Below are 56233 nucleotides of genomic sequence, written 5' to 3' on the forward strand. Positions count from 1 at the left end.
CGCAGGCCGCGGTAGCAGCCGAGGTCCATCAGACGCTTGATGTTGATGCCGACCTCACGACGCAGGTCGCCCTCGACGAGATAGTCGCGGTCGATCACTTCGCGGATCTGGAGCACTTCGGCGTCGCTGAGCTGATTGACGCGACGATCCTCGGGGATCTTCACCTTCTCGATGATGTCACCGGCGATCTTCGGGCCGATGCCATGGATGTACTGAAGCGCGATCAGCACGCGCTTGTTGGTGGGAATGTTCACGCCGGCAATACGGGCCACGGCCTTCTCTCCTGTTGCCGATCCCTCGTCAGAAATCGGGCTTAAGTGCTTGGTTTCTCGGGCAGGTGTTCACAAACGCGAACACGACGCCCACCCCCGGTCTTCCTGGGGCCCGGCATCGTCTGAAACTATCCGACTTGGATGCGGGGCTTATTAGGGGATTCCAGGGGCTTTCGTCAACCGCTGCTAGCGCTTGGCTCGCTTTTTCGTGACCTTTTTTGCGGTCTTTTTGGCACCCTTTTTGACGGCCTTCCTGGCGGTCTTCTTGGCTGCTTTCTTGACCGTTTTCCTGGTCGTTTTTTTGGCCGCCTTCTTGGCACCCTTCACGGCCTTCTTGGCGGTCTTTTTGGAGGATTTGCCAGCCTTTTTGGCCGTTTTCGCCGGCTTTTTGGCCGCTTTCTTCGCCGCCTTGGCCTTCTTGGCCGGGCTCGACTTGGCCGCGCTGCGGGCATGGGTCTTGGGTTCCACCGCCCCGAGCGCCAGGAGCTGGCGGTGGATGGCGCGGGTAACCTCGTCGATGGCCATCATGCCGTCGATGGTGGAGAGCTTCCGCCGCTCGGAATAGTAGTGAATCAGGGGCTCCGTCTGGCTGCGGTAGCTGGCCAGGCGCTTGGTCAGAACCTCCGGGGTGTCGTCGAGCCGGACCTCCTCCCCGCGCTCACGCATCTGGGCGACGCGGGTCTCGACGCGACTCAGAAGCGCGCTCTCGTTGACGCGGAGCTCGATCACCGCATCGAGCTTGAGATGCTTGTGCCTCAGCAGCTCATCCAGCGCCTCGGCCTGCGGCACGGTGCGCGGGAAACCGTCGAGGATGAAACCGTTCTTGGCGTCCGGCTGCTCGATCCGGTCGGAGATGATTCCGACCACGACTTCATCAGGCACGAGCCCGCCGGCGGCCATGACTTCCTTGGCCTTCAGCCCCACCGGCGTAGCCGCAGCAACGGCCGCGCGCAGCATCTCGCCGGTCGAAAGCTGGACGATGCCATAGCGCTGCACCAAGAGCTGCGCCTGGGTCCCCTTGCCCGACCCCGGCGGTCCCAGAAGTATAATTCTCATCGGCGTACGCCCCCCCGGATTGGTGAGCGATACGTCGCGCACCTGTGTTTGAAAGCTCGGTAACAGTGCAAATCATAATCAGCGCCGCACCGCTACCCATATCATAGGGGAGCAAATGCCCGGACGCCAAGAAGGCCTTTGAAATCAGTGATTGCGCTGCGGTGGAAGCCGCTCTGCCGAAGCGGCCGAACGGTTGGTTGATCGTTACCGCGGGCGCCGCGCGCTGCTCGCGCGGCGAATCGGCGGCGCTGTTGCACCGACTCGAGAGAACGCCGCGCTTAGCGGCGGCGGCCGCGCAGCTTCGACTTCCGGATCAGACCTTCGTACTGATGGGCCAGCAGATAGCCCTGCACCTGCGCCACCGTGTCCATGGTGACACTGACGACGATCAGCAGCGAGGTGCCGCCGAAGTAGAACGGCACCGACGCGTAGGAGATCAGGATCTCCGGGATCAAGCAGACGATGGCGAGATAGATCGCGCCGAGCACGGTGATGCGCGACAGCACGTAGTCGATATATTCGGCGGTGCGCTCGCCGGGACGGATACCCGGAATGAAGCCGCCATGCTTCTTCAGATTGTCCGCGGTCTCGGTCGGGTTGAACACGATCGCGGTGTAGAAGAAGGCGAAGAACACGATCAGCGCCAGATACATGATCAGGAACAGCGGACGGCCGTGGCCAAGCTGGGTGGTGATCCACTGGAACCATTCCGGCCCGCTGCCCGCGTTGAAGTTGGCGACCGTAGTCGGCAGCAAGAGCAGCGAGGACGCGAAGATCGGCGGGATCACGCCCGAGGTGTTGAGCTTGAGCGGCAGATGCGAGGACTGTCCCTCGAACATCTTGTTGCCAACCTGGCGCTTCGGATACTGGATCAGCAGCCGGCGCTGGGCGCGCTCCATGAACACGATGAAGGCGATCACGGCGACGGCCATGATGATGACGACCAGGATCAGGCCGGTCGACATCGCGCCCTGACGGCCGAGCTCGAGCATGTTGGCGAGCGCCGCGGGCAGCTCGGCGACGATGCCGGCCAGAATGATCAGCGAGATACCGTTGCCGATGCCGCGCGAGGTGATCTGCTCGCCCAGCCACATCAGGAACATGGTGCCGCCGGTCAGCGTGATCGCCGTGGACAGGCGGAAGAACATGCCGGGGTCACTGACAACGTTGCCGGCGCCTTCGAGGCCTACCGCGATGCCGTAGGACTGGAACGCGGCCAGGATCACGGTCAAGTAGCGGGTGTACTGGTTCAGCGTCTTGCGGCCGGCCTCACCTTCCTTCTTCAGCGCCTCGAGCTGCGGCGAGACGGTGGTCAGGAGCTGGATGATGATCGAGGCCGAGATGTACGGCATGATGTTCAGCGCGAAGATCGCCATGCGGTGAATGCCGCCGCCGGCGAACATGTTGAACATGCCGAGGATGCCGCCCGCCTGGGACCGGAACACCTGCTCCCAGATGTTGGGATCGATGCCCGGCAGCGGGATGTAGGTCCCGAGCCGATAAACGAGCAGCGCACCCAGGGTGAACCAGATGCGCTTCTTCAGTTCGTCGGCCTTGGCAAACGCGCCGAAATTGAGATTGGCTGCCAGTTGTTCCGCTGCAGAGACCATCTTGGACTTTCTCCCGCCGCCTGTTGCGCCGTCATGCCCGCGGCCGGGCTACTATCTAGCGGACGCCGGACATTATCTGGGGCTCGGCTTCGATAAGTCCACGTCCCGCATGCGTAAAGGCCCGCGAGCCGCGGGCCAATGACGCAGTTGTTACGCCGCCTCGCCTTCTTCCTTGGCAGGGGCGAGGATCTTCACCGAACCGCCGGCCTTCTCGACCGCCGCGATCGCGGTCTTGGTGGCGCCATGCACTTCGATGTTGAGGTTGGACTTGAGCTCGCCGCGGCCGAGCAGCCGCAGGCCGGCCTTGGCGCGGCGCAGCACGCCGCCCTTCACCAGGGCCTCGACGTTCACGACGCTGCCGGCGTCGATCTTCTTGGCATCGACCGCTTCCTGGAGCCGGTCGAGATTGATCTCGGCGAACTCGACGCGGAAGATGTTGTTGAAGCCGCGCTTGGGCAGACGGCGATGCATCGGCATCTGGCCGCCTTCGAAACCCTTGATGCGCACGCCCGAACGCGCGGTCTGGCCCTTGCCGCCGCGGCCGGACTGCTTGCCCTTGCCCGAACCGATGCCGCGGCCGACGCGCATACGCTTTTTGCGCGAGCCGGCGTTGTCGGCGATATCGCTGAGCTTCATCGCCCTTCTCCTTATTTCTTACTTCTCGTCGACGATGCGGACGAGATGGTGAACCTTCTCGATCATGCCGCGGACTGCCGGGGTGTCCTGCAGTTCGCTGGTGCGACCGATCTTGTTGAGCTTGAGACCGATCAGCGTCGAGCGCTGCGAGTGATGGCGGCGGATCGCGCTGCCGATCTGCTCGAGCTTGATCGTCTTGCTGGACTTAGCGGCGTCCTTGGCCATGGGAGTCTACTCCAAAGCTTCCGTTAGTCGGCAGCCGCCTCGGCATCGCCACCGATACGGCGCGACTGCAGAGTGGACACCTTGATGTTGCGGCGGGCTGCGACCGAACGCGGCGAATCCTGATGCTTCAGCGCGTCGAAGGTTGCGCGAACCATGTTGTACGGGTTCGACGAGCCGATCGACTTCGCCACCACGTCCTGGACGCCGAGCGTCTCGAACACGGCGCGCATCGGGCCGCCGGCGATGATGCCGGTACCGGCCGGAGCTGCACGCAGGTAGACACGGCCCGCGCCATGACGGCCGGCGATGTCGTGATGGAGCGTGCGGCCCTCGCGCAGCGACACCCGGGTCAGGTTCCGCTTGGCGGACTCGGTTGCCTTGCGGATCGCCTCAGGCACTTCGCGCGCCTTGCCGTGACCGAAGCCGGCGCGGCCCTTCTGGTCGCCGATCACGACCAGCGCTGCGAAACCGAAGCGCTTGCCGCCCTTGACGACCTTGGCCACGCGGTTGATGTGGACCAGCTTGTCGACGAACTCGCTGTCGCGCTCCTCGCGCTCCTTGCGTTCGCGTCCGCCGCCGCGTTGATCGCGTCCACCACGTTGTTCGCGTTCTGCCATTTTTCCAATCCTTCAGAGGCTTACGCCTCAATCCTCAAATTCTGTTAGAAGCTCAGCCCGCTCTCACGCGCCGCGTCGGCAAGAGCCTTGACGCGCCCGTGGTAGAGGTAGCTGCCGCGATCGAACACGACTTCCTTGACGCCCTTCTCGGCGGCGCGCTCGGCCAGCAGCTTGCCGACCGCCTTCGCCGCATCGATGTCGGCACCGGTCTTGCCACCGTCGCGCATCGCCTTCTCGAGCGACGAGGCAGAGGCCAGCGTCTCGCCCTTCAGGTCGTCGATGACCTGGGCGTAGATGTGCTTGGACGAGCGGAACACCGACAGACGCGGACGGCCACCACCGGAGCGACGCAGCTTCAGCCGCACACTCCGCTTGCGCCGGGCATTCGTAACCTTGGCTTTGGACATGACCGGCTCCGTTACTTCTTCTTGCCTTCCTTGCGGAAGATGAATTCGCCCACATACTTCACGCCCTTGCCCTTGTAGGGCTCCGGCGGACGGTAGGCGCGGATCTCCGCGGCGACCTGGCCGACGCGCTGGACGTCGCTGCCCGAAACCGTGATCTCGGTCGGCTTCGGCACGGCGATCGTGATCCCTTCCGGGATCGGATAGATCACGTCGTGGCTGTAGCCGAGCGCGAGCTGCAGGTTCTTGCCCTGCATCGCGGCGCGGTAACCGACGCCGGTGATCTCGAGCTTCTTCTCGAAGCCCTTGGTGACGCCTTCGACCAGATTCGCGACCTGGGCGCGAGCGGTACCGTACAGCGCGCGGGCGCGGTTGGTCTCGGCGCGCGGCTTGACCTTGATCTGGCCGCTCTCGAGCTTCACCTCGACGTCGTCATGGACGACGAACTGAAGCTGGCCCTTCGGCCCCTTCATCTTGACGGTCTGCCCATCGACGGTCGCGGTCACACCCGACGGAACCGCCACAGGCCTTTTGCCAACTCGTGACATGGATGAAAAATCCTTCTCAGAACACCGTGAAGAGGACTTCACCGCCCACATTCGCGTCGCGCGCGCTGTGGTCGGCCATGATCCCCTTCGGCGTCGACAACACCGAAATGCCGAGCCCGTTGTTGACCCGCGGCAGGTTCTTCACCGAGGCGTAGACTCTGCGCCCGGGCTTGGAAACGCGTTCGATCTCGCGGATGACGGGCTCGCCGTCGAAATACTTCAGCTCGATCTCGATCTCGCTGCGGCCCGAGGGATGCTCAAGCGTGGCGTAACCGCGGATGTAGCCCTCGGACTTGAGCACCTCGAGCACGTTCTCGCGCATCTTCGAACCAGGCGTGGAGACCTTGGTCTTGGAGCGCATCTGCGCGTTGCGGATGCGGGTGATCAGATCGCTGATGGGATCGTGCGTAGACATCTAAACGACCCTCCTTACCAGCTGGACTTCACGAGGCCCGGGACCATGCCCTTGGAGCCAAGGTCGCGCAGCGCGATACGGGACAGCTTGTTCTTGCGATAGTTCGAGCGCGGCCGGCCCGACAGCTCGCAACGCAGGCGGATGCGGGTCGCCGACGAGTTGCGCGGCATCTCGGCCAGCTTCAACGTCGCAGCGAAACGCTCTTCCATCGGCAGCTTCTTGTCGGCGATGATCGCCTTCAACCGCTCGCGCTTGGCGGCGGCGTTCTTCACCATCCGCTTGCGCCGGTTGTTCTTCTCGACTGAACTCTTCTTTGCCATGCTTGGCTCCTGGGTATCCGCGTTTGAGAGGCTTTAGGTCAGCGTCTCACTGCCGGAACGGGAAATTGAAAGCGGTCAACAGGGCCCTCGCCTCTTCGTCGGTCTTGGCCGTGGTGCAGACGGTGATGTCCATACCGCGGGCTTCCGTGACCTTGTCGAAGTCGATCTCGGGGAAAATGATGTGCTCCTTGATGCCGAGCGAGTAGTTGCCGCGGCCGTCAAAGCTCTTCGGGTTCAGGCCGCGGAAGTCGCGGACGCGCGGCAGCGCGACCGTCACCAGGCGATCGATGAACTCGTACATGCGGGCCTTGCGCAGCGTGACCTTGCAGCCGATCGGCTGGTTCTCACGCAGCTTGAAGGTCGCGATCGCGATACGCGAATAGGTCACGATCGCCTTCTGGCCGGCGATCTGGGTCAGCTCGGCAGCGGCGGTCTCGGCCTTCTTGCGGTCGTTGACGGAATCGCCAACGCCCATGTTCAGCACGACCTTGTCCAGGCGCGGAACCTGCATGACGTTCTCATAACCGAACTTCTCGGTCAGAGCCGTGCGGATCTTCGCGTCATATTCCGCGCGCAGGCGCGGCGTGTAAGCGGCCTCAGCCATCGATCTCAGCTCCCGAGCTCTTGGCGATGCGGACCTTCTTGCCGTCCGCCAGAATCTTGAATCCGACGCGGGTCGGCTTTCCATCCTTGCCGACATACGCGATGTTGGACAGTTGGATCGGCGCCTCTTTCGAGATGATGCCGCCCTCCTGGGCCTGCGTCTGCTTCTGGTGACGCTTGACCATGTTGATGCCGCGCACGAGCGCCGTGCCGGCGTCGGGGCGAACCTCGAACACCTCGCCGGTGCGGCCCTTGTCGCGACCGGTCAGCACGACGACCTTGTCGCCCTTGCGGATCTTCGCAGCCATCACAGCACCTCCGGCGCGAGCGAAATGATCTTCATGTGGTTCTTGGCGCGCAGCTCGCGCGGCACGGGCCCGAAGATACGGGTGCCGACCGGCTCGGACTGGTTGTTGATCAGAACGGCGGCGTTGCGGTCGAAGCGGATGACCGAACCGTCGGCGCGGCGGATGTCCTTGCGGACGCGCACCACGACGGCCTTCATCACGTCGCCCTTCTTCACCTTGCCACGCGGAATCGCTTCCTTGATCGAGACGACGATGATGTCGCCGATCGTGGCGTAGCGGCGCTTGGAGCCTCCGAGCACCTTGATACACATGACACGGCGTGCGCCAGAATTGTCGGCCACGTCGAGGTTGGTCTGCATCTGAATCATTGATGCACCTCGTCCTCTTTCTCTTTGCGCCAGCCCAGCCGGCGCTCAACATTTCCCTGAAGTCAGTCGGCTAAAGCCAACAGATCAGGCGCTTTTCTTGTGTTCGCCCCGGATCACGACCCAGCGCTTCAACTTCGAAATCGGCTTCGATTCCTCGATCCACACCACGTCGCCCGGCTTGAACTGGTTGCTCTCGTCGTGCGCGTGATAGTTCTTCGAACGGCGGATCGTCTTCTTGTAGATCGGGTGCGTGAAACGGCGATCGACGCGCACCACGATGGTCTTGGCTTGCTTGTCGCTGACGACCACGCCCTGCAAAGTACGTTTCGGCATCTTCGTAAGCCTCTTACTTCTTCTTCGCGCGCGTCTGCGCGGCGACGGTCTTGATCCGGGCGATGTCACGGCGGGCCTCGCGCAGGCGCGAGGTGTTCTCGAGCTGCCCGGTGGCGCGCTGGAAGCGCAGGTTGAAGCGCTCCTTCTTCAGGTTCAGGATGGCGTCATCCTGCTGGTCGGGGCTCATCGCGCGGATGTCTTCGATCTTCATCTGGGCCATGGCCATTACTCCGCAATGCGCTCGACGAAGCGCGTCTTGATCGGCAGCTTGGCGGCCGCCAGGGTCAGCGCCTCACGCGCCGTCTGGGTGTTGACGCCGTCGATCTCGAACAGCACCCGGCCCGGCTTGACGCGAGCCACCCAAAGTTCCGGCGAACCCTTGCCGGAGCCCATGCGGACTTCGGCCGGCTTCTTCGACACCGGAACGTCGGGGAACACGCGGATCCAGACGCGACCGGCGCGCTTCATGTGGCGGGTCAGCGCGCGGCGGGCGGCCTCGATCTGGCGCGCGGTGACGCGCTCAGGCTCGGTCGCCTTCAGGCCGTACTGGCCGAATGCCAACGTCGCGCCCGAAGACGCAACGCCGTGGATGCGGCCCTTATGCGCCTTCCGGAACTTCGTTTTCTTAGGTTGCATCATGGCTTTAAGCCCTCAAATTCCTGTCTGGCTTTAGGCCGCAGCCGTGTCGCGGCGCTGACGGCCACCACGATCGCTGCTACCGCCCGTCTCGCCTTCGGCCATTCTCTTGTCCTGGGCCATCGGATCGTGCTCGAGGATCTCGCCCTTGAAGATCCAGACCTTGACGCCGCAGGTGCCGAAGGTCGTGAACGCGGTCGCAACGCCGTAGTCGATGTCGGCGCGCAGCGTGTGCAGCGGCACGCGACCTTCGCGGTACCACTCCATGCGCGCGATTTCCGCACCGCCCAGACGACCCGAGCAGTTGATGCGGATGCCTTCCGCGCCGAGACGCATCGCCGACTGCACGGCGCGCTTCATGGCGCGGCGGAACGCCACGCGGCGCTCCAGCTGCTGCGCGATCGACTCGGCCACCAGCGTCGCATCGAGCTCCGGCTTGCGGATCTCGACGATGTTGATGACGACGTCGGACGAGGTGATGTCGGCAACCCGCTTGCGCAGCTTGTCGATGTCGGCGCCCTTCTTGCCGATCACCACGCCCGGACGGGCCGAGTGGATGGTGACGCGGCACTTCTTGTGCGGACGCTCGATCACGATGCGGGCGACGGCCGCCTGCTTGAGCTCCTTGTGCAGGATCTCGCGGATCTTGACGTCCTCGTGCAGCAGCTTGCCGTATTCCTGCTTGCCGGCGAACCAGCGGGAATCCCAGGTCCGGTTGATGCCGAGACGCAGACCGATCGGATTGATCTTTTGACCCATCGTGTTCTCCTGCGCCCTTAAGCCGCTGCTTCGGCTTCGACCTGACGAACGATGATCGTCAGCTGCGAAAATGGTTTGTAGACACGGCCCGAACGGCCACGGCCGCGGGCGGCGAAGCGCTTCATCACCAGGCCGTTGCCGACGAAGGCCTGCGCCACGACGAGATCGTCGACGTCGAGGTCGTGGTTGTTCTCGGCGTTGGCGATCGCCGATTCCAGGCACTTCTTCACGTCGACCGCGATCCGCTTGCGCGAGAACTGCAGGTCGGCGAGCGCGGCAGAAGCCTTCCGGCCGCGAATGAGCTGGGCGACCAGGTTGAGCTTCTGCGGGCTCACCCGCAGCATCCGGGCGACCGCCTTGGCCTCGTTGTCGGCGAGGCTCCGTTCGCGCTTAGGTTTGCTCATCGTTTAATCCTCAAGCCTTCTTGGCTTTCTTGTCGCCGGAGTGGCCATGGAAGGTCCGGGTCGGCGAGAACTCGCCGAACTTGTGACCGACCATTTCCTCGTTGACCGCCACCGGCACGTGCTTCTGACCGTTGTAGACGCCGAAGGTCAGACCGACGAACTGCGGCAGGATCGTCGAGCGACGGCTCCAGATCTTGATGACGTCGTGACGGCCGGACGCGCGCGCGGCATCTGCCTTCTTGAGCAGAGAACCCTCGACGAACGGGCCTTTCCAGACTGAACGAACCATGTCCGGCGTTCCTTACTTCTTCCGCTTGTGGCGGCTTAGGAGAATGAATTTGTTGGTCGACTTGTTGGTGCGGGTCTTCTTGCCCTTGGTCGGCTTGCCCCACGGGGTGACCGGGTGGCGGCCGCCCGAGGTACGACCTTCACCACCGCCGTGCGGATGGTCGATCGGGTTCATGGCGACACCGCGGTTGTGCGGGCGACGGCCCATCCAACGCTTGCGACCGGCCTTGCCGATCGAGGTGTTCATGTGATCCGGGTTCGACACCGCGCCGATCGTGCCGCGGCAGCGGCCGTGCACCAGGCGCTGCTCGCCCGAATTCAGGCGGATGATGACGTAGTCCTGGTCGCGGCCGACGAGCTGGGCGTAGGTGCCGGCGGAACGGGCGAGCTGGCCGCCCTTCCCGATCTTGACCTCGATGTTGTGGATGATCGTGCCGACCGGCATGTTGCCGAGCGGCATGACGTTGCCCGGCTTCACGTCGACATAGTTGCCGGCGATGATGGTGTCACCCACGGCCAGGCGCTGCGGCGCCAGGATGTAGGCCTGCTCGCCGTCCTGATACTTGATCAGGGCGATGAAGCCGGTGCGGTTCGGATCGTATTCCAGCCGCTCGACGGTTGCGGGCACATCGACCTTCTCACGCTTGAAGTCGACGGTGCGCAGCGTCTGCTTGTGACCACCGCCGCGGAAGCGCACGGTGATGCGGCCGGTGTTGTTGCGGCCGCCCGAGGACTTCTTGCCCTCGGTGAGCGCCTTCAGCGGCTTGCCCTTGTAGAGGGCCGAACGATCGACCATCACCAGCTGGCGCTGGCCCGGCGTCGTGGGATTGAATGTCTTCAGTGCCATCGTCGTACGACCTTACAGACCGGTGGTGACGTCGATCCGGTGGCCCTCTTCGAGGGTCACGATCGCGCGCTTGGTGTTCGACTGCGAGCCGATATTGCCGCGGAAGGCCTTGACCTTGCCCTTGCGGACCAGCGTGTTGACGCTCTTGACCTTGACGTCGAACAGCTTCTCGATCGCTTCCTTGATCTGCGGCTTGGTCGCCTTCGCGGCCACCTTGAACAGCACCTTGTTGTGCTCCGAGGCGATCGTCGCCTTTTCGGTCACGACCGGCGACAGGATCACGTCGTAGTGGCGAGGCTCGATGTTCTTCGTCATTTGAAGCGCGCCTCCAGCGCATCGATGGCGGCCTTGGTCAGAACGAGCTTCTGACGGCGCAGGATGTCATAGACGTTGATGCCCTGGATCGGCAGCACGTCCATGTTCGGGATGTTGCGGGCCGCAGCGGCGAAGCCGTTGTTGAGCTCGGCACCGTCGATGATCAGCGCGTTGGTCAGGCCGAGGCCCGAGAAGTGACCGAGCAGCGCCTTGGTCTTGGCGGCCTCCAGCGCGGCCTTCTCGATCACGACGAGATCGCCGTCCTTGGCCTTGGCCGAGAGCGCATGCTTGAGAGCGAGCGCGCGGACCTTCTTCGGCAGGTCGGTGGCGTGCGAACGCACCACCGGACCGAAGGCACGGCCGCCGCCACGGAACTGCGGCACGCGGGCCGAGCCGTGACGAGCACCGCCGGTGCCCTTCTGCTTGTACATCTTCTTGCCGGTGCGCCAGATCTCGGCGCGACCCTTGGCCTTGTGCGTGCCGGCCTGGCGCTTGTTGAGCTGCCACTGCACGCAGCGCGCGATGATATCCTCGCGCGGCTCGAGACCGAAGATGGCGTCGGACAGCTGGACCGAGCCGGCTTCCTTACCTTCGAGGGTGGTGACCTTCAGTTCCATCTCACGCCTCCTGCGCAGCCGGAGCGGCTTCCGCGTCGCCAGCAACCTTGAACTTGCCGGGCTTCGGAGCTTCCTTCGGCAGCGGCTTCTTGACGGCGTCACGCACGCGGATCCAGCCGCCCTTGGAGCCGGGAACGGCGCCTTCGACGAGGATCAGGCCGCGCTCGACATCGGTCTGGACGACGCGAAGGTTGAGCGTGGTGATGCGATCGACACCCATGTGGCCGGGCATCTTCTTGTTCTTCCAGGTCTTGCCGGGGTCCTGACGACCACCGGTCGAACCGATCGAGCGGTGCGAGATCGACACACCGTGCGTGGCACGCAGACCGCCGAAGTTCCAGCGCTTCATACCGCCGGCAAAGCCCTTACCGACCGAGGTGCCGGTGACGTCGACGAACTGGCCGACGACGAAGTGATCGGCCTGGATCTCGGCGCCGACCGGGATCATGGCGTCCGCGGTGACGCGGAACTCCTCGACCCGGCGCTTCGGCTCGACCTTGGCGACCGCGAACTGGCCGCGCTCGGCCTTGGGCATGTAAACGGTCTTGCGGGCACCAGAACCGAGCTGGAGCGCGACGTAACCGTTCTTCTCTTCGGTGCGGTGGCCTACGACCTGGCAATTGCCGAGCTTCAGCACGGTCACGGGGATATGTTCGCCGGCCTCCGTGAAGACCCGCGTCATCCCGACCTTTTGTGCGATCACTCCGGAGCGCATCGGCTTGCTTCCTGTTCTCTTTGTCCGCTTTCGCGAACGGGATCCAAAATCTTAGAGCTTGATCTCGACGTCGACACCGGCGGCCAGGTCGAGCTTCATCAAAGCATCGACGGTCTGCGGGGTCGGATCGACGATGTCGAGCAGGCGCTTGTGGGTGCGCATCTCGAACTGTTCGCGGCTCTTCTTGTCGACGTGGGGCGAACGGTTGACGGTGAACTTCTCGATGCGGGTGGGCAGCGGAATTGGTCCGCGGACCTGCGCGCCGGTGCGCTTCGCCGTGTTCACGATCTCACGGGTCGACGTATCGAGGATACGATGGTCGAACGCCTTGAGACGGATACGAATGTTTTGGCCGTTCATTGCCGTGGTCTCTCTTCAGTGGGTGGCGAATAGCGAATAGCGAATGTCACCATTCGCTACTCGCCGTCCCTTTTCTCGTAATTACTCGATGATCGAGGCGACGACGCCGGCGCCGACGGTGCGGCCGCCTTCGCGGATCGCGAAGCGGAGCTTCTCTTCCATCGCGATCGGCACGATCAGGTGCACTTCCATCGCGATGTTGTCGCCCGGCATCACCATCTCGGTGCCTTCCGGCAGGTGCACGACACCGGTCACGTCGGTGGTGCGGAAGTAGAACTGCGGACGGTAGTTGGTGAAGAACGGGGTGTGGCGACCGCCCTCTTCCTTGGTGAGGATGTAGGCCTCAGCCTTGAACTTGGTGTGCGGCTTGACCGAACCCGGCTTGGCCAGAACCTGGCCGCGCTCGACGTCCTCGCGCTTGGTGCCGCGGAGCAGAGCACCGATGTTGTCGCCGGCCTGACCCTGATCAAGCAGCTTGCGGAACATTTCGACGCCGGTGACGGTGGTCTTCTGGGTGGCGCGGAGACCGACGATCTCGATTTCCTCGCCGACCTTGACGACGCCGCGCTCGACACGGCCGGTCACGACGGTGCCGCGGCCCGAGATCGAGAACACGTCTTCAACCGGCATCAGGAACGGCTGGTCGATCGGACGCTCCGGCTGCGGAATGTACTCGTCGACGTTCTTCATCAGCTCGAGGATGGCGTCGTGGCCGAGCTTCTTGTCGGAGTCTTCGAGAGCGGCGAGCGCCGAACCCTTGATGATCGGAATCTTGTCGCCCGGGAATTCGTACTTCGAGAGCAGCTCGCGGACTTCGAGCTCGACGAGCTCGAGCAGCTCCGGATCGTCGACCATGTCGCACTTGTTGAGGAACACGACGAGCGCGGGCACGCCGACCTGGCGGGCGAGCAGGATGTGCTCGCGGGTCTGCGGCATCGGGCCGTCAGCGGCCGACACGACCAGGATCGCACCGTCCATCTGGGCGGCGCCGGTGATCATGTTCTTCACGTAGTCGGCGTGGCCGGGGCAGTCGACGTGAGCGTAGTGGCGGTTCGGCGTCTCGTACTCGACGTGCGCGGTCGAGATGGTGATGCCGCGAGCCTTCTCTTCCGGCGCCTTGTCGATCTGGTCGTACGCGGTGAACGTCGCACCGCCGGCTTCGGCGAGAACCTTGGTGATCGCCGCGGTCAGCGACGTCTTGCCATGGTCGACGTGACCGATGGTGCCGATGTTGCAGTGCGGCTTGTTACGTTCAAACTTTGCTTTGGCCATTTGACTCTCCGTTCAATCGTCAGTTTGAGACCGACGACAATCAGGCAAACTTCTTTTGGACTTCTGCCGACACGTTGGCCGGCGCTTCTGCGTAGTGATCGAACTGCATGGTGAAGGTCGCGCGACCCTGGCTCATCGAGCGCAGGTTATTCACGTAACCGAACATGTTCATGAGCGGCACCATCGCGTTGATGACGTTGGCGTTGCCGCGCATGTCCTGACCCTGGATCTGACCGCGCCGGGAATTCAGGTCGCCGATGACCGAGCCGGTGTAGTCTTCCGGGGTCACCACTTCGACCTTCATGATCGGCTCGAGCAGGACGGACTTGCCCATCTGCAGCGCCTCGCGGAAGCAGGCGCGCGAAGCGATTTCGAAGGCCAGCGCCGACGAGTCGACGTCGTGATACTTGCCGTCGACGAGCTGCACCTTGACGTCGACCACAGGGAAGCCCGCGACCACGCCGGACGACAGCACGCTCTCCAGGCCCTTCTCGACGCCGGGGATGTATTCCTTCGGCACCGCGCCGCCGACGATCTTCGATTCGAACTCGTAGCCCTTTCCGGCTTCGTTCGGCTCGACGATGAACGACACGGCCGCGAACTGGCCGGTACCGCCGGTCTGCTTCTTGTGGGTGTAGCTGTGCTCCACCCGCTTGGTGACGCGCTCACGGAACGCAACCTGGGGCGCGCCGATGTTGGCGTCGACCTTGTAGGTGCGCTTGAGGATGTCGACCTTGATGTCGAGATGGAGTTCGCCCATGCCCTTCAGGATGGTCTGGCCGGACTCGTGGTCGGTCGACACGCGGAAAGACGGATCCTCCGCCGCGAGCTTGGCCAGCGCCACGCCCAGCTTCTCCTGGTCGGCCTTGGACTTCGGCTCGATCGCGATCTCGATGACCGGCTCGGGGAATTCCATCTTTTCCAGGATCACCTGCTTGTCGGGATCGCACAGCGTGTCACCGGTGCGCGCTTCCTTCAGGCCGGCCAGCGCGACGATGTCGCCGGCATAGGCTTCCTTGATGTCCTCGCGGTTGTTCGCATGCATCAACAGCATGCGCCCGATACGCTCCTTCTTCTCGCGGGTCGAGTTCACGACGCCGGTGCCGCTCTGGAGAACGCCAGAGTAGATGCGGCAGAAGGTGATGGTGCCGACGAACGGGTCGTCCATGATCTTGAACGCGAGCAGCGCCAGCGGCTCCTTGTCGTCCGCCTTGCGCACGACTTCGTTGCCCTTGTCGTCGGTGCCCTTGATCGCGGGCACGTCGAGCGGCGACGGCAGATAGTCGACGACGGCGTCGAGCAGCGGCTGCACGCCCTTGTTCTTGAAGGCCGAGCCACACAGCACGGGATAGAACGCACCGGTCAGCACCGCCTTGCGGATCAGGCGCTTCAGGGTCGCCTCGTCCGGCTCCTTGCCGTCGAGGTAAGCGGCCATGGCGTCGTCGTCGAGCTCGACGGCGGCTTCCACCATCTTCTCGCGGTATTCCTTGGCCTGGTCGACGAGGTCTTCCGGAATGTCGACATAGTCGAACTTGGCGCCGAGCGCTTCATCGTTCCAGACGACGCCCTTCATCTTCACGAGGTCGACGAGACCCTTGAAGTTGTTCTCGGCACCGATCGGAAGCTGGATCGCGACAGGCTTGGCGCCCAGACGGTCAACGATGTCGGCCAGACACTTGAAGAAGTCGGCGCCGATCTTGTCCATCTTGTTGGCGAAGACGATGCGCGGAACCTTGTACTTGTCGCCCTGGCGCCAGACGGTCTCGGTCTGGGGCTCGACGCCCTGGTTGGAGTCGAGCACGCAGACGGCGCCGTCGAGCACGCGCAGCGAACGCTCGACTTCGATGGTGAAGTCGACGTGGCCGGGGGTGTCGATGATGTTCAGGCGCTTGCCGGCCCAGAAGGCGGTGGTCGCAGCCGAGGTGATCGTGATGCCACGCTCCTGCTCCTGCTCCATCCAGTCCATCGTCGCGGCACCTTCGTGCACTTCGCCGATCTTGTGGCTCTTGCCGGTGTAATAGAGGATGCGCTCGGTCGTCGTCGTCTTGCCGGCGTCGATATGCGCCATGATACCGAAGTTACGGTAGTCCTCGATGGCATGTTGGCGGGGCATGGGGTGTTCCTTGCGAGTCCGTTTGTTTCGCCGTTACCAGCGATAGTGCGAGAAGGCGCGGTTGGCTTCCGCCATGCGGTGCACGTCTTCGCGCTTCTTGACGGCGTTCCCCCGGTTGTTCGATGCGTCCAAGAGCTCAGCCGAGAGCCGCTCGGTCATCGTCTTCTCGTTGCGCTCGCGCGCAGCCGCGATCAGCCAGCGGATGCCGAGCGCCTGCCGGCGGGTCGAGCGAACCTCGACCGGAACCTGGTAGGTCGCGCCGCCGACGCGGCGGGAGCGAACCTCGATGGTCGGCATGACGTTCTCGAGCGCCTGCTCGAACACGCCGAGCGGGTTCTGCTTGGTCTTGGATTCGATGATGCCGAACGCGCCGTAGACGATACCTTCGGCGACCGACTTCTTGCCGGCGTACATCACCGAGTTCATGAACTTCGTGACGATGATGTTCCCGAACTTCGGATCCGGGAGAACTTCGCGCTTTTCCGCAGAGTGGCGACGAGACATAGGCTTGGTTCCCGCTTACTTCGGACGCTTGGCGCCGTACTTCGAACGACGCTGCTTACGGTTCTTGACGCCCTGGGTATCCAGAACGCCGCGGAGGATGTGGTAGCGCACGCCGGGCAAGTCCTTGACGCGGCCGCCACGGATCATGACCACCGAGTGCTCCTGGAGGTTATGACCCTCGCCGGGGATGTAGCCGATCACCTCGAAGCCGTTGGTCAGGCGCACCTTGGCGACCTTACGAAGCGCCGAGTTCGGCTTCTTCGGGGTCGTGGTGTAGACGCGGGTGCAAACACCACGCTTCTGAGGCGACTGCTGCAGCGCCGGCACCTTCTTGCGCGACTTCTGCACTTCCCGCGGTTGAGCGATCAGCTGGTTGATCGTCGGCATCCTGGCCTTACCCTTTGTTCTGCCGCGGCCCCTTGCGGGCCCGCTGTCTTGGCGCGGCCCGTTGCCGGGACCGCAAATTCTGTTCGGGCCACCCGCCCGACGAGGCCGCCTTGAAGCGGAACAATCCGCACAAAGCGAAATTGCGCCAACCGCTCCATCAACGAGCGGAAAGCGTTACGACGCCACAGAGGACCGCAGTTTTCAGGCCAATCAGCGTAAAGCTGCGGCCCGCGCACCGAGGTCATGCATCCGAATTCGATCTCAAGAGAACATGCTCAAGAGAACTAGAATCGCACTGGCATTGCCTAGCTATGATCGACAGCGTCTGAGCGGCATTCGTCGAGGTTGGTGCCTGCCGGACGATCCTAAAAGGATCAGGCAGGTGGTCCGTACCGACGTTGGCGATGCTCACCGCCTGTCGTTAAGTGAGGCGCTTTCTATAAGTGAGAATCGGTCAAGTCAAGGTGAAACGACAGTCACAAAGCGCTTCTCGCGCCTGTCGAAATCGACGTTTACCGCCCTCACCGCACGTCCCCGATATGGCGACCCCGACCGTGTTCCGCTACCCCAACGACCTATTTATACCCGGATGAAATATACTTTTATAACCCCTGCTAAGGCTTTTTTTCCTGTTGATGCGGCAATCTGCCGCCTTCGGCAGAGATTTGCACCATGCAGTACACCGACATTGCCATTGTTGGCGGGGGCTTGTCCGGCTCGACCGCCGCCGCGATGCTCGGGCGCGCCGGCATTTCGGCGGTGCTGATCGATCCGCATGAGAGCTATCCGGCGGACTTTCGCGTCGAAAAACTCAGTGGCGAGGTGCAGGTCGAGCGATTCCTGAGGACCGGAATCGCAGAATCGGTGCTGCGGCGGGCGACCTATTCCGGCGAGAACTGGATCGCTCGATTCGGCCATCTGCTCGACAGGGCGCCGAGCCGGCAGTTCAACATCTTCTACGATTCCCTGGTCAACGCCATCCGCGACGAGATTCCTGCGAGCGCCGGGCGCATCCATGCCAAGGCGATCGCGGTCGAGACCAGCACGGAGCGGCAGAGGGTCACGCTCTCCAATGACGAGACGATCTCAGCCCGCCTGGTCGTGCTCGCCAACGGGCTGAACGTCGGCTTGCGCCACCAGCTTGGCATCGCGCGAAAAATCGTCAGCGCCTGCCATTCGATCTCGATCGGGTTCGACGTGGTGCCGGCCGGGCGCAATGCGTTCGACTTCCCGGCGCTGACCTACTTCTCGGAGCGGCCGAGCGACCGCATCCCCTACATCACGCTGTTTCCGGTCGGCACGCGGATGCGCGCCAATTTGTTCGTCTATCGCGGCTTCGACGACCCCTGGTTGCGCGAGCTGCGCCGCGCCCCGGCGGAGACGCTGCATGCCGCCCTGCCCCGGCTCAAGCGCGTCACCGGCCCCTTCGACATTCCCGGCGAGCTGAAGATCCGCCCGGTCGATCTCTATGTGAACGATGCAAGGGGCCAGCCCGGCCTCGTGCTGGTGGGCGATGCCTTCTCGACGTCCTGCCCTGTCGCCGGGACCGGCTGCGACAAGGTCTTCACGGATGTCGAGCGACTCTGCAACCTCTACATCCCGCGATGGCTCGCCTCGGACGGGATGGATGCTGCCAAGGTCGCCGCCTTTTACTCCGACCCGGTCAAGCGGGCCTGCGACGAATGGTCGGCGGCGAAGGCGTTCGACTTCCGCTCAGTCTCGACCGACACAAGCCCCTACTGGACGGCGCAGCGCTGGGCTCGCTTCGTTGCCTGGTCGGTTCAGGGGCTGCTGCGGCCGCTTGGAGGCGCCTTCGATCTGGAGCCGAACTTTCTCGGTCACTCCTCCTCGTCGTCCTCGTCCGCATCATCCTCGAGGTCGTCTTCATCCTCGTCGTCATCGTCGCTGTCGTCGTCGGCCTGAGCCACAGCGCCGTGCGGCTGGTGGATCTGGTCGTTCCAGAGCTGGCGATAGGTGCCGTTCTTGGCGAGCAGCTCGGCGTGCGAGCCGCGCTCGATCGCCCTGCCCCCTGAAATCACGATGATCTCGTCCATCTCGACCACCGAGGTCAGGCGGTGGGTCGACCAGATCATGGTACGGCCCTTGGCGACCTTCAGCAGCGTGCGGTTGATCGCGGCTTCCGTGGTCTGGTCCAGCGCCGACGTCGCCTCGTCCAGCAGCAGCACGGACGGATTGCGGATGATCGCCCGCGCGATCGCGATGCGCTGGCGCTGGCCGCCCGAGAGCGTATCGCCGCGCTCGCCGACCTGCGTGTCGTAGCGCTGCGGCAGGCTCATGATGTAGCGGTGGATCTCGGCCTTCTTGGCCGCGTCCTCCACCTCCGCATCGGTCGCGCCTTCCTTGCCGAGCCGGATGTTCTCGCGGATCGACATGTTGAACAGCATGTTCTCCTGGAACACCACGGCCATGCTCCGGCGCAGCGAATCCAGCGTGACCTTGCGGACGTCGACGCCGTCGATGGTGACGCGCCCTTCGTCCGGCACGTAGAGCCGCAGGATCAGGTTGAGCAGCGTGCTCTTGCCCGACCCTGACGGCCCGACGATCGCGATGCTCCTGCCGACATTCAGCTTGAGGCTGAGATTGTCCAGCACCGGCGTCTGGCTGCCCTCGTACTGGAACGTCACGCGGTCGAAGGTGATGTCGTGGGTGATGCGCGGCAGATCGGGCGCACCGGGGCGATCAGCGCCGCGGGTCGGCTCGTCGAGCAGTTCCTGGATGTGACGGATTGCGGCGGCCGAGGAGATCGACACCGGGATGAAATGCATCACGTGGGCGATGTTGTAAGAGACCTCCCAGAACGCGCTCTCGAAGGTGACGAAGGTGCCGATGGTGATCTGGCCCTTGGTCGCCAGATACGCGCCGATCGCGAGCACCACGAGGTGCAGCATCAGGACCGAGATGGTGACCGTCCGCTCCACCATCGTCGACAGGAACGCGGCCGAGGCGATCCTGTTGCGGGTCTCGTCGTTGCGGAAGCTGAAGAAGCCGAACATCTTGCGCTGCAGGCTGAACGCCTTGATCACGGCCTGCGCGCCGATGTTCTCCTGCACCATGCCGAGCAGCGCGGCTTCGTTCTGCTTCTGCTCGTAATTGGCCTGCACCGCCTTCGGGGTGAGGATGCGCGGGCCGATCAGCGTGATTGGGAACACCAGCAGCGCGACCGCCGCGAGCTGCCAGTTCAAAAACACCATCAGGATGATGCCGGCGATCAATTCCAGGAACGGCAGCGCCGCACTGTTGGCGAAGGTTTTCACCGAGCCTTCGAAGGCCGAGAGGTCGACCGAGAAGCGCGACAGGATCTCGCCGCGCTTGGTGCGGCCGAAATAGGCCGCCGGCAGGTCCTGGACGTGCTCGAACAGACGCTTGCGGACATCGGAGATGATGCAGGCCGCCAGCCGCGCGTCCCAGCGCTCGTACCAGACCGCGACGATCGAGGTGAAGATGCCGGCGGCCGCGAGCACGCCGAGGATCTTGTACAGCGCCTGGAAATCCTCCTCGCCGAGCGCGTCGTCGATCAGGTATTTCAGGCTGAGCGGCATGATGACGTTGAACAGCGTCTCGACGACGACGCCGAACGCCACGAACGACAGCATCCGCTTGTAGTTGGTCAGATAAGGCTTGACGAAACCCAGGATGGTCGCGAGCGCGCCGGCGGCCTCGCGCGCGGTGAAGACGACGAGGTCCTCGTCCTCATCGTCGTCGTCGAGCTCCAGCTCGTCATCCTCTTCGTCTTCGTTGTCTTCGTCGTCCTCGTCGTCTTCGAGATCGGGCTTGGCAGCGGAGGCGAGCTTGTCGTCGAGCTCGGCCGCCTCTTCGGCGGCGAGCTTCTGTTTATCGGGCGAAAGAGGCTTGGACGCCATGATACCAACCGTTGCTGACGGCCGGCATGACCGCAGAGAAAGCAGGAGATAGCGGAGAGCCGCTATCGCACCGATTCTATGCGATCATGATGAATTCGGCAAAGCAATTGGCGAATTCACCCGATCTTAAGGGCTAGTCGTCGTCCTCGTCCTCGACCTTGTCGAAGAACGAATAACGCAAAGAGTCCGCGTCGGCGTACCACTGGCCCGGGCCCTTGCCCGCGGCGAGCGTCGCCTCCCAGAGCGCATCGGTGCAGTCCTTGCGGTGCATCGACAGATCGAAGCCGTTGCCGAAGAATAGCTCGGACCATTCCCACCAGGTGCCGAGCTTCTTGACCCCGCGCAGCAGGTCGTAGCGGTCGATCAGAGCCGGCGCCATGTCCGAGGTGACCGAGCCGAACACGAGGCCGGTCTTGACCACGCGGTTGAGCTCGCGGATCGCGCGGACCACCTGCTTCGGGGCAACGTGGCAGAGGCTGGTCTCGAACACGTAGTCGAAGCTGCCGTCCTTGAACGGCATGTCGGTGATCGAGCCGAGCTTGTTGTACTTCTTCAGCGCCTTCGGCGTCCTGGCATGGATGGCACGGTTGTTCTCGACGCCCCAGGCATCGATGCCCCGCTCGCGCAGCGCGCCGACCAGCTCCCCGCTGGCCGAGCCCGCGACCAGGAGCTTTGAGCCCTTGGCCTTGCCCCAGACGACGCCGATCAGCTTCGTCAGATAGTCGGGATCGGTGAAGTGCTGCCACGCCTCGTGATAGGGACCGAGGCCGCGATAGTTCTCGAAATAGTCGCGGTCGATCTTGTCGGAGAGCGGCTTGTCCTCCTGCGCGCGTTCGCGGCGCAGGCGCATCATCTCGGTCAGGATGATGTCGGTGGCCGCATCCGAGGAGTCGAGCAGACCGTTGAGCGTCGAGTCGAACAGATAGTCGCCGACCACGACGATGCCGGGATGTTCCTTCGGCTCGGGCCGGTGATTGGTCATGACGTCGCGCACGGGCAGACCGCCCGGCAGCGCGTTCACGGACGACAGCCAGCGGTGGATCTTGCCTTCCAAGAAATGCGCGCGCGCATCGCCGAGCGAGGCCGGCAGCGATTTCAGCGCGGCGTCGATCAGCTCCTGATCGGAGAGATTGGCGAAGGCCAGCGCGTCGGAGCCGGGAATGAGCCAGTTCAGCACGCCATGCTTGCCGACGTCGTGGCGCGCGCCCTCGTTGTAGACGCAGCAGCCGCCGAAGGCTTCAGACATGAACCAGGCGCCGGGAATCTTCTCGCCCCAGAACGGCTCGTCGAACAGGATCGAGACGCGCAAATAGTGCGCCGGACGGTCGAAATACGAGACGTGCTTGACCATCGACTTGCGCAACTGCTCGCCTTCCCACCCGACGGTGGCGAGCCAGGAATGCGGCAGGCAGACCAGCACGAGGTCGAAATCGCGCGTCTCCGGGCCCTTGCCGTTCATCATCTTGAGCTGGTAGCGGCCGGTCGGCGCCTTGCCGACGGTGAGCACGCGGTGATTGAGCTGGATGTCGGCATTGACCTCCGACTGCAGGCACTCGATCAGCTGCTCGTTGCCGTTCTGGATGGAGTAGAGGCCGATATAGCCGTCGACATCCATCAGATAGTTCTTGAGCGCGTTGAGGCCGTTGGTGTTGTGGCTTTCGGTCGCGATGTCCGAGCGTGCCATCACCTTGAAGAAGCGCTTTGCGGTCTCGTCCTCGACCTCCTCGTCGAGCACCTGCTCGGCGGTCTTGTAGGCCCAGGGACTCTCGTTGTCGTGCGCGCCGACGCCTTCGTAATACTCGATCGGCGACATCACCTCGGTGCAGCGCTTGCGGAACGCCTCGATCGCGGCCGCGGTCTTGGCGCCGTATTTGCGACGCATGCCCGGCACGTCGTTGAGCAATTCGCCGCCGAACTGCACCTGCTCGGCATCCATCGGAATCGTCTGCAGGCCGAAATGCTGGATCAGCTCGCGCAGCGGATCCGGACCGGTCATCGAGTAGTCGTAGATCTCGGCAACGCCGGCCTCGTACGTCGCGGGCGCGGAATCGAATTTACGTGTGACGATCTTGCCGCCGAGCCGGTCCGACGCCTCGTAGATGGTGACGCGGCAGAGGTCGCCGAGCTTGCGCTTCAGATACCAGGCGCTCATCAGCCCGCCGGGGCCGCCGCCTACGATTGCGAGATCAAGCATATCAGTTCCGTGGTCTCCGGCCCTGCCCCCGTCACGGGATCCACCGGTCTAAGCTCTCCTAGCAGAAGCGCTTTTGCGCCTGAAGGAAAGATGAACAAAGGTTGATCCTGCATCGCAGCAAGCAAAGAAAGCAGCAAAAAGGCCGGCTTGCGCCGGCCTTTTCATTGTCCTCGGTATTCCTACGGATGAACGCTCATTCCGCGGGCGGCAGCGCAGGAAGCTCCGCTTCCGGCGCGGGCGGCACGACAGACGCCTGCTTCTCGCGCTCGTCCAGGATCAGCTTGTCGCGCTTCATGGCGACTTCGCGGATCTTGGCCATGGAGGCGCCGGTGCCTGCCGGGATCAGCCGGCCGACGATGACGTTTTCCTTGAGGCCTTCGAGCGGATCGATCTTGCCGTTGACCGCCGCCTCGGTGAGGACGCGGGTGGTCTCCTGGAACGAAGCCGCCGAGAAGAACGAGCGGGTCTGCAGGCTCGCCTTGGTGATGCCGAGCAGAACCGGCGTTCCCGTGGCGGGCTTCTTGCCCTCTTCCTTGGCCTTCTCGTTCAGCGCGTCGAACTCGATCTTGTCGACCTGCTCGCCGGAGATCATGTCCGTGTCGCCCTGGTCGGTGACTTCCACCTTCTGGAGCATCTGACGGACAATCACCTCGATGTGCTTGTCGTTGATGAGCACGCCCTGGAGCCGGTAAACCTCCTGGATTTCGTTCACCAGGTAGGCCGCGAGCTCCTCGATGCCCTTGACCGCAAGGATGTCGTGCGGCGCCGGGTTGCCTTCCACGATGAAGTCGCCCTTTTCGACGACGTCGCCGTCCTGAAGGTGGATGTGCTTGCCCTTCGGGATCAGGTACTCGCGCGGCTCCTCGGTCTTGTCCATCGGCTCGATCGAGATGCGACGCTTGTTCTTGTAGTCGCGCCCGAACCGGATGGTGCCCGCGATCTCGGCGATGATCGCCGCATCCTTCGGACGCCGGGCCTCGAACAGTTCCGCCACCCGCGGCAGACCGCCGGTGATGTCACGCGTCTTGGCGCTTTCGGTCGAGACACGGGCGAGGATGTCACCCGGGTTGACCTTGGCTCCGACGTCGACCGAGAGAATGGCGTCGACCGACAGCATGTAGCGGGCATCGCCGCCACGGGCGAGCTTGAGCACCTTGCCGTCCTTGCCCTTGACCACGATGGCCGGACGCAGGTCCGAGCCGCCGCGGGTCGAGCGCCAGTCGATGACCACGCGCTTGGCGATACCGGTGGCTTCGTCGAGCGTTTCCGAGATCGACTGCCCCTCGACCAGATCCTCGAAGCCGATCGTACCTTCGACTTCGGTGAGGAGCGGACGGGTGTAGGGATCCCACTCGACGACGCGCTGGCCGCGCTTGACCATGTCGCCTTCGTCGACGTGCAGGCGCGAGCCGTACTGGACACGGTGTGTCGCACGCTCGGTGCCGTCGGCATCGACGATCGCCACCACCATGTTGCGCACCATCGCGATCAGGTGACCTTCGCTGTTGCGGGCGATGGCCTTGTTCCGGATCACGATCTTGCCGTCGAAGTTGGCTTCGACGAAGGACTGCTCGTTGAGCTGCGCCGCACCGCCGATGTGGAAGGTGCGCATGGTGAGCTGGGTGCCCGGCTCGCCGATCGACTGCGCCGCGATGACGCCGACCGCTTCGCCGTGGTTGACCGGCGTGCCGCGGGCGAGGTCGCGGCCGTAGCACTTGCCGCAGATGCCGTTGACGAGCTCGCAGGTCAGCGCCGAGCGGATCTTCACCTCCTGCACGCCACCCTGCTGGATGGCTTCCAGATGGCTCTCCTCCATCAGCGTGTCGCGCTTGATGATCACCTTGCCCGAGCTGTCACGGATGTCTTCGCAGGCCGTGCGTCCGAGGATGCGCGAGCCGAGCGAAGCAACCACGGTGCCGGCATCGACGATGGCGCGCATCTTGATGCCGAGCTTGGTGCCACAGTCGCTCTGCGTGATGATGCAGTCCTGCGCCACGTCGACGAGACGACGGGTCAGGTAGCCCGAGTTCGCAGTCTTCAACGCGGTGTCCGCGAGGCCCTTGCGGGCGCCGTGGGTCGAGTTGAAGTACTCGAGCACCGAGAGGCCTTCCTTGAAGTTCGAGATGATCGGCGTCTCGATGATCTCACCCGACGGCTTGGCCATCAGGCCGCGCATGCCGGCGAGCTGGCGCATCTGGGCCGGCGAACCGCGGGCACCGGAGTGAGCCATCATGTAGATCGAGTTGATGTCGGCATCGGCCCCGCTCGCCGTCTTCTTGGTCGAGGAGATCTCCTTCATCATCGCCTTGGCGATTTCTTCCGTGGCCTTCGACCAGGCGTCGACGACCTTGTTGTACTTCTCGCCATGGGTGATCAGACCGTCGTTGTACTGCTGCTCGAAATCCTTCGCCAGCGTACGGGTGGTGTCGACGATCTTCCACTTGCCGTGCGGCACGACCATGTCGTCCTTGCCGAACGAGATGCCGGCCTTGAACGCATTGTAGAAGCCGAGCGCCATGATGCGGTCGCAGAAGATCACCGTCTCCTTCTGACCGCAGTGACGGTAGACCTGGTCGATGACGCCCGAAATCTCGCGCTTGGTCATCAGCTTGTTGATGATCTCGTACGAAATCCGCGGATTCTTCGGCAGCAGATTGCCGAGCATGACGCGGCCGGCAGTGGTCTCGATCCAGCGCGTCGAGACCTTGCCGGTCTCGTCCATGCCCTGCCACCGATACTTGATCTTGGTGTGGAGGTGGATGACCTTCGCATGCAGCGCGTGCTCGAGCTCGGCCATGTCGCCGAAGATCTTGCCCTCGCCGGGCAGGCCTTCGCGCATGATCGAGACGTAGTAGAGACCGAGCACGATGTCCTGCGACGGCACGATGATCGGCTGGCCGTTCGCCGGATGCAGGATGTTGTTGGTCGACATCATCAGGACGCGCGCTTCCAGCTGCGCTTCGAGCGACAGCGGGACGTGCACGGCCATCTGGTCGCCGTCGAAGTCGGCGTTGAACGCCGAGCAGACCAGCGGGTGAAGCTGGATCGCCTTGCCCTCGATCAGCACGGGCTCGAACGCCTGGATGCCGAGGCGATGCAGCGTCGGCGCGCGGTTGAGCAGCACCGGATGCTCGCGGATGACCTCGTCCAGGATGTCCCAGACCTCGGGCCGCTCCTTCTCGACCAGCTTCTTGGCCTGCTTCACCGTGGTGGACAGACCCTTGGCGTCAAGCCGCGAATAGATGAACGGCTTGAACAGCTCGAGCGCCATCTTCTTCGGCAGGCCGCACTGATGCAGGCGCAGCTCGGGACCGACCACGATCACCGAACGACCCGAATAGTCGACGCGCTTGCCGAGCAGGTTCTGGCGGAAGCGACCCTGCTTGCCCTTGAGCATGTCGGCGAGCGACTTCAGCGGGCGCTTGTTGGCGCCGGTGATGACGCGGCCGCGGCGGCCGTTGTCGAACAGCGCATCGACCGCTTCCTGAAGCATGCGCTTCTCGTTGCGGATGATGATGTCGGGCGCGCGCAGCTCCATCAGCCGCTTCAAGCGGTTGTTGCGGTTGATGACGCGGCGGTAGAGGTCGTTGAGGTCGGAGGTCGCGAAGCGGCCGCCGTCCAGCGGCACCAGCGGACGCAGGTCCGGCGGAATCACCGGGACCACGGTCATGATCATCCATTCCGGCTTGTTGCCGGAGTGGCGGAACGCTTCCACGATCTTCAGGCGCTTGGCGAGCTTCTTGTGCTTGATGTCGGAGTCGGTCTCCTGCATCTCGACGCGCAAGCTAGCCTCGAGCTTCTCGAGGTCCATGCCCTTGAGCAGCTCGCGGATCGCTTCGGCGCCGATCATGGCGGTGAAGCTGTCCTGGCCGTACTCGTCCTGCGCCTTCAGATACTCGTCTTCCGACAGCAGCTGACGGTCCTTCAGCGCGGTGAGGCCCGGCTCGAGAACGACGTAGTATTCGAAGTAGAGGATCCGCTCGAGATCCTTCAGCGTCATGTCGAGCAGGAGGCCGATGCGCGAGGGCAGCGACTTCAGGAACCAGATGTGGGCGACCGGGGCTGCGAGCTCGATGTGGCCCATGCGCTCGCGCCGGACGCGCGACAGCGTGACCTCGACCGAGCACTTCTCGCAGATGATGCCCTTGTACTTCATGCGCTTGTACTTGCCGCACAAGCACTCATAGTCCTTGATCGGCCCGAAGATGCGGGCGCAGAACAGGCCGTCGCGCTCGGGCTTGAAGGTACGGTAGTTGATGGTCTCCGGCTTCTTGATCTCGCCGTAGGACCAGGACAGAATCTTCTCTGGAGACGCGATCGAGATCCGGATCTGGTCGAAGACCTGAGCCGGCGTCGTCGGGTTGAAGAGATTCATAATTTCTTGGTTCATCGTCTTCTCCTCGCGTGCCGGTCGCCTCCGGCCGCAAATTCGAAAATCACTCGAGCACGGCGCCCTGCCCTCAAGGCCTCGGGAGGGGCGCCAATGCCCGGCCGCGAAGGCCGGGCATGAAAGGTCGAATTACTCGGCCGCTTCCGACGTCGGCGCCGGTCCCATCTTGGAGTTGTGCAGGTCGACGTTGAGGCCGAGCGAGCGCATTTCCTTGACCAGCACGTTGAACGATTCCGGAATACCGGCCTCGAACGTGTCGTCGCCGCGCACGATCGCCTCGTACACCTTGGTGCGGCCGGCGACATCGTCCGACTTCACCGTCAGCATTTCCTGGAGCGTGTACGCCGCGCCGTAAGCCTCGAGCGCCCACACCTCCATTTCGCCGAAGCGCTGGCCGCCGAACTGCGCCTTGCCGCCCAGCGGCTGCTGGGTGACGAGCGAGTACGGACCGATCGAACGCGCATGGATCTTGTCGTCGACGAGATGGTGCAGCTTGAGCATGTAGATGTAGCCCACCGTCACCTTGCGATCGAACGGATCGCCGGTGCGGCCGTCGTAGACGGTCGACTGACCCGAAGCGTCGAGACCAGCAAGCTTCAGCATCTCCTCGATGTCGGCTTCCTTGGCGCCGTCGAACACCGGCGTCGCGATCGGAACGCCGCGGCTGAGGTTATGACCGAGTTCGAGCAGCTCATTGTCGTTGAGCGACTTGATGGTCTCGTCCTCGCCGTAGACCTTCTTCAAGGTTTCCTTCAGCGGCTTGATGTCCTGCTTCGACAAATAGGCATCGACCGTCTGGCCGATGCGCTTGCCGAGGCCGGCGCAGGCCCAGCCGAGATGAGTCTCGAGGATCTGTCCGACGTTCATGCGCGAGGGCACGCCCAGCGGGTTGAGCACGATGTCGGCGTGCGTACCGTCCTCGAGGAACGGCATGTCCTCGATCGGCACGATCTTCGACACCACGCCCTTGTTGCCGTGGCGGCCGGCCATCTTGTCGCCGGGCTGGATCTTGCGCTTCACCGCGACGAAGACCTTGACCATCTTCATCACGCCGGGCGGCAATTCGTCACCGCGCTGAAGCTTCTCGACCTTGTCGAGGAAGCGCTGCTCGAGCCCCTTCTTCGACTCGTCGTACTGCTTCCGCATGGCCTCGATCTCGGCCATCAGCTTGTCGTTCGGCGAAGCGAACAGCCACCACTGCGACTTCGGGTACTCCTCGAGCACCGCACGGGTGATCTTGGTGTCCTTCTTGAAGCCCTTCGGGCCCGCAATGCCCTGCCGCCCTTCGAGCAGCTCGGCAAGACGGTTGTAGACGTTGCGGTCCAGGATCGCCTGCTCGTCGTCGCGGTCCTTGGCCAGACGCTCGATCTCTTCCCGCTCGATCGCCAGCGCACGCTCGTCCTTGTCGACGCCGTGACGGTTGAACACGCGTACTTCCACGATCGTGCCCTGCACGCCCGGAGGAACGCGCAGCGAGGTGTCGCGAACGTCGGAAGCCTTCTCGCCGAAGATGGCGCGCAGCAGCTTCTCTTCCGGCGTCATCGGGCTTTCGCCCTTCGGCGTGATCTTGCCGACCAGGATGTCGCCGGCGCGCACTTCCGCACCGATGTAGACGATACCGGCTTCGTCGAGGTTCTTCAGCGCTTCTTCCGAGACGTTCGGAATGTCGCGGGTGATTTCCTCGGGTCCGAGCTTGGTGTCGCGGGCCATTACCTCGAACTCCTCGATGTGGATCGAGGTGAAGACGTCTTCCTTCACGATCCGCTCGGAGAGCAGGATCGAGTCTTCGAAGTTGTAGCCGTTCCACGGCATGAACGCGACGAGCACGTTGCGGCCGAGCGCGAGCTCGCCGAGATCGGTCGACGGACCGTCGGCGATGATGTCGCCCTTCTTGACGATGTCGCCGACCTTCACCAGCGGACGCTGGTTGATGCAAGTCGACTGGTTGGAGCGCTGGTACTTCATGAGGCGGTAGATATCGACGCCCGACTTGGTCGGATCGAGATCTTCCGTGGCGCGGATGACGACGCGGGTCGCGTCGATCTGGTCGATCACGCCCGAACGGCGCGCCGCGATCGCAGCACCCGAGTCACGCGCAACGACACCTTCCATGCCGGTGCCGACGAACGGCGCCTCGGCGCGAACCAGCGGCACCGCCTGGCGCTGCATGTTCGAACCCATCAGCGCGCGGTTGGCGTCGTCGTTCTCGAGGAACGGGATCAGCGCCGCGGCGACGGAGACGAGCTGCTTCGGCGACACGTCCATGTAGTCGACCTTGTCCGGCGTCACCGGCAAGACTTCGCCGGCGTGACGGCAGACCACGAGGTCTTCGGTGAAGCGGCCCTTCGGGTCGAGCGGCACGTTGGCCTGCGCGACCGTGTAGCGGCCCTCTTCCATCGCCGAGAGGTACACGACCTCGTCGGTGACGCGGCCGTCCTTGACCTTGCGGTACGGCGTCTCGACGAAGCCGTACTTGTTCACGCGCGCGAAGGTCGCGAGCGAGTTGATCAGACCGATGTTCGGACCTTCCGGCGTCTCGATCGGGCAGATACGGCCGTAATGCGTCGGATGCACGTCGCGCACCTCGAAGCCGGCGCGCTCGCGGGTCAGACCGCCCGGTCCAAGCGCCGACAGGCGGCGCTTGTGGGTGATCTCCGACAGCGGGTTGGTCTGGTCCATGAACTGCGAGAGCTGCGAGGAGCCGAAGAACTCGCGCACGGCAGCCGCCGCGGGCTTCGCGTTGATCAGGTCCTGCGGCATGACCGTGTCGATGTCGACCGAGGACATGCGCTCCTTGATCGCGCGCTCCATGCGCAGGAGGCCGATGCGATACTGGTTCTCCATGAGCTCGCCGACCGAGCGCACACGGCGGTTGCCGAGATGGTCGATGTCGTCGATCTCGCCCTTGCCGTCGCGCAGGTCCACCAGCGTCTTGATGACGGAGAGGATGTCTTCCTTGCGCAGCGTGCGCTGGGTGTCGGGCGCATCGAGGTCGAGGCGCATGTTCATCTTGACGCGGCCGACCGCGGAGAGGTCGTAGCGCTCGGCGTCGAAGAACAGCGACTGGAACATGGCCTGCGCCGATTCCAGCGTCGGCGGCTCGCCCGGACGCATCACGCGGTAGATGTCGAACAGCGCGTCCTCGCGCGTCATGTTCTTGTCCGCCGAGAGCGTGTTGCGGATGTAGGGGCCGACATTGACGTGGTCGATGTCGAGCAGCGGCAGCTCCTTGTAGCCCTGCTCGTTGAGCGCCTTCATCAGCTTGTCGGTGATTTCCTCGCCGGCTTCGGCGTGGATTTCACCGGTCTTCGGGTTGACGAGGTCCTCGGCGACGTAGTTGCCGACCAGCTCCTCGTCAGCCATGCGCAGCGCCTTCAGCCCCTTCTCCTGGAGCTGACGGGCGGCACGGACGGTGAGCTTCTTGCCGGCCTCGAGCACGACCTTGCCGGTATCGGCATCGATCAGGTCGTTGACGGTCGAGTAGCCGCGGAAACGGTTGGCGTCGAACGGAACGCGCCAGCCTTCCTTGGTCCGCTTGTAGAGGATCTTCTTGTAGAACGTGGACAGGATCGCCTCGCCATCGAGGCCGAGGGCGAACATCAGCGACGTCACCGGAATCTTGCGGCGACGGTCGATACGCGCATAGACGATGTCCTTGGCGTCGAACTCGATGTCGAGCCAGGAGCCGCGATACGGGATCACGCGGGCGGCGAACAGCAGCTTGCCCGACGAATGGGTCTTGCCCTTGTCGTGGTCGAAGAACACGCCGGGCGAACGGTGCATCTGCGAGACGATGACGCGCTCGGTGCCGTTCACGATGAAGGTGCCGTTCATCGTCATGAGCGGAATGTCGCCCATGTAGACGTCCTGCTCCTTGATGTCCTTGACCGACTTCGCACCGGTTTCCTCGTCGATATCGAACACAATGAGGCGCAGCGTCACCTTCAGCGGCGCAGCGAAGGTCATGCCGCGCTGGCGGCACTCGTCGACGTCGTATTTCGGCTGCTCGAACTCGTAGCGGACGAATTCCAGCATCGAGGTGCCCGAGAAGTCGGAGATCGGGAACACCGAGCGGAACACCGCCTGCAGACCCTCGTCGAGACGGCCGCCCTGGGGCTCGTCGACCATCAGGAACTGGTCATAGGACGCCTTCTGAACCTCGATGAGGTTCGGCATCTCGGCGACTTCCTTGATGTGTCCGAAGAACTTGCGAACGCGTTTGCGACCGGTGAATGTCTGCTGCGCCATCGTGGCCTCTCATTTCGTCGCCCGCTCCGGGCGCGCCGTCCGGAACGCGGCTGCCACCGCTCCCCGGGTTGAATTTTTCGAACCCGTTTTGGGGGCCAGAAACTCAGGTTCAGGCAGGAATGTCCTGAATCTGTTCTTCAGACCTTCAAAACGCAAAACGACGCGCGGGGCGCTGGTGTGCGCGCCCGCCCGTCACAACGATCGTCTTCACGGACTGCAAAAGCCCGAAATAGCCTGCTCTCCCAACGGCTTACAGGGAAATCCGGCCTCCCTGCCCACCGCGCTTTCGTGCTGTCGACCCGATATGGGGCGACAATAGTTCAGATTCGAGGGTTAAACCCGCAAATCCCCACACTTTTTCGTGTTCGGCCTGCGTCGGATGGTTCCGTCGCACGCCTTTTGCATCCGGCCCGCCCTCTCGAGGGGGACCAAGATCCCGGGCTGAGCTGACGCTTGCCCGGGATCCCGCCAGTAAGCAGTGCTTACTTGAGCTCGACCTTGGCGCCAGCCTTCTCGATCTGGGCCTTGATCTTCTCGGCTTCTTCCTTGTTCACGCCTTCCTTCAGCGGCTTCGGAGCACCCTCGACGAGGTCCTTTGCTTCCTTCAGGCCGAGACCGGTGATGGCGCGGACTTCCTTGATGACCTCGATCTTCTTCTCGCCGGCAGAGGCGAGAACGACCGTGAACTCGGTCTTCTCTTCCGCCGGAGCGGCAGCAGCGCCACCGCCAGCCGGACCGGCCACGGCGACAGCCGCGGCAGCCGAAACGCCCCACTTCTCTTCGAGGAGCTTCGCCAGTTCAGCAGCTTCGAGCACGGTGAGGCTCGAGAGGTCGTCAACGATCTTCTGCAAGTCAGCCATTGTTCAGTTTCCTTACGTGTAAGTCTGGTTCGGGTTTGAGTTTTGCGAAGGGCGTCAGGCCGCTTCGCCCTTTGAGGCATGAGCCTGGATGACGCGCGCGAGCTTGCCCGCGGGCGCATTGGCGAGCTGGGCCAGCTTGGTCGCCGGGGCCACGATGAGGCCGACGATCTTGCCGCGCAGTTCGTCAAGCGACGGCAGCGAGGCAAGCGCCTTCACGCCGTCGACATTCAGGACGGTCTTTCCCATCGAGCCGCCGACGATGACGAACTTTTCGTTCGCCTTGGCGAATTCGATGGCGACCTTTGGCGCCGCTACCGGATCGTTCGAAGTCGCGATCACGGTCGGTCCCTTCAGCATGGGGCCGATGGCAACGACGTCAGTGCCTTCAAGAGCAATTTTGGCGAGACGGTTCTTCGAGACCTTCACCGAGGCACCCGCCTGCTTCATCTGCTGGCGCAGCTTCTGCATCTGGGCGACGGTGAGGCCGGAATATTGAGCAACGACCGCGACGCCCGTGGTCTTGAAGACCCCATTGAGCTGTTCGACCGCTTCCTTTTTTGCCGCTCGTTCCACAGCAAGCTCTTTCCGGTTGGCGGTCATCGCGAAAGCGGGACCGCCGGGTTGCACCCATCGTCCCACCCAAAACCTGAACCTCGGGGCCAAAACCCCTGGAACACGCGCCGGGCGAGACGACAATTCAAAGCCTGCCCTCCGGGAGCCCACTAAGGCCCACGGCGTGTCGAGGTCCGAACCAGACCCGTTCCGCAACCACCGTTAAGGTGGAAGGCGAAGTGAAATCCGGTCTTCACCCGTCTATGCAGGCCATGCGATTAAGCCGTTGAGAAATCGAAATTTCCCGCAGGCGCCTGCAGTCTTGGACAGGACAAGGTCAGCCGGCGAACCGCCCGACCCCTGCCCGCATCCCAGCCAACCGACGGGCTTTCCTTCCTTTTCCGGCAAATCCTTGCGGACGTCCTGAAAAGGAATGATCTCCTGCCGTGTCGGGTTTTCGGAATGCGTGCACGAACGCGCCAGCCGAGGCCGGCACGTCCGGAGGCGGTTCTTTAACCGCTCCGGGCCTGCTTGCCAAGAGCAAAATTCACACCAGTTCCAATCCGTTGCCGACCGGGCTTGAGACAGCCCAACAAGGACCGATTCAGGCCGATTTGACCGCGTAAGGCAGCGGCTTGCCCTCGAAGAACGACGTCAGGTTCGCCAGCACGCAGTCCTGCATGGCGATGTGCGAGTCCAGGGTGTGACCGCCGATATGTGGAGCCAGCACCACATTGGGGAGCGCCGTCAGGGCATCGGGCGCGTGCGGCTCCTTCTCGTAGACATCGAGGCCGGCGCCGGCGATAGTCTTGTCGGTGAGCGCCGCGACCAGGGCTTTCTCGTCGATGACCGAACCGCGGGAGATGTTGACGACGTAGCCGTCGGCACCCAGTCGCCCCAGGATATCGGAATTGACGACATGCTGGGTCTCGGCCCCTGCCCGCACCGCGATCATCAGCACGCTGCACCAGTCGGCAAGCGCTTCGAGCGACGGGAAATATTGATAGGGCAGATCGTATTTGGTGCGGCTGAAATAGCCGACCTCGCTCTCGAAGGCGGCGCAGCGCGCCGCGATCTTGCGGCCGATCTCACCCATGCCGTAGACGCCGATGCGCCGGCTGGGCATGCCGGCCTGCGGGCGCATCATCGGCGACTGCTTGGATGCGGCCCAGTCGCCGCTGCGGACGTACTGGTCGGCGACCAGGATCCGGCGGGTCGCCGCCAGCATCAGGGTCATGCCGATATCGGCGACCGAGGCCGCGTTGGCGCCGGGGCTGTGGCCGACCGTAATATTACGCGCGGCGGCCGCCTTCAGGTCGATGCCGTCATAGCCGGTACCGTAGCAGACGATGGTGCCGAGCTTTGGAAACAGGTCCATCGCCTCCGCGCCGAGCGGGCTGCCACCCTGGGCAAGCATCGCGCGGATGCCGCCGAGCTCGTCGGCCGGAAACACCTCGCCCGCAGGCTTGCCGCCGGTGTCGAGCAGCTCGAACCGCTCGGCGAAGCGCGCCATCATCGACTTGGGAAAGCGCGAGTAGATCAGGACCTTGTCAGCCATTGTTCTTGTTTCCGGTGAGTGCCGACGAAAATGGAAAGGGGCGGAATCGGTTGCCCAATTCCGCCCCTCGCCTCATGCAATTTCCAAACCTCAGCCGAGAATGGTGCCCGGCTCGACCTTCACGCCCGGGCCCATCGTCGAGGACACCGCGACGCGCTGGATGTAGGTGCCCTTGGAACCAGCCGGCTTCGCCTTGGAGACAGCGTCCGCGAGAGCCTTGATGTTCTCGACCAGCTTCTCCTCGGAGAACGAGGCCTTGCCGACGCCGGCCTGCAGGATGCCGGCCTTCTCGACGCGGAACTCGACCGAGCCGCCCTTGGCACCCTTCACCGCACCGGTGACGTCCATGGTCACGGTACCGATCTTCGGGTTCGGCATCAGGCCGCGCGGACCGAGCACCTTACCGAGACGGCCGACCAGCGGCATCATGTCGGGGGTGGCGATGCAGCGGTCGAAATCGATCGAGCCGTTCTGCACCTTCTCGACCAGATCCTCGGCGCCGACGACGTCGGCACCGGCGGCCTTGGCTTCATCGGCCTTGGCGCCGCGGGCGAACACGCCGACGCGGAGCGTACGGCCGGTGCCGTTCGGCAGGGTCACGACGCCGCGGACCATCTGGTCGGCGTGACGCGGATCGACGCCGAGATTGATCGAGACCTCGATGGTCTCGTCGAACTTCGCCTTAGCGCGTTCCTTGACCATCTTGATGGCGTCCGCGAGCGGGTAAAGCTTTTCGCGGTCAATGCCTTCGCGGGCTTTGTTCAAACGCTTTCCGATTGCCATGGCCGCTTACCCCGCAACTTCCAGACCCATCGAGCGGGCGGAGCCCTCGACCATCTTCATGGCCGATTCGATGGTGTCGCAATTCAAGTCCTTCATCTTCTTCTCGGCGATCTCGCGCACCTGCGCCTTGGTCACCTTGCCGGCCTTGTCACGGCCCGGCGCCTTCGAGCCGGACTGGATCTTGGCGGCCTGCTTGAGGAAGTAGGACATCGGCGGCGTCTTCATCTCGAAGGTGAAGGAACGGTCCGCGTAAATGGTGATGATCACCGGGATCGGGGTGTTCTTCTCTTCCTTCTGGGTCTGGGCGTTGAAGGCCTTGCAGAACTCCATGATGTTGAGACCGCGCTGACCGAGCGCGGGACCGATCGGGGGCGAAGGATTCGCCGCACCGGCCGGGACCTGAAGCTTCAGGTATCCGGTCACTTTCTTTGCCATGTATCACTCCTGTTGTGCCGGCGGAGCCGGCGGTTTCAGGTTCGTGGTCTGGGTCGGATGCGGCTGGCAACCGCCCTCTCCCTCCCACGGCCTCTCGTTGCGTGAGACCGAAGCCTCACGCGCTACCCGGTCAGACCTTCTCGACCTGACCGAATTCCAGTTCGACGGGCGTAGCGCGGCCGAAGATCGACACCGCGACCTTCACGCGCGAGCGCGCCTCGTCGATTTCCTCGACCACACCCGAGAACGAGGCGAACGGGCCGTCGGCCACGCGCACGTTCTCGCCAATCTCGAACGACACCGACGCCTTCGGCCGTTCCACGCCTTCCTGCACCTGGTGCAGGATTCGCATGGCCTCGGCTTCCGAGATCGGCATCGGCTTGTTTTCAGCGCCGAGGAAGCCGGTGACCTTCGGCGTATTCTTGATCAGATGGAACGCCTCGTCGGTCAGCTTCATCTTCACCAGCACGTAGCCCGGGAAGAACTTGCGCTCGGCGTCGATCTTGCGGCCGCGGCGCACTTCCGTGACCTTCTCGGTCGGAACCAGCACCAGCTCGAACAGCTCCTCGAGGCCGCGCTGCTTGGCCTGCTCGCGGATCGATTCGGCGACCTTCTTCTCGAAGTTCGAATAGGCGTGGACGATGTACCAGCGCTTGTCGGACACTTGAGCGGTTGCTGTAGCCATCAGTGAATGCCCAGAAGGAAGGTGATGAGGACACGGATGATCTGGTCGGCGGCAAAGAAGAAGATAGAGGCCACCGCGACCATGACGAACACCATGATGGTGGTGATCGTGGTCTCGCGGCGGGTCGGCCAGGTGACCTTGGCGGTCTCCGAGCGCACTTCCTGCAAGAACTTGAACGGGCTGACTGCCATCGTTTGAGGTCCAGCGTCCGTCGACAGACGCACATGAATTTCAGGGATCCGAACAGCCGCCGTTGGCCCAGCCCTCTGTCTCGAAGGATGAGCCGGGAACCGGGCTCGATTGTTCGGGGATTTAAAGCCGCGCCGGAGATCCGCGTCTAACGGGCCGGCTGCGAGTGCCGGGTATCTACTGCGGATGGGACCAAAGGTCAAGATATAGAGGGCTTGTGCGGGCAAGCCGCCCTCCCTCGGACCCCCGTGCAGAGGCCATGTGGATCAATGACTTATCCACCGCCCGCAAGGCGCCATCCCGGGGAGGCCTTCAAGCCCCCCGGCAGCGTCAGTCGGCCCGGTCCACCATGGTAATGCCCGGCAGCGGCACCACGAACTTTCCGCCCTCGGCAAAATAGCGGGCATGCTTGGCCCGGATCGGGTCGACATAGCGCCAGGCGAACACGACGACGAAGGCCGGCTTGCGCTCGTAAAGGGCGGCGGGCGGCAGGATCGGGATGTCGTACCCCGGTCCGGCCATCACGTTCGCCTTCTTGGGATCGTCGTCCACCAGGAAGTCGATCTTTTTCTCCAGGCCGAACTGCGGCAGCAGCGTCGTGGTACCGACCGAGATGCCGTAACCGGCAACCGATTGACCGCGCGCATGGGCGGCGTCGGCCATTGCAATCAGCTCGTCGCGGATCGCGGCGATTCTCTTCACATAGGGTGCGTAATAAGCCGGCTGATCGACACCGAGCCGGTCCTCCTCGGCGACGAAGCGCGCGACTTCAGCGGACGGCTTCTTCGGACCGCCGGCGCGCTGCACCGTGACGCGGATCGAGCCACCCTTGGTCCAGATGTGCTGGACGTCGATCAGCTCCATGCCGAGCCGGGCAAAGAAACGGATCAACGGCTTGATGTTAAAATACGACAGATGCTCGTGATAGACGGTGTCGAGAAGGTTCTTCTCGGTGACGTCGACGCCGTACTGCGTCTCGAACACGAACAATCCGTCCGGCGCCAGCACGTCGCGAACGCCGATCACGAGCGGATCGAGATTGTCGACATTAGCGATCATGTTGTTGGCGATCACGACGCTGGCCGCGCCGTGACTCTGAAGGATGCGGTGACCGATCACGTCGGTGAAGAAATCGCCGATGGTCTCGATCCCCGCCTCCGTCGCGCGCCGCGCGATGTCGACGGCGGGATCGACGCCCAGCACCCGCATGCCGCGCTCCTTGAAGTAGCCGAGCAGCGATCCATCATTGCTGCCGAGCTCGACGACCAGCGAGCCCGGCGCGATCCCGAAGCGGCTGACGACGTCGTTGGCATAGCCGGCGAAGTGCTCGCGCAGACCGAGCGAGAGCGAGGTGGTGTAGACGTAGTTGCGGTACTGGACCTCCGGATTGCCGACATGGAGGATCTGGAGGTGGCCGCAATCCCTGCACAGGTGCAGCGCCATCGGCACCGCGGCCCGGAAGACGGGATCGTCGACGCTGGCGTTCGGCACCTGGAAGTTGGGCGTGCCAATGGGCATGCCGGCCATCGGAACGACCAGCTCCTGCTTGTCCGAATGACAGAGGCGGCAGGTATGACGGACGTAGAAGAGGTTTTGCATCATAGAACCGGAAAACGGAGACATGCGAGCGAGCGGGACACCCCCACCCTGTGAAGATCAGATCGACGGTAATGGCTCAAGGCCGCCTGCTCACATCGCGACTGCATCCGATACCCGCCTCACGACGCCGGATATTCTGCTCGACCGATGACGAGGTCGATCGCGGCCATCATCCAGAACTGGTGCGTGGTCTCGACAATGTTGTAGCTGCGGCTGTCCACCCAGAAATTGACATCGCCTAGATTGCGCAGCGGATTGTCAGCATTCATGCCCGACAGCGTGATCACGTCGAGCTTCATCGTCCGCGCCTGCGCAACCGCATTGAGGATGTTCTTCGAGCGTCCCGACGAACTGATCGCGACGAGACAGTCGCCGGCGCGAGCGTTCAGCCGCACCGCGTGCGCGATCCAGTCCTCGAAACCGTAATCGTTGGCAAGGCACGACATCATGCTTGCGTCGCTGAAGCACAGCGCAGGCACCGACGCGTTCTTCGCCGAATCGATCGCCAGATGCGAGGCGATGCCAGCCGAGCCGCCATTGCCGACGAAGATGACGCGGCCGCCCCGCTCGCGCGTGCGCAGCCAGGTCGCGCGAGTCGCGGAGATCCTCGCAAAAATACCGTCATCAACTGCCGTCGCACGATGGAGGCGCCCGACGTAATCATCGAGAAAGGCCTTGTGATCGGATGCGACGGGCTCAGCAGACATGGGGTGGCGGCTCGATTGCGATATCGAGTGGTGATATCGGCTATTACCTGGGATTGCAAAGGTATAATACTTGCCAAGCTTGCGCACGGCTGTTAGTCGGCTTGAGGGTGTCACTCAACATTGGCGATGCCGGCAGGGCATTCGCGCTACGGATGCTCCCCATGAAATGCATTGTCACTGGCGGCGCCGGCTTCATCGGCAGTCACCTCGTTGATCGCCTCCTCGATGACGGCCACGAGGTGATTGCGCTCGATAATTTCGTCATCGGACGCTCTGAAAATCTGTCGTCGCACGCCAGTTCGAGCCGACTCAAGATCGTCCGGGCCGACGTCACTGACCGCGAATCGATCAACCCGTATTTCAACGGTATCGATTGGGTGTTCCACCTCGCGGCGCTCGCCGACATCGTTCCCTCGATCGAATCGCCGATCCCGTATCACCGCGCCAATGTCGACGGCACGGTCAACGTCCTCGAGGCAGCACGCCAGGCGGGCGTCAGCCGATTCGTGTATGCGGCGTCGTCGTCCTGTTACGGCATCCCAGACGTCTATCCGACGCCGGAGAGCGCCGAGATTCGGCCGATGTATCCCTACGCTCTCACCAAGAACCTCGGTGAGCAGTGCGTCATGCACTGGTGCCAGGTCTACAAGCTTCCGGCAGTGGCGCTCCGTCTGTTCAACGTGTTCGGGCCACGCCATCGCACCACCGGGACCTACGGCGCCGTATTCGGCGTGTTCATGGCGCAGAAGCTTGCCGGCAAGCCGTTCACTGTGGTCGGCGACGGCGAGCAGACCCGCGACTTCACCTTCGTCAGCGACGTCGCCGACGCCTTCGTGACGGCCGCACGCTCCGACGTCTCGCACGAGATCTTCAACGTGGGCTCGGACAACACCTACAGCGTCAACCGGCTGGTCGAGCTGCTCGGCGGCGACAAAGTCCACATTCCCAAGCGCCCCGGCGAGCCCGACTGCACCTACGCCGACATCACCAAGATCAAGCGGACCCTGAAATGGACGCCGAAAGTGAAATTCGAGGACGGCGTCGCGACGATGCTGAAGTCCATGGACCAGTACAAGGACGCCCCCCTGTGGACGGTGGACAAGATTGCCGACGCCACCAAGGACTGGTTCAAATATCTCGGTGAAGACAAACCCGCGGCATCCGGTACGCGGTAGGAGGCAAGCCACCGGACAGGTTCGCCACATAGAGTTGCCGCGAGTCGATCAATTCCGGGCCGGTCAGCTGAGACCGACCGGCGCTTTGGGTAACGCACATGGCTAATGCTCCGACAGGCAAGGCGGCGGTCCATCCGGCACCGCACGAGAAGATCAAGACCCTCGAGGAGCTGGGAGCGATCGCGCGGGCCGCGCAGGCCGAGGGCCGGACGGTTGCACTCTGCCACGGCGTGTTCGATCTCGTGCATCTCGGCCACGCCCGGCACATCCTGGCGGCGCGCAACGAGGCCGACGTGGTCATCGTGACCATCACCGCCGACCGTTTCGTCAACAAGGGCCCGGGACGACCGATCTTTCCTGAGAACATGCGCGCCGAGATGCTGGCCGCACTCGGCACGGTCGACTGGGTCGGCATCAACCGGACCTCCAGCGCCGAGCCGGTCCTCGACGCCGTGCGCCCCGACATCTATGTGAAGGGCTCGGACTACGAAAATCCCGAAGATGACGTCACGGGCAAGATCGCCACCGAGCGCGAGGCCGTCGAGCGCCATGGCGGACGCATCGTCTTCACACGCGACGTGACCTTCAGCTCGTCGTCGCTGCTGAACCGCTACTTCGACATCTACGACCCCCCTCTGCGCGACTACCTCCAGAAGGTGCGCGAAAGCGGCGGCGCCGAACGCCTGCTGAAGCTGATCGACAAGATCCAGGACATGCACGTCGTGCTGGTCGGAGACACGATCATCGACGAGTACCAGTACGTCACGGCGCTCGGAAAGGCCTCGAAGGAGAACATCGTCGCCACCCTGTTCAAGAACCGCGAGCAATTCGCAGGTGGCGTGATCGCCGCGGCGAACCATGTCGCGAGCTTCTGCAAGTCGGTCGAGATCGTCACGACGCTCGGCGGCGACGACTATCCCGAGGAATTCCTGCGCGCACATATCCGCCAGAACGTCAAGCTGACGCCGATCCGCGTCGAAAACCGCCCCACCACCCGCAAGCTCCGCTACGTCGAGCTCGGCTACCTGCACAAGTTGTTCGAGGTCTACACCATGAACGACACGCCGGTCAGTGCGGCGCAGCGGGAGGAGATCGACAGGGTCACGACCGAGCGCGTGCGCGGCGCGGACGTGGTCATCGTCACCGATTTCGGTCACGGCATGATCGCGTCCAGCACGATCGACGCGCTGATCGCGAACTCCAAGTTCCTGGCGGTCAACGCCCAGAGCAACAGCGGCAACCACGGCTACAATCTGATCACGAAGTACCCGCGCGCGGACTACATCTGCATCGACGCGCCGGAAGCGCGGCTGGCCGCCACCGACAAGTTCAGCGACATCGCCTCGGTGATCGAGACCGGCCTGCACGGCAGGATCGCTTGCGACAACATGATCATCACGCACGGCTCCTTCGGCTGCTACCCCTTCTCGTCGAGGACCGGCGTCAAACGCGTTCCCGCTTTCACCAAGACCGTCGTCGACACCGTCGGCGCGGGAGATGCGTTCCTGACGATTACGGCGCCGCTGGTCGCCGCAGGCGGCAGTATCGAGGACGTCGCCTTCATCGGCAACGCGGCAGGCGCGATCAAGGTCGGCATCGTGGGCCACCGCAGCTCGGTCGAAAAGGCGCCGCTCGTCAAGTTCGTGACCGCGTTGTTGAAGTAGCGTGTACGAAAACTCTGGAGAACGACAGTGATTGATCAAAAGTGGAACGTGATGGTCACCGGTGGCGCCGGCTACGTAGGCAGTGTGCTGGTTCCCCAGTTGCTCGCGGCGGGCCACAAGGTCGCGGTGCTCGACCTGTTCATGTACGGCGAAAACGTCTTCGATCGCGTCCGTGACAACTCCAACTTGCGCCTGATCAAGGGCGACATCCGCGACGAGGCCGCGATCACCGAGGCGATGCGCGGCAACAATGCGGTGATCCACCTCGCCTGCATTTCCAACGACCCCTCGTTTGAGCTCGACCCGGCGCTCGGCAAGTCCATCAACTACGACTGCTTCCGGCCGATGGTGCGCGCAGCGAAGAAGGCTGGCATCAAGCGCTTCATCTATGCGTCCTCGTCCAGCGTCTACGGCATCAAGGACGAAGCCGAGGTGACCGAGGACCTGTCCTGCGAACCGCTCACCGACTATTCCAAGTTCAAGGCGATGTGCGAGACCGACCTCGCCGACGAGGCCGCGTCCGGGTTCGTCACCTGCACCGTTCGTCCCGCCACCGTCTGCGGCTACGCACCGCGGCAGCGGCTCGATGTCGTCGTCAACATCCTGACCAATCTTGCGGTCAACACCGGCCGCATCCGCGTGTTCGGCGGGACGCAGCGCCGGCCCAACCTGCATATCCAGGACATGTCGGCGGCCTATCTGTTCCTGCTCCAGCAGGATGACGCGAGGATCGACGGCAAGACCTACAACATCGGCTACGAGAACCACTCGCTGATGAAGATCGCCGACATCGTCAAGTCGGTGGTCGGAAGCAATGTCGACGTGGTCGTCGAGCCGACCGACGATCTGCGCTCGTATCACGTCTCCTCGGAGAAGATCCGCCGCGAGCTCGGATTTGCACCGACTCACACGATCGAGCAGGCCGTGTCCGGTCTGGTGGACGCCTTCAAGACCGGGCGTCTGCCGAACTCGCTCAACGATCCCAGATACTTCAACATCAAGATGATGCAGAACATCAGCCTGAAGTGAGCGGCGTGCGGATCGGCATCGATTTCGACAACACGATCATCTGCTACGACAAGGTCTTTGCCGCCGCAGCGCGTCAGCGCGACCTCGTGCCGGAGGGCTGGGACGGGCTGAAGACCGATGTGCGGGATCATCTGCGATCCCGCGCGGGCGGCGAGCTCGCCTGGCAAGGCCTGCAAGGCTTCGTCTACGGCAAGGGCATTGGCGGCGCCGAAATCTATCCGGGCGCGAGGGAATTCCTGGCGGCGTGCAGACAGGCCGGCGCGAAGGTGTACATCGTCAGCCACAAGACTCGATTCGGTCATCAGGATCCCGACCACACCGACCTGCGCGAGGCCGCACGCGGCTGGCTGCGCGGCGCCGGCCTGATCGACGCTGCGGATGCGGCGGTGGCCTCCGGCGATGTTTACTTCGAGGACACGATGGCCGCCAAGGTCGACAGACTCGTGAGCCTGGAGCTCGACATCTTCATCGACGATCTCGTCGAGGTCTTCGAGCAACCGCATTTCCCGAAGGGCACGCGATCGATTCTGTTCACGCGTTCGCAGTCGCCGCACCCCGAACATTGCAAGCCGATCGCGACGTGGGCCGGCATCCGCAACGAGGTGTTTGCGGCATGAGCGAGCCGGACATCAGCGCCGCGCAGGCGATGGCGATCGGCAGCCGTCTGGCAGGCGCCCCGGTCGCCGCCGCCCAGCCGGCGCGATCCGGCGGCAACAACAGGGTGTTTCGGCTGGAGATGGCAAAGGGACCTGCCCTCGCCCTCAAGCATTATCCGTCCGACGGCCGCGACCGCCTGGGACAGGAATATGACGCGCTGTCGTTTCTGTCGCGCCACGGCATCATGTCGACACCGCGTCCGATCGCGAAGGATTCGGATGCGTTCTGCGCGCTGTATCAATGGTTCGACGGAGAGGCCGCGGTACTGCGCCCCGACGACGGCGATGCCGATCAGCTTGCCGACTTCCTGATCGAGCTGCAGAAACTGCGCAGCGTCGTCGGAGCGCAGACCTTGCGGAACGCTTCGGCGAGCATCTTCTCGCCCGAGGAGGCGATCGCCCAGTACGAGCAGCGCCTGGATGGACTGATGCGGGCCTCGGATGATCATCCGGACCTGCGCGCATTCATCGACGGCAGCCTGGTGCCCAGCACGTCCCTCGCGATTCGAAAGCTGCGCCTGCGCTATGCGGAACTCGGCCGGGATCCCGCAGCCGATCTTGCGCCCGCACATCGCGCACTGAGCCCGTCCGATTTCGGGCTGCACAATGCACTGCGCGGCGAAGACGGCCGGCTGCGATTCATCGACTTCGAGTATTTCGGCTGGGACGATCCGGTCAAGCTCGTGTCCGACACCGCGCTTCACCCCGGTAGCGATCTGCCCGAAGCCAAAGCGAATCGGTTCACCGAACGCCTCACGCAAGCTTTCGCGGTTAGGGATGACGCGTTTGCGGTCCGCCATGACGTCCTGTATCCTGTGTTCGGAGCGATTTGGTGCCTGATAGTCCTGAACGCCTATTTGCCGGAAAGCCGCTCCCGGCGCGCCTTGGCTGCGCAAGGTGGCGATCTGACGATTCGCCTTGCCGGCCAGCTCGACAAAGCCCGCCGGCTCCATCAAGCGATTTGCCAACGTGATCCAGATCTCTCCCCACGCTGAAGCCGCCCTCACCTGCACGCTGGACCAGCGCAGTCTCTATTTGCGTCGTCTGGTCCTCGGTTCCGTGCGCTCCGCGGGACGCGGACATGTCGGTCCGGCCCTGTCGCTGATCGAGATGGTCCGCGTGCTCTACGACGACGTGCTGCGGATCGACCCGAAGAATCCGCGCGATCCCGATCGCGATCGCGCCATCCTCAGCAAGGGACACGGTTGCCTGGCGCTCTATGCGCTCTTGGCCGATCGCGGTTTCTTCCCGCTGTCGGAGCTGGACGGCTTTTGCGGCCCCGGCAGCATCCTGGGCGGACATCCCGAATACGGCATGGTGCCGGGGGTCGAGGCGTCGACTGGCGCGCTCGGGCATGGCCTGTCGATCGGTATCGGCCTTGCGCTGGCCGCACGCATGCGCGAGCGCAGCTATCGGACCTTCGTCCTGCTCGGCGACGGCGAGATCAACGAGGGATCGGTGTGGGAAGCTGCGATGGGCGCGGCAAAGCACGGCCTCGACAACCTGGTCGCGCTGATCGACTACAACAAGCTGCAGAGCTACGGGCCCACCGACTACGTGCTGCCGCTGGAGCCGCTTGCGGACAAGTGGCGCAGCTTCGGCTTTGCCGTGCAGGAGGTCAACGGCCACGACGTCGGCGCCCTGCGCAGCGTGCTGAAGCAGGTCCCGGCCGTTGTGGGCAAACCCACCGCCATCATCTGCCATACCGTCAAGGGCAAGGGTCTTCCGGCTGCGGAATCCAACGCCGACTGGCATCACAAGAACAAGCTGACCGACAGCGAGCTCGACGCCATTCGCGTTGCTGTCGGCGATTTTTGATCGGCTCCCCATGCGCAACACCGCGATGAACATGGTCCACAAGCTCGCCGCTCGCGACGAGCGTGTGCTCTACATCGGCTCCGATCCCGGCGCCGGCACGCTGCGCGCGATGAGCAAGGAGTTTCCCAAGCGCCACCTGATCGAGGGCATCTCGGAAGCTCACATCATCGGCATGTCGGCCGGCCTCGCGATGGAGGGCTTCGTGCCCTACGTGAACACCATCGCGACCTTCCTGACGCGGCGCTGCTACGAACAGGTCGCGGTCGACCTCTGCCTGCACAATCTGCCAGTGCGGCTGATCGCAAACGGCGGCGGCCTCGTCTATGCGCCGCTCGGCCCCACCCACCAGGCGATCGAGGACATCGCCATCATGCGCGCGCTGCCGAACATGACGGTGATCTGCCCGTGCGACGCCGACGAGGCGGCGCGCATGATGGAGCAGACGCTGGACTGGAAGGGCCCGATCTACATCCGGCTCGGCAAGGGCGGCGACGCCATCGTCTCCAAGGCCGAGCACGGCTTCGAGATCGGCAAGGCCATCCTGATGCGGCCGCCCGGCGACGTCCTCATGGTGACCACCGGCATCATGCTCCAGCGCGCCCTCGCCGCGGCCGACCTGCTGGCCGCGCAAGGCATCCGTGCCGGCATCCTGCACATGCACACCGTCAAGCCGCTCGACACCGAGGCGTTGCTGCAGGCGGTGCGTGCGACGCGCCTGCTCGTGACGCTCGAAGAGCATGTCCCCTCCGGCGGCCTCGGCAGCGCGGTCGCCGAGACGCTGATCGACAAGCTCGGGTCAGGCCTGCCCGCGATGCTTCGGCTGTCGCTGCCGGACCGCTTCATGCACAATTACGGCTCGCAGGACTCGCTGCTGAAGAAGCACGGGCTCTCCGCCAGCGCCATCGCGACCTCGATCGAGCATGCGCTCGCGGCGTCGCGCACCTCCTCTCCTCAACTTCATTCCACCTGACGGGTCACATGTACGACGTTCGATATTCCTACCTGCTCGAGCAATTCGCCGATCCCGCACCGATCCTCGCCGAGATCGGCCGCCTGGTGGCGACCGGTGACTTCACCCTTGGCAAGCCCGTCGCCGAATTCGAGAGGCGCTTTGCCGAGCTGATCGGTGTGCGTCACGCCATCGGCGTCGGATCGGGCACCGATGCGCTCAAGTTGCCGCTCAAGGCGCTCGGCATCGGCCATGGCGACGAGGTCATCACCGCCGCCAACACCTTCATCGCCACGGTCGGCGCGATCGCGGAGACCGGCGCGACGCCGGTGCTGGTCGACTGCGACGACTCCTTCTGCATGAATGTCGACTATGTCGAGGCTGCGATCACTGAGAAGACCAAAGCGATCATGCCGGTCCAGTTGACCGGCGAGGTCACCGACATGGGCAAGCTGATGGCGATCGCCCAGCGCCACAACCTCCCCGTGGTCGAGGATGCCTGCCAGGGTATCTTGTCGGAGTTCGCGGGAAAGCGGTCCGGCACCCACGGCATTGCGGCGGGCTTTTCGCTCCATCCGCTCAAGAACCTCAACGTCTGGGGCGATGCCGGCGTCGTCGTCACCAATGACGACGGCATGAACGAGAAGCTCCGCCTGATCCGCAACCACGGCATGAAGAACCGCGACGAGATCGCGATCCTCGGCTGCAATTCGCGGCTCGATTCCTTGCAGGCCGTGGTCGGCAACTGGCTGATCGGCCAGACCAGCGAGATCACGCGCCGCCGGATCGAGAACGCGGCCTATTACGATGCGGGTCTCGCCGGCCTGCCCGGCCTGCGCGTTCCGCCGCGCCGTCCCAACGTGAAGCACGTCTACCATCTCTACATGGTGTTCGCCGAACGCCGCGACGAGCTCTACAAGTACTGCCTGGACAACGGCATCGAGGCCAAGATCCACTATCCGATCCCGCTGTATCAGCAGGAGGGCCTCAAGCATCTCGGTTACGCGCCGGGCACGTTCCCGGTCACCGACCGCCATGCCAAGGAAGTCATCAGCTTCCCCGTCGACCAGCATCTGACGCGCGCCCAGCAGGACCGCGTCATCGAGACCGTCCGGAAGTTCTGCCATGGACGCTGACACCGGCCACCGGCGCATCGGTTACGTCAATCTTCCCGCGCAATTCGCAGAAGAGCGCGCCGAGATCATGCAGGCGGTGGAGGGCGTGTTTTCCCGCGGCGATTTCATCGGTGGCGCAGCGGTCGGGAAGCTCGAAGAAGAGTTGTCCGCCTATCTCGGCTCGCCGTATGTGGTGACGCTGAATTCCGGCACCGACGCGCTGATCCTCGCCATGCGGGCGCTCGACATCGGTCCCGGCGACGAGGTCATCACGCCGCCGAATTCGTTCGTGGCCTCGACCGCCGCGATCATCGCGGTCGGCGCCACGCCGGTCTTTGCGGACGTGCTGCCGGACCAGAACATCGATCCAGCCGCGGTCGAGGCCGCTGTCACACCGCGCACCAAGGCCATCATGCCGGTGCACCTGACCGGCCGCATGGCGGACATGAACCCGCTGATGGCGATCGCGAGCAAGCACGCGCTCGCCGTGATCGAGGATAGCGCGCAGGCCGTCGGCTCGACTTATGACGGGCGCATGAGCGGCACCATTGGAACGTTCGGCTGCTTCTCCGCGCATCCCCTGAAGAATCTCAATGCCGCAGGCGATGCCGGCTTCCTCGTCACCGCCGACGCAAAGCTTGCCGCAAGAATCCGCCGGCTGCGCAATCACGGCCTGATCAACCGCAGCGACGTCCAGGAATGGGGCCTCGTGTCGCGGCTCGACACGCTGCAGGCCGAGGTGCTTCGCATTCGCCTGCGCCACCTGCCCTCGGTGATCGAACGGCGGCGGCGCAACGCCGCGCAATACCGTGCCGAGCTCGCGGGCCTGCCGCTGTTCATCCCGCCCTGCCGCAACATCGAGTTCAACACCTTCCACACCTTCGTCGTGCAGACCGAGCGTCGCAACGATTTCCAGAAATATCTCGCCGACAAGGGCATCGAGACCGCGATCCACTATCCGGTCCCGATCCATCTGCAGCCTGCGGCAGCGCATCTGGGTCACGGTCGCGGCGCGTTTCCGGTCACCGAGCGGCAGGCGGACCAGATCCTCACTCTTCCCATCAACCAGTTCCTCTCGGCCGCCGATATCAGCCATATCTGCGCGACCGCCCGGGAGTACTTCGCATGACGGATACGGACTTCCTCGAGGCCGATGAGCAGGCGCTGGCGCAGCGCTTCATCGACAAAGGCTTCGTCACCACGCCGGCTGACGACCGCGCCGGACTCGATCGCATCCAGCGGCGCGCCGCCGAGCTCGCGGCGGACTATCTCAAGCTGCCGCACAGCAACGATCCCTATGCGATGCTCGACAGCATCCATACGCGCGTGAGCGTCGACGATCTCAACGGCCTGCGGCTGCACGTCTTCAACGGCCTCAACGCCGAGCCCTGGTTCCGCCCGACCTATTTCCGTTTGGCGCGCTCGACGATCGAGACCATCGTCGGCAACGAGCTCTGCATGCAGCGCCGCGTCAATCTCAGCATCCAGATGCCCGGCGACGATTCGTCCCTGCTTGCCACCCATTCCGATGTCTGGTCGGGCGACTCGCCGTTCGAGGTCGTGGTGTGGGTGCCGCTGGTGGATGTCCACCGCACCAAAGCGATGTATCTGCTGCCTCCGTCGCTGAACGGCGACATGCAGGACCGGATGTCGAGCCTGCGCAGCGCCGAGGAGCTGTACAAGACCATCAAGCCGCACGCGACCTTCATCGAGATTCCCTACGGTCACGTGATGCTGTTCAACCAGACCCTGATGCACGGCAATCGCGTCAACGAGGAGCCCGGCACGCGCTGGAGCATGAACTGTCGGTTCAAGAGCATCATGTCGCCCTACGCGGACAAGCGCTTCGGCGAGTTCTTCGAGCCGATCCTGCTGCGTCCGGCGACGCGCGTCGGCATGCAGTACAAGCTGCCGGGAGGCTTCCATGGCTGAGCGAGCCGGTCACCGCGGCTACATCGGCGCCCGGCCGCTGAACGGCAGCCGCACCCCGCAGCACGTCCAGAACATCGTGATCCGCGACTACGCGCGGCGGAAGAACTTGCACTATCTGCTCAGCGCCGTCGAGCACATCATGCCCGGCAGCTACATGGTGCTCGAGGACATCCTGGACGAGCTGCCGCAGCTGCGTGGCCTGATTCTCTACAGCATCTTCATGCTGCCGCCCGACGAGGCACGGCGGCGCGAGATCTACGACCGCGTGCTGCGCGAGGGCTGCGATCTGCACGCGGCCGTGGAGGAGATCACGCTCTCGTCGCAGAAGGACATCCAGGCTGTCGAGGACATCCTGCTCGTCAACAAATTCGCGACCATCCTGTGACGATGCCGCGATCCGGTTAACGACCATGGCCGAGATCAACCTGCTCCAGCCGATGCACGCGTCGACCAGGCGGAACTACGTTCAACGCGTGGTCGAGCATGACAAGGCGGAATCGGCGACAGTCGCCAGGCAATGGGGACGCGACTACTGGGACGGCGACCGGCGCTACGGCTACGGCGGATATCGCTACGACGGAAGGTGGCGCCCGCTCGCCCAGACCCTGATCGACCGCTATGGCATCAAGTCCGGCATGAGCGTGCTCGATGTCGGCTGCGGCAAGGGCTATCTGCTGTACGAGTTCACCCAGCTCGTCCCCGACCTCACGATCGCCGGCATCGACATCTCCGACTATGGCATCGCGAACGCCAAGGAGGAGGTGCGGCCGCACCTGAGGGTCGGTAGCGCCGTCGCGCTCCCCTACCCCGACCACAGCTTCGAACTCGTGGTCTCGCTCGGCGTGCTGCACAACCTCGCGCTCGAGGACGTCTTCCGCGCGGTGGGCGAGATCGAGCGCGTCGGACGCGGCGCCTCGAAATATCTGATGGTGGAATCGTTCCGCGACGAGCGCGAGAAGGCGAATCTCCTCTACTGGCAGCTCACCTGCCTGAGCTTCCATGGTCCGGAAACATGGGCCTGGATCTATGACAAATGCGGCTATCGGGGCGACCATGGCTTCATCTTCTTCGAATGAGACGGCGCATTCGCGCCCGCCGACCTCGCTGCGCGCGCAAAATCCGGAAGTCTACTATTCCGACGACGCCATCGTCACGGCGGACGATGCCACGATCGCGGAGCTGAAGCGCATTGCCGCCGGCAACCCGCGCCTGCGCAGCCGGCTGTGCACGCATCCCGATCCCTCGTCCGGTCTGCACGAGATGCTCATCGTGCATCACCGCGAGGCCTATGTCCGGCCCCACAAGCATCTTGGCAAACCTGAATCGTTTCACGTGATCGAGGGCACCGCTCAGGTCATCATCTTCGAGGATGACGGCCGCATTCGCGAGGTCCTCGAGATGGCGCCTTACGGCCAGGGCAAGCACTGCTACTACCGCATGCCCGAAAAGGTCTTCCATTCGATCCTGATCACCTCGGAATGGCTGGTGTTTCACGAAACCACCGCCGGCCCGTTCGATCCGGCTCGCACGGCCTTTCCCGATTGGGCGCCTGATGGCAGCGACGCTGCCGCGGTCCGGGACTACGTCACAAAGACTGGTGCACTCGCCGCGAAGCATCTGACGGGACCGTAGTCTCCAATGCTTTTGCTGCTCGACTGTCACGCTGCGAATGTTCGAGGACGAGCTAACCGATGAAGGCCGGGTACGAAAGCGCTGCAACAGCATGGCGTGCAATCGTCGCGGACGATCGGCAGCATCGTGGCCGATGGCCTTGTGAGGCCTTAGGCCGGACAACTTAAGAATTGTGGCACCTGTGCTGCAATATTAGCTTCGGCTAAGCTGGGTACCATTCAAGGATGCTGATTTCGTACTACTCCTGCAAAGAGCCAAACCCGTGACCGATCATTGCCGTCTCTGCCATTCGACCAATTTGCGACCGGTCATCGACCTCGGACAGATGCCGATTGCACATCGGCTTCGACACAGTCGGAACGAACAGGAGGAACGGTACCCGTTCGAGGTGCTCGCCTGCGGCGAGTGCGGCCTGCCTCAGATCGACAAGCCGATCGATCCCGACATCCTGTATCGGCAGTTCAACTACAATTTCAGCAGCTGGAAGCCCGAGCCGCACCAGGTCGACGAGCTCGATACCATCGCGAAATTCTCAAGCCACCAATCCGTGTTCGAGATCGGCTGCAACGACGGCCTGTTCATGGACAAGCTGCGCGAACGCGGCGCGAAGGTCCTGGTCGGCGTGGAGCCCAACCCGGTGTCGGGCAAGATCGCCCGCGAGCGCGGCATCAAGGTCTATGCCGACATGATCAGCCCGGCGATGTGTCACGACGCCGTGGCGCAGACCGGCAAGTTCGATCTCGTCGTCTCGCGCCAGGTGCTGGAACACATCGTGGATTTCGAGAACTTTTTCGATTGCGTGAAGATCGCGCTCAAGGACGACGGGCTGCTGTTCATCGACGTGCCCGACTTTGATCCTGGCTCGACTGCCGGAGACCTCTCCGTCCTCTGGGAGGAGCACGTCAGCTATTTCACCGAGCCGACCCTGCTCGCCCTGCTGGCGCGCCACGGCTTCGAAGCGGTGTCCGTGAAGAAGTACAATTTCAGCGGCGGCAGCCTCGCGATCGCGGCCCGCCGCGCCGCGCACCAGGTGACGCCCCCGCCCGCCCCAGCCGGCGTCGGCGAGAAATTCGGCCAGCGCGCGAGGGAGTATGGCGCACGCCTGCGCCCCATTCTCGCCAAGGCCCGCGCCAGCGGCGCCGAGATCGCCATTTACGGCGCTGGCTGCCGCGCCTGCACCTTCACCAATGCGCACGAACTGGCGGATCTCATCGACCTCTCGGTCGACGACCAGAAGGAGCGCCAGGGGCTATTCCTGCCGGGCACCGGGATCCCGATCCGCTCGCCGGAAGACCTCATCGGCAAGTCGAATGCGCTCGTCTGTCTGCTGGCCGTGAACCACGAGAACGAGGCCAAGGTCAGCAGCCGGCTGCGCGAGAACGTGAAGCGCCCGCTGCACATCGTCTCCATCTTCGCGCCCTCCGACATCTGGAGCGAGCTCGATCGCCTCGAAGCGACCGCAGGGTCGCGGCATGGCTGACGACAAGCTCTTCAACTACTACGAACGTCAGAACGTCCTGCCGACGTTCGGGAATTTCAAGTCGTCCGCCGAACTCGATGCATATGCCAGCCAGCGGCGCGAGCTGTTTTCGGACAAGCTCGTGCTGCCGCCGCGGCTGTTCCGCGATGCCGAGGTGCTCGAATTCGGTCCTGATTCCGGTGAGAACGCCCTCGTGTTTGCCGGCTGGGGCGCGAATATGACGCTCGCCGAACCGAACCGGCATGCGCATCCGAAAATCGAGGCCTATTTCGCGCATTTCGGCCTGACCGAGCGCCTGCGCGAACTCGCATTGGCCGATGTCGAGGGATTTCGCGGCCAGCGCCGCTTCGATATCATCGATGCCGAGGGATTCATCTACACGGTGCAGCCGAGCGAGAAATGGCTCGGCATCTTCCACCGGCTGCTCAATCCGGACGGCTATGCCGTCGTTTCCTATTACGAACGCTATGGCGGTTTCTTCGAACTCGCGCTCAAGGCGATCCATGCCGCCGGCAAGGCATTAACGGGCCGCCCGGCGCTGGAGACGGCGAAGTCACTGTTCGAGGCGAAGTGGAACAGCATTCCGCACACCCGCAGCTTCGAATCCTGGTTGATGGACGTGCTCGAAAATCCGTTCGTCCGCCACCGGTACTTCCTCGATTCGGGCGCCCTTTGCACGGCTGCGCATGAGCAGGGGTTCGACATTCATTCGGCCTGGCCCGCCTATCGCGACAGCCTGGACGTCTACTGGCACAAGAAGGTCCTGTCGGCGGACGAGAAGCTGCGTCGCGCGACGCGCCACCTCGACCGCAGCCGCCTGAGCTTCCTCGGGGGACGGAAGCTTTATCTGGTCGGTCAAGCTGACGCTGTGAGCGCGATCTCGGCTTCGATCGAAGCGCTGGTGCTCGATGTCGACAGAATGATCGACGAGCCCTTCGGCGACAGCCTGCCCCGCGTGATCGCGAGCCTCGCTTCGTTACGCGAGACGATCCTGACGACGGACATTCTCGCCGACGATGCTTCCGACATCGAAGCCATCACCGCGACGCTCGACAGTTTCCATCGCATCTTCGGCGCGATCGCGCGGCGCGATGCGTCCGCGATCACCGCCCTCACCCAGTCAGACCCGGCGTTCATCAACACCTGGGGTCAGCCGGCGCATTTCCTCGTCGTCAGGAAGCGCCTCGAGGGATCGTAGCCAGTGAGGCCCGGCATTGGCATCATCGGGACAGGCATGGTCGGCCAGATGTGCCACCTCGCCAATTTCGCTGCCAATCCCGCCTGCCGCGTCGTCGCGATCGCCGATCTCCGGCCCGATCTGGCGGCCGCCGCCGCGCAGAAATTCGGCATCTCGCGGGTCTACGGCACGCACCGGGAACTGCTCGCGGATAGCGAGGTATCCGCCGTCATCGTCGTGACGAAGCGTCGCGCCACCGGCCCGATCGTGCTGGACGCGTTGAACAGCGGCCGGCACGTGCTGTCGGAGAAGCCGATGGCCTACACAACGGTTCAGGCCGCATCGCTGGTCGAAGCTGCGCGGCACCAGCAGCTCGTCTACAGCATCGGCTACATGAAGCGTCACGACGCCGGCGTAGCGCGCGCGCTGGCCCAGCTGGCGCGCCTGCGCACGGACGGCTCGCTCGGACGCGTCGTCGGCGCAAGAGGCTGGTGCTTCGGCGGCGACACCGGCCGATCGCACGACAACTTCGTCATGACCGGCGAAACCCGGCCGGACGGGCTTGAGCTCTGGCAGGATGGTCCCGACTGGATGCCGGGCACGCTACGGCCCGGCTACGACAACTTTCTGAACGTGTTCAGTCATATCATCAATCTCGCGCGCTACGTGCTCGGACCGTCGCCGACAGTCGCCGATAGCACCGTGGAGACCTCGGGAGCTGCGCGCATCACCCTCGATTTCGACGGCATCGCGTGCGCGCTGGACCTTGCGAACGGGACCAGGGGCGCTTGGCGCGAGGGACTGACGATCAATTTCGAGCGCGGGACCCTGACCATCGAATTGCCCCCGCCCTTTGCCGAGCGAGAGGCCCAGGTCGTTGTCGATCACGATGGTAAAAGAACGCGACTGACAAGTGCGAACAGCTGGGCATTCCGGCGCCAGGCCGATGCCTTTGTCTCCGACGTCATTGAACGCAAGAAGCCGCTGGCCTCCGGTGAGGACTCGGTGACTGACATCGCGCTCGCAGAGGCGGTCTGGAAGCGATGGGCTAGTGGCTAGAACATGATCGGGAACAGTGCGAAGCGGTTTTCCGCAGAGATCAGGCGCAAGCAGCAATCTAAAGCGACATGGACCGCGACCACAACGATCCGCGGTCGCGACAGTGCGCCTTCAGGGACACAGGTCAGGCTCGGGGATGGAGACGCGGCACACATCACCTCGTCCCGCCAGCACCTCATCTAAGTGATTGATTTTGCTGGCAGGAGTGGCAGGGCTCGAACCTGCGACCCCCGGTTTTGGAGACCGGTGCTCTACCAATTGAGCTACACTCCTACGAACCTGCGTCGCCGCGGCTCAGGGCCGCTTTCAAGCACAGGGGGCGACCGGATTGCAAGGGAGAAGCGCACAAGGGCCGCTTGTTCACAGTGCGACTTCTGGGCGACAGTTCGCTCCGAACGACAAGAACAACCCGGGAGCCCTCATGAACGCCGCCCAAGCCGCCCTTAAGCCCGCCGCCGCAGCCCAGACGCCGCCTTTGCCGGAAGCCAGGCCCGAGACACTGGGGCTGTCCCGCCCTCGCCTGCAGGCCATATCGGACGCCTTCAAGCGCGAGATCGACAAGGGGACCGTCCCCGGCGTTACCGTGCTGGTAGCGAGGCGCGGCCAGGTCGGCTGGTTCGAGGCGCTCGGCAGGCAGAGCCCGGCGGGCACGGCGCCGATGGTGCGCGATTCGATCTTCCGGATCTTCTCGATGACCAAGCCGATCGTCTCGGTTGCGGTCATGGCGCTGGTCGAGGACGGCCACCTCCTGCTGGGCGATCCCGTGGCCAAGTTCATTCCGGAGTTCGCCGACCAGAAGGTCGGCGTGGTCAGCGGCAGCAGGATGGAGCTGGTTCCACCCAAGCGGGCGATGACGGTGCAGGATCTGCTCCGCCACACCTCCGGCCTCACCTATGAGCACCAGGGCGACGGGCCCGTGCACAAGCTCTACCAGGAGTCCCGCGTCCGCAGCCGCAAGATCACCAATGCCGAGCACGCAAGCCTGGTGGCGAGCTTCCCCCTGGTCTGCCACCCCGGCGATGAATTCAACTACAGCCGCTCCACCGACATCCTCGGCCGCATCATCGAGGTCGTCAGCGGCAAGTCGCTTGGTACATTCCTCTCCGAGCGCGTGCTTGCGCCGCTGCAGATGGCCGAGACCGGCTTTGCGACCTCCGGGACCAATGCCGACAGGCTCGCCGAGCCGTTCGCGGCCGATCCCTGGACCGGCGACAAGGTCGCCCTCTTCAACATGCTCGAGCAGCCGGTGATGGAATCCGGCGGCGGGGGTCTGGTCTCGACCACGATGGACTACGCCCGCTTCGCGCTGATGCTGCGCAACGGCGGCACGCTCGACGGCAACAGGATCATCGGCCGCAAGTCGCTGGAACTGATGGCGTCCGATCATCTTGGGCCGCACGTTCCGACCAACGGTACCCTGCTGTCGCCCGGCCACGGTTTCGGCCTCGGCTTCGCGGTGCGCACACAGGCCGGCATCGCCCCCTTCCCCGGCAGCGTCGGCCAGTATTTCTGGAGCGGCATCGCGGGAACGTTC

59 protein-coding genes and 1 tRNA gene (2 of these 60 running past the window's edge) are annotated in these 56233 nt (G+C 63.8%); 18 read left to right on the forward strand and 42 right to left on the reverse strand.

Translation table 11 applies throughout. The features are described 5' to 3' along the window. The 28 genes from rpsM to rpsL form a co-directional block, all read right to left on the reverse strand. Window positions 1-272: the 5' portion of a 30S ribosomal protein S13 gene (gene rpsM / locus JQ603_RS32150; protein ID WP_018647258.1), read on the reverse strand. The gene continues 97 nt to the left of window position 1, outside the view; only the first 272 of its 369 coding nucleotides appear in the window; its start codon is at window positions 270-272; the stop codon falls past the left edge of the window. A 186-nt stretch (window positions 273-458) separates the two neighbouring features. Continuing rightward, window positions 459-1328, reverse strand: a complete 870-nt coding sequence (locus tag JQ603_RS32155; RefSeq protein ID WP_212345933.1) for an adenylate kinase — start codon at window positions 1326-1328, stop codon at window positions 459-461. 278 nt (window positions 1329-1606) lie between these two features. Further along, complete coding sequence (gene secY, locus JQ603_RS32160) at window positions 1607-2938, reverse strand: preprotein translocase subunit SecY (RefSeq protein ID WP_091894740.1); 1332 nt, start codon at window positions 2936-2938, stop codon at window positions 1607-1609. 150 nt (window positions 2939-3088) lie between these two features. Continuing rightward, a complete protein-coding gene (gene rplO, locus JQ603_RS32165) occupies window positions 3089-3574 on the reverse strand; it encodes a 50S ribosomal protein L15 (protein WP_212345935.1) in 486 nt (161 codons plus the stop codon). Between the two features lie 18 nt (window positions 3575-3592). Next, window positions 3593-3799 carry a 50S ribosomal protein L30 gene (gene rpmD, locus JQ603_RS32170; RefSeq protein WP_008136329.1) on the reverse strand — a complete coding sequence of 69 codons (207 nt, stop codon included), beginning with the start codon at window positions 3797-3799 and terminating at the stop codon, window positions 3593-3595. A 23-nt stretch (window positions 3800-3822) separates the two neighbouring features. Further along, window positions 3823-4416: a 30S ribosomal protein S5 gene (gene rpsE, locus JQ603_RS32175; RefSeq protein WP_008136332.1), complete on the reverse strand. Its 594-nt coding sequence runs from the start codon at window positions 4414-4416 to the stop codon at window positions 3823-3825. A 44-nt stretch (window positions 4417-4460) separates the two neighbouring features. Continuing rightward, entirely contained in the window at window positions 4461-4823 is a 363-nt protein-coding gene (rplR, locus tag JQ603_RS32180; protein ID WP_008549238.1) for a 50S ribosomal protein L18, read from the reverse strand. Window positions 4824-4834: 11 nt separating this feature from the next. After that, window positions 4835-5368, reverse strand: coding sequence for a 50S ribosomal protein L6 (rplF, locus tag JQ603_RS32185; protein WP_018647253.1), 534 nt, complete (start codon window positions 5366-5368; stop codon window positions 4835-4837). Between the two features lie 16 nt (window positions 5369-5384). Beyond that, window positions 5385-5783, reverse strand: coding sequence for a 30S ribosomal protein S8 (rpsH, locus tag JQ603_RS32190; RefSeq protein ID WP_018647252.1), 399 nt, complete (start codon window positions 5781-5783; stop codon window positions 5385-5387). Between the two features lie 14 nt (window positions 5784-5797). Next, entirely contained in the window at window positions 5798-6103 is a 306-nt protein-coding gene (gene rpsN / locus JQ603_RS32195) for a 30S ribosomal protein S14 (protein ID WP_018647251.1), read from the reverse strand. 46 nt (window positions 6104-6149) lie between these two features. After that, on the reverse strand, window positions 6150-6707 hold the full coding sequence (gene rplE / locus JQ603_RS32200) for a 50S ribosomal protein L5 (protein WP_018647250.1): 558 nt from the start codon (window positions 6705-6707) through the stop codon (window positions 6150-6152). Further along, complete coding sequence (gene rplX / locus JQ603_RS32205) at window positions 6700-7014, reverse strand: 50S ribosomal protein L24 (RefSeq protein ID WP_011088142.1); 315 nt, start codon at window positions 7012-7014, stop codon at window positions 6700-6702. The genes rplE and rplX overlap by 8 nt, the downstream gene beginning before the upstream one ends. Continuing rightward, window positions 7014-7382 carry a 50S ribosomal protein L14 gene (gene rplN / locus JQ603_RS32210; RefSeq protein WP_007603030.1) on the reverse strand — a complete coding sequence of 123 codons (369 nt, stop codon included), beginning with the start codon at window positions 7380-7382 and terminating at the stop codon, window positions 7014-7016. The genes rplX and rplN overlap by 1 nt, the downstream gene beginning before the upstream one ends. A gap of 84 nt (window positions 7383-7466) precedes the next feature. Beyond that, window positions 7467-7715 (reverse strand): 30S ribosomal protein S17, encoded by a 249-nt coding sequence (gene rpsQ, locus JQ603_RS32215; protein WP_008549247.1) that lies wholly within the window; start codon window positions 7713-7715, stop codon window positions 7467-7469. A 13-nt stretch (window positions 7716-7728) separates the two neighbouring features. Next, window positions 7729-7935: a 50S ribosomal protein L29 gene (gene rpmC, locus JQ603_RS32220; protein ID WP_011088144.1), complete on the reverse strand. Its 207-nt coding sequence runs from the start codon at window positions 7933-7935 to the stop codon at window positions 7729-7731. 5 nt (window positions 7936-7940) lie between these two features. Beyond that, window positions 7941-8354, reverse strand: a complete 414-nt coding sequence (gene rplP, locus JQ603_RS32225; protein WP_018647247.1) for a 50S ribosomal protein L16 — start codon at window positions 8352-8354, stop codon at window positions 7941-7943. A gap of 30 nt (window positions 8355-8384) precedes the next feature. Beyond that, complete coding sequence (rpsC, locus tag JQ603_RS32230; RefSeq protein ID WP_080137238.1) at window positions 8385-9110, reverse strand: 30S ribosomal protein S3; 726 nt, start codon at window positions 9108-9110, stop codon at window positions 8385-8387. A 17-nt stretch (window positions 9111-9127) separates the two neighbouring features. Then, entirely contained in the window at window positions 9128-9514 is a 387-nt protein-coding gene (gene rplV / locus JQ603_RS32235; RefSeq protein WP_008549264.1) for a 50S ribosomal protein L22, read from the reverse strand. A gap of 10 nt (window positions 9515-9524) precedes the next feature. Beyond that, window positions 9525-9803: a 30S ribosomal protein S19 gene (gene rpsS, locus JQ603_RS32240; RefSeq protein ID WP_008136357.1), complete on the reverse strand. Its 279-nt coding sequence runs from the start codon at window positions 9801-9803 to the stop codon at window positions 9525-9527. Window positions 9804-9815: 12 nt separating this feature from the next. Beyond that, window positions 9816-10649, reverse strand: a complete 834-nt coding sequence (gene rplB / locus JQ603_RS32245) for a 50S ribosomal protein L2 (protein WP_060736369.1) — start codon at window positions 10647-10649, stop codon at window positions 9816-9818. Window positions 10650-10661: 12 nt separating this feature from the next. After that, on the reverse strand, window positions 10662-10964 hold the full coding sequence (locus JQ603_RS32250) for a 50S ribosomal protein L23 (RefSeq protein ID WP_008566601.1): 303 nt from the start codon (window positions 10962-10964) through the stop codon (window positions 10662-10664). Then, window positions 10961-11581, reverse strand: coding sequence for a 50S ribosomal protein L4 (gene rplD, locus JQ603_RS32255; protein ID WP_018647243.1), 621 nt, complete (start codon window positions 11579-11581; stop codon window positions 10961-10963). The genes JQ603_RS32250 and rplD overlap by 4 nt, the downstream gene beginning before the upstream one ends. A 1-nt stretch (window position 11582) precedes the next feature. Next, on the reverse strand, window positions 11583-12296 hold the full coding sequence (rplC, locus tag JQ603_RS32260; protein WP_027564407.1) for a 50S ribosomal protein L3: 714 nt from the start codon (window positions 12294-12296) through the stop codon (window positions 11583-11585). Between the two features lie 51 nt (window positions 12297-12347). After that, entirely contained in the window at window positions 12348-12656 is a 309-nt protein-coding gene (gene rpsJ / locus JQ603_RS32265) for a 30S ribosomal protein S10 (RefSeq protein ID WP_002712302.1), read from the reverse strand. A gap of 81 nt (window positions 12657-12737) precedes the next feature. Then, window positions 12738-13928, reverse strand: coding sequence for an elongation factor Tu (gene tuf, locus JQ603_RS32270; RefSeq protein WP_074116743.1), 1191 nt, complete (start codon window positions 13926-13928; stop codon window positions 12738-12740). A 40-nt stretch (window positions 13929-13968) separates the two neighbouring features. Beyond that, window positions 13969-16041, reverse strand: coding sequence for an elongation factor G (gene fusA, locus JQ603_RS32275; RefSeq protein ID WP_212345937.1), 2073 nt, complete (start codon window positions 16039-16041; stop codon window positions 13969-13971). Between the two features lie 33 nt (window positions 16042-16074). After that, window positions 16075-16545 (reverse strand): 30S ribosomal protein S7, encoded by a 471-nt coding sequence (gene rpsG / locus JQ603_RS32280; RefSeq protein ID WP_018647239.1) that lies wholly within the window; start codon window positions 16543-16545, stop codon window positions 16075-16077. 15 nt (window positions 16546-16560) lie between these two features. After that, window positions 16561-16932 carry a 30S ribosomal protein S12 gene (gene rpsL / locus JQ603_RS32285; RefSeq protein ID WP_007603006.1) on the reverse strand — a complete coding sequence of 124 codons (372 nt, stop codon included), beginning with the start codon at window positions 16930-16932 and terminating at the stop codon, window positions 16561-16563. 672 nt (window positions 16933-17604) lie between these two features. On the opposite strand from rpsL, the gene JQ603_RS32290 reads away from it, so the two are divergent. Next, a complete protein-coding gene (locus tag JQ603_RS32290) occupies window positions 17605-18855 on the forward strand; it encodes an FAD-dependent oxidoreductase (protein WP_212345939.1) in 1251 nt (416 codons plus the stop codon). Here JQ603_RS32290 and JQ603_RS32295 read toward each other — a convergent pair. The 13 genes from JQ603_RS32295 to JQ603_RS32355 form a co-directional block, all read right to left on the reverse strand. Further along, entirely contained in the window at window positions 18771-20813 is a 2043-nt protein-coding gene (locus JQ603_RS32295; RefSeq protein ID WP_212345941.1) for an ABC transporter ATP-binding protein, read from the reverse strand. The two genes, JQ603_RS32290 and JQ603_RS32295, sit on opposite strands and share 85 nt — an antisense overlap. Before the next feature lie 133 nt (window positions 20814-20946). Then, the gene (locus tag JQ603_RS32300; RefSeq protein WP_212345943.1) at window positions 20947-23007 is read right to left on the reverse strand and encodes an FAD-dependent oxidoreductase; all 2061 of its coding nucleotides are present in this window, start codon (window positions 23005-23007) and stop codon (window positions 20947-20949) included. Window positions 23008-23200: 193 nt separating this feature from the next. Then, complete coding sequence (gene rpoC / locus JQ603_RS32305; protein ID WP_212345946.1) at window positions 23201-27397, reverse strand: DNA-directed RNA polymerase subunit beta'; 4197 nt, start codon at window positions 27395-27397, stop codon at window positions 23201-23203. A gap of 129 nt (window positions 27398-27526) precedes the next feature. Continuing rightward, window positions 27527-31645 (reverse strand): DNA-directed RNA polymerase subunit beta, encoded by a 4119-nt coding sequence (gene rpoB, locus JQ603_RS32310; protein ID WP_183245041.1) that lies wholly within the window; start codon window positions 31643-31645, stop codon window positions 27527-27529. 482 nt (window positions 31646-32127) lie between these two features. Then, entirely contained in the window at window positions 32128-32505 is a 378-nt protein-coding gene (gene rplL / locus JQ603_RS32315) for a 50S ribosomal protein L7/L12 (RefSeq protein WP_018647233.1), read from the reverse strand. 54 nt (window positions 32506-32559) lie between these two features. After that, a complete protein-coding gene (rplJ, locus tag JQ603_RS32320; protein WP_212345949.1) occupies window positions 32560-33078 on the reverse strand; it encodes a 50S ribosomal protein L10 in 519 nt (172 codons plus the stop codon). Window positions 33079-33661: 583 nt separating this feature from the next. Then, window positions 33662-34615, reverse strand: a complete 954-nt coding sequence (locus JQ603_RS32325) for a 2-hydroxyacid dehydrogenase (RefSeq protein WP_212345952.1) — start codon at window positions 34613-34615, stop codon at window positions 33662-33664. A gap of 90 nt (window positions 34616-34705) precedes the next feature. Next, on the reverse strand, window positions 34706-35398 hold the full coding sequence (gene rplA, locus JQ603_RS32330; RefSeq protein ID WP_035729586.1) for a 50S ribosomal protein L1: 693 nt from the start codon (window positions 35396-35398) through the stop codon (window positions 34706-34708). Between the two features lie 6 nt (window positions 35399-35404). Next, complete coding sequence (rplK, locus tag JQ603_RS32335) at window positions 35405-35833, reverse strand: 50S ribosomal protein L11 (RefSeq protein ID WP_011088164.1); 429 nt, start codon at window positions 35831-35833, stop codon at window positions 35405-35407. A 130-nt stretch (window positions 35834-35963) separates the two neighbouring features. Next, window positions 35964-36518, reverse strand: a complete 555-nt coding sequence (nusG, locus tag JQ603_RS32340; RefSeq protein ID WP_018647229.1) for a transcription termination/antitermination protein NusG — start codon at window positions 36516-36518, stop codon at window positions 35964-35966. Then, window positions 36518-36709 (reverse strand): preprotein translocase subunit SecE, encoded by a 192-nt coding sequence (gene secE / locus JQ603_RS32345; protein WP_007602984.1) that lies wholly within the window; start codon window positions 36707-36709, stop codon window positions 36518-36520. The genes nusG and secE overlap by 1 nt, the downstream gene beginning before the upstream one ends. Before the next feature lie 328 nt (window positions 36710-37037). Beyond that, the gene (locus JQ603_RS32350) at window positions 37038-38330 is read right to left on the reverse strand and encodes a class I SAM-dependent methyltransferase (RefSeq protein ID WP_349630766.1); all 1293 of its coding nucleotides are present in this window, start codon (window positions 38328-38330) and stop codon (window positions 37038-37040) included. A 95-nt stretch (window positions 38331-38425) separates the two neighbouring features. Then, window positions 38426-39100 carry an SIS domain-containing protein gene (locus JQ603_RS32355; protein ID WP_349630767.1) on the reverse strand — a complete coding sequence of 225 codons (675 nt, stop codon included), beginning with the start codon at window positions 39098-39100 and terminating at the stop codon, window positions 38426-38428. A 74-nt stretch (window positions 39101-39174) separates the two neighbouring features. Here JQ603_RS32355 and JQ603_RS32360 point away from each other — a divergent pair, with 74 nt between their 5' ends. From JQ603_RS32360 to JQ603_RS32435, 16 genes are all read left to right on the forward strand, one after another. Beyond that, window positions 39175-40188, forward strand: a complete 1014-nt coding sequence (locus JQ603_RS32360; protein WP_212345957.1) for an SDR family oxidoreductase — start codon at window positions 39175-39177, stop codon at window positions 40186-40188. Window positions 40189-40286: 98 nt separating this feature from the next. Then, entirely contained in the window at window positions 40287-41852 is a 1566-nt protein-coding gene (locus JQ603_RS32365) for a PfkB family carbohydrate kinase (RefSeq protein WP_212345960.1), read from the forward strand. A gap of 27 nt (window positions 41853-41879) precedes the next feature. Continuing rightward, a complete protein-coding gene (locus tag JQ603_RS32370; protein WP_212345964.1) occupies window positions 41880-42881 on the forward strand; it encodes an NAD-dependent epimerase/dehydratase family protein in 1002 nt (333 codons plus the stop codon). A 5-nt stretch (window positions 42882-42886) separates the two neighbouring features. Then, window positions 42887-43498 carry a hypothetical protein gene (locus tag JQ603_RS32375; protein ID WP_245003995.1) on the forward strand — a complete coding sequence of 204 codons (612 nt, stop codon included), beginning with the start codon at window positions 42887-42889 and terminating at the stop codon, window positions 43496-43498. After that, window positions 43495-44532 carry an aminoglycoside phosphotransferase family protein gene (locus JQ603_RS32380; protein ID WP_212345968.1) on the forward strand — a complete coding sequence of 346 codons (1038 nt, stop codon included), beginning with the start codon at window positions 43495-43497 and terminating at the stop codon, window positions 44530-44532. Before JQ603_RS32375 ends, JQ603_RS32380 begins: the two co-directional genes overlap by 4 nt. Continuing rightward, on the forward strand, window positions 44507-45355 hold the full coding sequence (locus JQ603_RS32385) for a transketolase (RefSeq protein ID WP_212345970.1): 849 nt from the start codon (window positions 44507-44509) through the stop codon (window positions 45353-45355). The genes JQ603_RS32380 and JQ603_RS32385 overlap by 26 nt, the downstream gene beginning before the upstream one ends. A gap of 10 nt (window positions 45356-45365) precedes the next feature. Beyond that, complete coding sequence (locus tag JQ603_RS32390; protein WP_212345972.1) at window positions 45366-46325, forward strand: transketolase family protein; 960 nt, start codon at window positions 45366-45368, stop codon at window positions 46323-46325. Between the two features lie 8 nt (window positions 46326-46333). After that, window positions 46334-47440: a DegT/DnrJ/EryC1/StrS family aminotransferase gene (locus JQ603_RS32395; protein WP_212345974.1), complete on the forward strand. Its 1107-nt coding sequence runs from the start codon at window positions 46334-46336 to the stop codon at window positions 47438-47440. Continuing rightward, a complete protein-coding gene (locus JQ603_RS32400; protein ID WP_212345976.1) occupies window positions 47430-48548 on the forward strand; it encodes a DegT/DnrJ/EryC1/StrS family aminotransferase in 1119 nt (372 codons plus the stop codon). The genes JQ603_RS32395 and JQ603_RS32400 overlap by 11 nt, the downstream gene beginning before the upstream one ends. Then, window positions 48545-49351: a sporadic carbohydrate cluster 2OG-Fe(II) oxygenase gene (locus JQ603_RS32405; protein WP_212345978.1), complete on the forward strand. Its 807-nt coding sequence runs from the start codon at window positions 48545-48547 to the stop codon at window positions 49349-49351. Before JQ603_RS32400 ends, JQ603_RS32405 begins: the two co-directional genes overlap by 4 nt. Beyond that, window positions 49344-49736, forward strand: coding sequence for an LIC12192 family sporadic carbohydrate cluster protein (locus tag JQ603_RS32410; protein ID WP_212345981.1), 393 nt, complete (start codon window positions 49344-49346; stop codon window positions 49734-49736). The genes JQ603_RS32405 and JQ603_RS32410 overlap by 8 nt, the downstream gene beginning before the upstream one ends. Window positions 49737-49761: 25 nt before the next feature. After that, window positions 49762-50427, forward strand: a complete 666-nt coding sequence (locus JQ603_RS32415; protein ID WP_212345984.1) for a class I SAM-dependent methyltransferase — start codon at window positions 49762-49764, stop codon at window positions 50425-50427. After that, a complete protein-coding gene (locus JQ603_RS32420; protein ID WP_212345987.1) occupies window positions 50405-50983 on the forward strand; it encodes a WbuC family cupin fold metalloprotein in 579 nt (192 codons plus the stop codon). Before JQ603_RS32415 ends, JQ603_RS32420 begins: the two co-directional genes overlap by 23 nt. Window positions 50984-51245: 262 nt before the next feature. After that, window positions 51246-52463, forward strand: coding sequence for a class I SAM-dependent methyltransferase (locus JQ603_RS32425; protein ID WP_212345989.1), 1218 nt, complete (start codon window positions 51246-51248; stop codon window positions 52461-52463). Further along, the gene (locus JQ603_RS32430) at window positions 52456-53661 is read left to right on the forward strand and encodes a class I SAM-dependent methyltransferase (protein ID WP_212345992.1); all 1206 of its coding nucleotides are present in this window, start codon (window positions 52456-52458) and stop codon (window positions 53659-53661) included. The genes JQ603_RS32425 and JQ603_RS32430 overlap by 8 nt, the downstream gene beginning before the upstream one ends. 3 nt (window positions 53662-53664) lie before the next feature. Then, window positions 53665-54699, forward strand: coding sequence for a Gfo/Idh/MocA family protein (locus tag JQ603_RS32435; protein ID WP_212345996.1), 1035 nt, complete (start codon window positions 53665-53667; stop codon window positions 54697-54699). A 197-nt stretch (window positions 54700-54896) separates the two neighbouring features. On the opposite strand, the gene JQ603_RS32440 is transcribed toward JQ603_RS32435, so the two are convergent. Continuing rightward, window positions 54897-54972 (reverse strand) — tRNA-Trp (locus JQ603_RS32440). A gap of 148 nt (window positions 54973-55120) precedes the next feature. Here JQ603_RS32440 and JQ603_RS32445 point away from each other — a divergent pair. Next, window positions 55121-56233, forward strand: partial view of a serine hydrolase domain-containing protein gene (locus JQ603_RS32445; RefSeq protein WP_212345999.1) — the 5' portion only. It continues 114 nt past the right edge of the window; the window shows 1113 of its 1227 coding nt (coding positions 1-1113); its start codon is at window positions 55121-55123; the stop codon falls past the right edge of the window.

Source organism: Bradyrhizobium liaoningense (assembly GCF_018130825.1).
GTDB lineage: Bacteria > Pseudomonadota > Alphaproteobacteria > Rhizobiales > Xanthobacteraceae > Bradyrhizobium > Bradyrhizobium liaoningense_B.

Bases quoted from the DNA above. Each gene is read 5' to 3' on its own strand.
- JQ603_RS32155 (WP_212345933.1), bottom strand. From the start codon at position 1,328: ATGAGAATTATACTTCTGGGACCGCCGGGGTCGGGCAAGGGGACCCAG.
- rplF (WP_018647253.1), bottom strand. From the start codon at position 5,368: ATGTCACGAGTTGGCAAAAGGCCTGTGGCGGTTCCGTCGGGTGTGACC.
- JQ603_RS32300 (WP_212345943.1), bottom strand. From the start codon at position 23,007: ATGCTTGATCTCGCAATCGTAGGCGGCGGCCCCGGCGGGCTGATGAGC.
- rplC (WP_027564407.1), bottom strand. From the start codon at position 12,296: ATGCGCTCCGGAGTGATCGCACAAAAGGTCGGGATGACGCGGGTCTTC.
- rplO (WP_212345935.1), bottom strand. From the start codon at position 3,574: ATGAAGCTCAGCGATATCGCCGACAACGCCGGCTCGCGCAAAAAGCGT.
- JQ603_RS32365 (WP_212345960.1), top strand. From the start codon at position 40,287: ATGGCTAATGCTCCGACAGGCAAGGCGGCGGTCCATCCGGCACCGCAC.
- rplP (WP_018647247.1), bottom strand. From the start codon at position 8,354: ATGATGCAACCTAAGAAAACGAAGTTCCGGAAGGCGCATAAGGGCCGC.
- rplX (WP_011088142.1), bottom strand. From the start codon at position 7,014: ATGGCTGCGAAGATCCGCAAGGGCGACAAGGTCGTCGTGCTGACCGGT.
- rplD (WP_018647243.1), bottom strand. From the start codon at position 11,581: ATGGAACTGAAGGTCACCACCCTCGAAGGTAAGGAAGCCGGCTCGGTC.
- rpsH (WP_018647252.1), bottom strand. From the start codon at position 5,783: ATGTCTACGCACGATCCCATCAGCGATCTGATCACCCGCATCCGCAAC.
- JQ603_RS32420 (WP_212345987.1), top strand. From the start codon at position 50,405: ATGGCTTCATCTTCTTCGAATGAGACGGCGCATTCGCGCCCGCCGACC.
- rpsG (WP_018647239.1), bottom strand. From the start codon at position 16,545: ATGTCTCGTCGCCACTCTGCGGAAAAGCGCGAAGTTCTCCCGGATCCG.
- JQ603_RS32395 (WP_212345974.1), top strand. From the start codon at position 46,334: ATGTACGACGTTCGATATTCCTACCTGCTCGAGCAATTCGCCGATCCC.
- rplN (WP_007603030.1), bottom strand. From the start codon at position 7,382: ATGATTCAGATGCAGACCAACCTCGACGTGGCCGACAATTCTGGCGCA.
- rpsC (WP_080137238.1), bottom strand. From the start codon at position 9,110: ATGGGTCAAAAGATCAATCCGATCGGTCTGCGTCTCGGCATCAACCGG.
- JQ603_RS32250 (WP_008566601.1), bottom strand. From the start codon at position 10,964: ATGACGAAGAACATCGAGCCTCGCCACTACGACGTGATCCTGTCGCCG.
- secY (WP_091894740.1), bottom strand. From the start codon at position 2,938: ATGGTCTCTGCAGCGGAACAACTGGCAGCCAATCTCAATTTCGGCGCG.
- JQ603_RS32430 (WP_212345992.1), top strand. From the start codon at position 52,456: ATGGCTGACGACAAGCTCTTCAACTACTACGAACGTCAGAACGTCCTG.
- JQ603_RS32290 (WP_212345939.1), top strand. From the start codon at position 17,605: ATGCAGTACACCGACATTGCCATTGTTGGCGGGGGCTTGTCCGGCTCG.
- JQ603_RS32415 (WP_212345984.1), top strand. From the start codon at position 49,762: ATGGCCGAGATCAACCTGCTCCAGCCGATGCACGCGTCGACCAGGCGG.
- JQ603_RS32295 (WP_212345941.1), bottom strand. From the start codon at position 20,813: ATGGCGTCCAAGCCTCTTTCGCCCGATAAACAGAAGCTCGCCGCCGAA.
- secE (WP_007602984.1), bottom strand. From the start codon at position 36,709: ATGGCAGTCAGCCCGTTCAAGTTCTTGCAGGAAGTGCGCTCGGAGACC.
- rpmD (WP_008136329.1), bottom strand. From the start codon at position 3,799: ATGGCCAAGGACGCCGCTAAGTCCAGCAAGACGATCAAGCTCGAGCAG.
- rpoC (WP_212345946.1), bottom strand. From the start codon at position 27,397: ATGAACCAAGAAATTATGAATCTCTTCAACCCGACGACGCCGGCTCAG.
- rplE (WP_018647250.1), bottom strand. From the start codon at position 6,707: ATGGCTGAGGCCGCTTACACGCCGCGCCTGCGCGCGGAATATGACGCG.
- rpoB (WP_183245041.1), bottom strand. From the start codon at position 31,645: ATGGCGCAGCAGACATTCACCGGTCGCAAACGCGTTCGCAAGTTCTTC.
- JQ603_RS32410 (WP_212345981.1), top strand. From the start codon at position 49,344: ATGGCTGAGCGAGCCGGTCACCGCGGCTACATCGGCGCCCGGCCGCTG.
- rplB (WP_060736369.1), bottom strand. From the start codon at position 10,649: ATGGCACTGAAGACATTCAATCCCACGACGCCGGGCCAGCGCCAGCTG.
- JQ603_RS32390 (WP_212345972.1), top strand. From the start codon at position 45,366: ATGCGCAACACCGCGATGAACATGGTCCACAAGCTCGCCGCTCGCGAC.
- JQ603_RS32405 (WP_212345978.1), top strand. From the start codon at position 48,545: ATGACGGATACGGACTTCCTCGAGGCCGATGAGCAGGCGCTGGCGCAG.
- nusG (WP_018647229.1), bottom strand. From the start codon at position 36,518: ATGGCTACAGCAACCGCTCAAGTGTCCGACAAGCGCTGGTACATCGTC.
- rplL (WP_018647233.1), bottom strand. From the start codon at position 32,505: ATGGCTGACTTGCAGAAGATCGTTGACGACCTCTCGAGCCTCACCGTG.
- JQ603_RS32360 (WP_212345957.1), top strand. From the start codon at position 39,175: ATGAAATGCATTGTCACTGGCGGCGCCGGCTTCATCGGCAGTCACCTC.
- rpsE (WP_008136332.1), bottom strand. From the start codon at position 4,416: ATGGCAGAACGCGAACAACGTGGTGGACGCGATCAACGCGGCGGCGGA.
- rpsJ (WP_002712302.1), bottom strand. From the start codon at position 12,656: ATGAACGGCCAAAACATTCGTATCCGTCTCAAGGCGTTCGACCATCGT.
- rpsS (WP_008136357.1), bottom strand. From the start codon at position 9,803: ATGGTTCGTTCAGTCTGGAAAGGCCCGTTCGTCGAGGGTTCTCTGCTC.
- rpsQ (WP_008549247.1), bottom strand. From the start codon at position 7,715: ATGCCGAAACGTACTTTGCAGGGCGTGGTCGTCAGCGACAAGCAAGCC.
- rplV (WP_008549264.1), bottom strand. From the start codon at position 9,514: ATGAGCAAACCTAAGCGCGAACGGAGCCTCGCCGACAACGAGGCCAAG.
- tuf (WP_074116743.1), bottom strand. From the start codon at position 13,928: ATGGCCAAAGCAAAGTTTGAACGTAACAAGCCGCACTGCAACATCGGC.
- fusA (WP_212345937.1), bottom strand. From the start codon at position 16,041: ATGCCCCGCCAACATGCCATCGAGGACTACCGTAACTTCGGTATCATG.
- rpsL (WP_007603006.1), bottom strand. From the start codon at position 16,932: ATGCCGACGATCAACCAGCTGATCGCTCAACCGCGGGAAGTGCAGAAG.
- JQ603_RS32380 (WP_212345968.1), top strand. From the start codon at position 43,495: ATGAGCGAGCCGGACATCAGCGCCGCGCAGGCGATGGCGATCGGCAGC.
- rplA (WP_035729586.1), bottom strand. From the start codon at position 35,398: ATGGCAATCGGAAAGCGTTTGAACAAAGCCCGCGAAGGCATTGACCGC.
- rpmC (WP_011088144.1), bottom strand. From the start codon at position 7,935: ATGGCCCAGATGAAGATCGAAGACATCCGCGCGATGAGCCCCGACCAG.
- JQ603_RS32350 (WP_349630766.1), bottom strand. From the start codon at position 38,330: ATGTCTCCGTTTTCCGGTTCTATGATGCAAAACCTCTTCTACGTCCGT.
- JQ603_RS32325 (WP_212345952.1), bottom strand. From the start codon at position 34,615: ATGGCTGACAAGGTCCTGATCTACTCGCGCTTTCCCAAGTCGATGATG.
- rpsN (WP_018647251.1), bottom strand. From the start codon at position 6,103: ATGGCAAAGAAGAGTTCAGTCGAGAAGAACAACCGGCGCAAGCGGATG.
- rplK (WP_011088164.1), bottom strand. From the start codon at position 35,833: ATGGCAAAGAAAGTGACCGGATACCTGAAGCTTCAGGTCCCGGCCGGT.
- JQ603_RS32400 (WP_212345976.1), top strand. From the start codon at position 47,430: ATGGACGCTGACACCGGCCACCGGCGCATCGGTTACGTCAATCTTCCC.
- rplR (WP_008549238.1), bottom strand. From the start codon at position 4,823: ATGTCCAAAGCCAAGGTTACGAATGCCCGGCGCAAGCGGAGTGTGCGG.